51 protein-coding genes and 1 pseudogene (2 of these 52 only partly in view) are annotated in these 55,904 nt (G+C 69.5%); 30 read left to right on the forward strand and 22 right to left on the reverse strand.

What is annotated here, in order from left to right; genetic code table 11:
- The 6 genes from AC16DP_RS19530 to AC16DP_RS19555 all read left to right on the forward strand — a co-directional run.
- Positions 1-978: the 3' portion of a DUF2169 family type VI secretion system accessory protein gene (locus tag AC16DP_RS19530; RefSeq protein WP_329727442.1), read on the forward strand. 177 nt of this gene lie to the left of the window's left edge; 978 of the gene's 1,155 nt are visible here — the last part of the coding sequence; its start codon lies beyond the left edge, outside the window; its stop codon occupies positions 976-978.
- Positions 975-1,994, forward strand: a complete 1,020-nt coding sequence (locus AC16DP_RS19535) for a hypothetical protein (protein WP_329727441.1) — start codon at positions 975-977, stop codon at positions 1,992-1,994. The genes AC16DP_RS19530 and AC16DP_RS19535 overlap by 4 nt, the downstream gene beginning before the upstream one ends.
- Before the next feature lie 31 nt (positions 1,995-2,025).
- The gene (locus AC16DP_RS19540; RefSeq protein ID WP_329727440.1) at positions 2,026-3,636 is read left to right on the forward strand and encodes a PAAR-like domain-containing protein; all 1,611 of its coding nucleotides are present in this window, start codon (positions 2,026-2,028) and stop codon (positions 3,634-3,636) included.
- A gap of 39 nt (positions 3,637-3,675) precedes the next feature.
- Entirely contained in the window at positions 3,676-4,671 is a 996-nt protein-coding gene (locus AC16DP_RS19545) for a hypothetical protein (protein ID WP_329727439.1), read from the forward strand.
- A gap of 91 nt (positions 4,672-4,762) precedes the next feature.
- Positions 4,763-6,868, forward strand: a complete 2,106-nt coding sequence (locus AC16DP_RS19550) for a type VI secretion system Vgr family protein (RefSeq protein WP_329727438.1) — start codon at positions 4,763-4,765, stop codon at positions 6,866-6,868.
- Between the two features lie 232 nt (positions 6,869-7,100).
- The gene (locus AC16DP_RS19555; protein ID WP_329727437.1) at positions 7,101-7,316 is read left to right on the forward strand and encodes a hypothetical protein; all 216 of its coding nucleotides are present in this window, start codon (positions 7,101-7,103) and stop codon (positions 7,314-7,316) included.
- Between the two features lie 15 nt (positions 7,317-7,331).
- Here AC16DP_RS19555 and AC16DP_RS19560 read toward each other — a convergent pair whose 3' ends face one another.
- Positions 7,332-8,234, reverse strand: coding sequence for an AEC family transporter (locus tag AC16DP_RS19560; RefSeq protein WP_329727436.1), 903 nt, complete (start codon positions 8,232-8,234; stop codon positions 7,332-7,334).
- Positions 8,231-9,163, reverse strand: a complete 933-nt coding sequence (locus AC16DP_RS19565; protein WP_329727435.1) for a LysR family transcriptional regulator — start codon at positions 9,161-9,163, stop codon at positions 8,231-8,233. The genes AC16DP_RS19560 and AC16DP_RS19565 overlap by 4 nt, the downstream gene beginning before the upstream one ends.
- A gap of 123 nt (positions 9,164-9,286) precedes the next feature.
- On the opposite strand from AC16DP_RS19565, the gene AC16DP_RS19570 reads away from it, so the two are divergent.
- On the forward strand, positions 9,287-9,901 hold the full coding sequence (locus AC16DP_RS19570) for a hypothetical protein (protein ID WP_329727434.1): 615 nt from the start codon (positions 9,287-9,289) through the stop codon (positions 9,899-9,901).
- A 143-nt stretch (positions 9,902-10,044) separates the two neighbouring features.
- A complete protein-coding gene (locus AC16DP_RS19575; protein WP_329727433.1) occupies positions 10,045-11,490 on the forward strand; it encodes a hypothetical protein in 1,446 nt (481 codons plus the stop codon).
- A 19-nt stretch (positions 11,491-11,509) separates the two neighbouring features.
- Here AC16DP_RS19575 and AC16DP_RS19580 read toward each other — a convergent pair whose 3' ends face one another.
- A complete protein-coding gene (locus AC16DP_RS19580) occupies positions 11,510-11,980 on the reverse strand; it encodes a hypothetical protein (RefSeq protein ID WP_329727432.1) in 471 nt (156 codons plus the stop codon).
- Positions 11,981-12,084: 104 nt separating this feature from the next.
- Positions 12,085-12,462 (reverse strand): annotated as a pseudogene (locus AC16DP_RS19585) (ATP-grasp domain-containing protein); the annotation flags it as partial.
- Positions 12,463-12,607: 145 nt separating this feature from the next.
- On the opposite strand from AC16DP_RS19585, the gene AC16DP_RS19590 reads away from it, so the two are divergent.
- Positions 12,608-13,639 carry a histone deacetylase family protein gene (locus tag AC16DP_RS19590; RefSeq protein WP_329727431.1) on the forward strand — a complete coding sequence of 344 codons (1,032 nt, stop codon included), beginning with the start codon at positions 12,608-12,610 and terminating at the stop codon, positions 13,637-13,639.
- A gap of 116 nt (positions 13,640-13,755) precedes the next feature.
- Here AC16DP_RS19590 and AC16DP_RS19595 read toward each other — a convergent pair whose 3' ends face one another.
- Positions 13,756-14,424 (reverse strand): SRPBCC family protein, encoded by a 669-nt coding sequence (locus AC16DP_RS19595; protein WP_329727430.1) that lies wholly within the window; start codon positions 14,422-14,424, stop codon positions 13,756-13,758.
- A complete protein-coding gene (locus tag AC16DP_RS19600) occupies positions 14,421-15,074 on the reverse strand; it encodes a 2OG-Fe(II) oxygenase (RefSeq protein WP_329727429.1) in 654 nt (217 codons plus the stop codon). Before AC16DP_RS19600 ends, AC16DP_RS19595 begins: the two co-directional genes overlap by 4 nt.
- A gap of 109 nt (positions 15,075-15,183) precedes the next feature.
- Here AC16DP_RS19600 and AC16DP_RS19605 point away from each other — a divergent pair, with 109 nt between their 5' ends.
- The gene (locus AC16DP_RS19605; protein ID WP_329727428.1) at positions 15,184-16,443 is read left to right on the forward strand and encodes an MDR family MFS transporter; all 1,260 of its coding nucleotides are present in this window, start codon (positions 15,184-15,186) and stop codon (positions 16,441-16,443) included.
- 14 nt (positions 16,444-16,457) lie between these two features.
- Here the strand turns inward: AC16DP_RS19605 and AC16DP_RS19610 are convergent, their stop codons facing one another.
- On the reverse strand, positions 16,458-16,973 hold the full coding sequence (locus AC16DP_RS19610) for a styrene oxide isomerase (protein ID WP_329727427.1): 516 nt from the start codon (positions 16,971-16,973) through the stop codon (positions 16,458-16,460).
- Between the two features lie 155 nt (positions 16,974-17,128).
- Here AC16DP_RS19610 and AC16DP_RS19615 point away from each other — a divergent pair, with 155 nt between their 5' ends.
- The 7 genes from AC16DP_RS19615 to AC16DP_RS19645 all read left to right on the forward strand — a co-directional run bounded on the left by AC16DP_RS19615 (position 17,129) and on the right by AC16DP_RS19645 (position 29,207).
- A complete protein-coding gene (locus tag AC16DP_RS19615; protein ID WP_329727426.1) occupies positions 17,129-17,680 on the forward strand; it encodes a M15 family metallopeptidase in 552 nt (183 codons plus the stop codon).
- Between the two features lie 180 nt (positions 17,681-17,860).
- Positions 17,861-19,279 (forward strand): TolC family protein, encoded by a 1,419-nt coding sequence (locus AC16DP_RS19620; protein ID WP_329727425.1) that lies wholly within the window; start codon positions 17,861-17,863, stop codon positions 19,277-19,279.
- Entirely contained in the window at positions 19,267-20,508 is a 1,242-nt protein-coding gene (locus AC16DP_RS19625) for an efflux RND transporter periplasmic adaptor subunit (RefSeq protein WP_329727424.1), read from the forward strand. Before AC16DP_RS19620 ends, AC16DP_RS19625 begins: the two co-directional genes overlap by 13 nt.
- Before the next feature lie 6 nt (positions 20,509-20,514).
- Positions 20,515-23,685: an efflux RND transporter permease subunit gene (locus tag AC16DP_RS19630; RefSeq protein WP_329727423.1), complete on the forward strand. Its 3,171-nt coding sequence runs from the start codon at positions 20,515-20,517 to the stop codon at positions 23,683-23,685.
- A gap of 84 nt (positions 23,686-23,769) precedes the next feature.
- Positions 23,770-24,627, forward strand: coding sequence for a hypothetical protein (locus AC16DP_RS19635; RefSeq protein ID WP_329727422.1), 858 nt, complete (start codon positions 23,770-23,772; stop codon positions 24,625-24,627).
- A 427-nt stretch (positions 24,628-25,054) separates the two neighbouring features.
- Positions 25,055-26,284: an aminotransferase class I/II-fold pyridoxal phosphate-dependent enzyme gene (locus AC16DP_RS19640; RefSeq protein WP_329727421.1), complete on the forward strand. Its 1,230-nt coding sequence runs from the start codon at positions 25,055-25,057 to the stop codon at positions 26,282-26,284.
- A 313-nt stretch (positions 26,285-26,597) separates the two neighbouring features.
- Positions 26,598-29,207, forward strand: coding sequence for a U32 family peptidase (locus AC16DP_RS19645; RefSeq protein WP_329727420.1), 2,610 nt, complete (start codon positions 26,598-26,600; stop codon positions 29,205-29,207).
- 109 nt (positions 29,208-29,316) lie between these two features.
- On the opposite strand, the gene AC16DP_RS19650 is transcribed toward AC16DP_RS19645, so the two are convergent.
- Positions 29,317-29,760, reverse strand: coding sequence for a nuclear transport factor 2 family protein (locus tag AC16DP_RS19650; protein WP_329727419.1), 444 nt, complete (start codon positions 29,758-29,760; stop codon positions 29,317-29,319).
- A gap of 89 nt (positions 29,761-29,849) precedes the next feature.
- Between AC16DP_RS19650 and AC16DP_RS19655 the strand changes: the two genes are divergently transcribed.
- Positions 29,850-30,899 carry a prephenate dehydrogenase/arogenate dehydrogenase family protein gene (locus AC16DP_RS19655; protein WP_329727418.1) on the forward strand — a complete coding sequence of 350 codons (1,050 nt, stop codon included), beginning with the start codon at positions 29,850-29,852 and terminating at the stop codon, positions 30,897-30,899.
- 1 nt (position 30,900) lies between these two features.
- Here AC16DP_RS19655 and AC16DP_RS19660 read toward each other — a convergent pair whose 3' ends face one another.
- A complete protein-coding gene (locus tag AC16DP_RS19660; RefSeq protein WP_329727417.1) occupies positions 30,901-31,680 on the reverse strand; it encodes a hypothetical protein in 780 nt (259 codons plus the stop codon).
- Between the two features lie 183 nt (positions 31,681-31,863).
- Between AC16DP_RS19660 and AC16DP_RS19665 the strand changes: the two genes are divergently transcribed.
- A complete protein-coding gene (locus AC16DP_RS19665) occupies positions 31,864-35,463 on the forward strand; it encodes a DUF2135 domain-containing protein (protein WP_329727416.1) in 3,600 nt (1,199 codons plus the stop codon).
- Between the two features lie 18 nt (positions 35,464-35,481).
- On the opposite strand, the gene AC16DP_RS19670 is transcribed toward AC16DP_RS19665, so the two are convergent.
- A complete protein-coding gene (locus AC16DP_RS19670) occupies positions 35,482-36,054 on the reverse strand; it encodes a DUF2378 family protein (protein WP_329727415.1) in 573 nt (190 codons plus the stop codon).
- 47 nt (positions 36,055-36,101) lie between these two features.
- Positions 36,102-36,437: a tellurite resistance TerB family protein gene (locus tag AC16DP_RS19675; RefSeq protein ID WP_329727414.1), complete on the reverse strand. Its 336-nt coding sequence runs from the start codon at positions 36,435-36,437 to the stop codon at positions 36,102-36,104.
- 585 nt (positions 36,438-37,022) lie between these two features.
- Between AC16DP_RS19675 and AC16DP_RS19680 the strand changes: the two genes are divergently transcribed.
- From AC16DP_RS19680 to AC16DP_RS19695, 4 genes are all read left to right on the forward strand, one after another.
- Complete coding sequence (locus tag AC16DP_RS19680; protein WP_329727413.1) at positions 37,023-39,122, forward strand: PilZ domain-containing protein; 2,100 nt, start codon at positions 37,023-37,025, stop codon at positions 39,120-39,122.
- Positions 39,123-39,167: 45 nt separating this feature from the next.
- The gene (locus AC16DP_RS19685) at positions 39,168-39,917 is read left to right on the forward strand and encodes a hypothetical protein (RefSeq protein ID WP_329727412.1); all 750 of its coding nucleotides are present in this window, start codon (positions 39,168-39,170) and stop codon (positions 39,915-39,917) included.
- Between the two features lie 64 nt (positions 39,918-39,981).
- Positions 39,982-40,293 carry a hypothetical protein gene (locus tag AC16DP_RS19690; protein WP_329727411.1) on the forward strand — a complete coding sequence of 104 codons (312 nt, stop codon included), beginning with the start codon at positions 39,982-39,984 and terminating at the stop codon, positions 40,291-40,293.
- Between the two features lie 43 nt (positions 40,294-40,336).
- Positions 40,337-40,924, forward strand: coding sequence for a DUF3841 domain-containing protein (locus AC16DP_RS19695; protein ID WP_329727410.1), 588 nt, complete (start codon positions 40,337-40,339; stop codon positions 40,922-40,924).
- A gap of 9 nt (positions 40,925-40,933) precedes the next feature.
- On the opposite strand, the gene traC is transcribed toward AC16DP_RS19695, so the two are convergent.
- The gene (gene traC / locus AC16DP_RS19700) at positions 40,934-42,751 is read right to left on the reverse strand and encodes an outer membrane exchange accessory lipoprotein TraC (protein ID WP_329727409.1); all 1,818 of its coding nucleotides are present in this window, start codon (positions 42,749-42,751) and stop codon (positions 40,934-40,936) included.
- Between the two features lie 238 nt (positions 42,752-42,989).
- On the opposite strand from traC, the gene AC16DP_RS19705 reads away from it, so the two are divergent.
- The 4 genes from AC16DP_RS19705 (at position 42,990) to AC16DP_RS19720 (ending at position 46,141) form a co-directional block, all read left to right on the forward strand.
- Positions 42,990-43,232 (forward strand): hypothetical protein, encoded by a 243-nt coding sequence (locus AC16DP_RS19705; protein ID WP_329727408.1) that lies wholly within the window; start codon positions 42,990-42,992, stop codon positions 43,230-43,232.
- A gap of 217 nt (positions 43,233-43,449) precedes the next feature.
- Complete coding sequence (locus AC16DP_RS19710) at positions 43,450-44,406, forward strand: DUF4202 family protein (RefSeq protein ID WP_329727407.1); 957 nt, start codon at positions 43,450-43,452, stop codon at positions 44,404-44,406.
- Positions 44,407-44,714: 308 nt separating this feature from the next.
- Positions 44,715-45,569 carry a PIG-L deacetylase family protein gene (locus tag AC16DP_RS19715; RefSeq protein WP_329727406.1) on the forward strand — a complete coding sequence of 285 codons (855 nt, stop codon included), beginning with the start codon at positions 44,715-44,717 and terminating at the stop codon, positions 45,567-45,569.
- Entirely contained in the window at positions 45,560-46,141 is a 582-nt protein-coding gene (locus AC16DP_RS19720) for a GNAT family N-acetyltransferase (RefSeq protein ID WP_329727405.1), read from the forward strand. The genes AC16DP_RS19715 and AC16DP_RS19720 overlap by 10 nt, the downstream gene beginning before the upstream one ends.
- A gap of 82 nt (positions 46,142-46,223) precedes the next feature.
- Here AC16DP_RS19720 and AC16DP_RS19725 read toward each other — a convergent pair whose 3' ends face one another.
- Entirely contained in the window at positions 46,224-47,339 is a 1,116-nt protein-coding gene (locus AC16DP_RS19725; protein ID WP_329727404.1) for a UTP--glucose-1-phosphate uridylyltransferase, read from the reverse strand.
- A gap of 213 nt (positions 47,340-47,552) precedes the next feature.
- Here AC16DP_RS19725 and AC16DP_RS19730 point away from each other — a divergent pair, with 213 nt between their 5' ends.
- Together AC16DP_RS19730 and AC16DP_RS19735 are read left to right on the forward strand one after the other, a co-directional pair.
- Complete coding sequence (locus AC16DP_RS19730) at positions 47,553-48,563, forward strand: SDR family oxidoreductase (RefSeq protein WP_329727403.1); 1,011 nt, start codon at positions 47,553-47,555, stop codon at positions 48,561-48,563.
- 46 nt (positions 48,564-48,609) lie between these two features.
- Positions 48,610-48,873: a DUF2188 domain-containing protein gene (locus AC16DP_RS19735; protein ID WP_329727402.1), complete on the forward strand. Its 264-nt coding sequence runs from the start codon at positions 48,610-48,612 to the stop codon at positions 48,871-48,873.
- Between the two features lie 30 nt (positions 48,874-48,903).
- Here AC16DP_RS19735 and AC16DP_RS19740 read toward each other — a convergent pair whose 3' ends face one another.
- The 5 genes from AC16DP_RS19740 to AC16DP_RS19760 form a co-directional block, all read right to left on the reverse strand.
- Positions 48,904-49,809, reverse strand: a complete 906-nt coding sequence (locus tag AC16DP_RS19740) for a JmjC domain-containing protein (RefSeq protein WP_329727401.1) — start codon at positions 49,807-49,809, stop codon at positions 48,904-48,906.
- Positions 49,810-49,893: 84 nt separating this feature from the next.
- Positions 49,894-50,541, reverse strand: a complete 648-nt coding sequence (locus AC16DP_RS19745) for a cyanophycinase (protein ID WP_329727400.1) — start codon at positions 50,539-50,541, stop codon at positions 49,894-49,896.
- 188 nt (positions 50,542-50,729) lie between these two features.
- Positions 50,730-51,128: a hypothetical protein gene (locus AC16DP_RS19750; RefSeq protein WP_329727399.1), complete on the reverse strand. Its 399-nt coding sequence runs from the start codon at positions 51,126-51,128 to the stop codon at positions 50,730-50,732.
- Between the two features lie 121 nt (positions 51,129-51,249).
- The gene (locus AC16DP_RS19755) at positions 51,250-51,405 is read right to left on the reverse strand and encodes a hypothetical protein (RefSeq protein ID WP_329727398.1); all 156 of its coding nucleotides are present in this window, start codon (positions 51,403-51,405) and stop codon (positions 51,250-51,252) included.
- Positions 51,406-51,411: 6 nt separating this feature from the next.
- Positions 51,412-51,789: a hypothetical protein gene (locus AC16DP_RS19760; protein WP_329727397.1), complete on the reverse strand. Its 378-nt coding sequence runs from the start codon at positions 51,787-51,789 to the stop codon at positions 51,412-51,414.
- Positions 51,790-51,893: 104 nt separating this feature from the next.
- Here AC16DP_RS19760 and AC16DP_RS19765 point away from each other — a divergent pair, with 104 nt between their 5' ends.
- Positions 51,894-52,739: an FRG domain-containing protein gene (locus AC16DP_RS19765; protein WP_414640692.1), complete on the forward strand. Its 846-nt coding sequence runs from the start codon at positions 51,894-51,896 to the stop codon at positions 52,737-52,739.
- On the opposite strand, the gene AC16DP_RS19770 is transcribed toward AC16DP_RS19765, so the two are convergent.
- The 4 genes from AC16DP_RS19770 to AC16DP_RS19785 form a co-directional block, all read right to left on the reverse strand.
- Positions 52,733-52,909 carry a hypothetical protein gene (locus tag AC16DP_RS19770; protein ID WP_329727396.1) on the reverse strand — a complete coding sequence of 59 codons (177 nt, stop codon included), beginning with the start codon at positions 52,907-52,909 and terminating at the stop codon, positions 52,733-52,735. The two genes, AC16DP_RS19765 and AC16DP_RS19770, sit on opposite strands and share 7 nt — an antisense overlap.
- A 120-nt stretch (positions 52,910-53,029) precedes the next feature.
- Complete coding sequence (locus tag AC16DP_RS19775) at positions 53,030-53,665, reverse strand: alpha/beta hydrolase (RefSeq protein WP_329727395.1); 636 nt, start codon at positions 53,663-53,665, stop codon at positions 53,030-53,032.
- A 172-nt stretch (positions 53,666-53,837) separates the two neighbouring features.
- Complete coding sequence (locus AC16DP_RS19780) at positions 53,838-55,028, reverse strand: FG-GAP repeat domain-containing protein (protein WP_329727394.1); 1,191 nt, start codon at positions 55,026-55,028, stop codon at positions 53,838-53,840.
- 104 nt (positions 55,029-55,132) lie between these two features.
- A protein-coding gene (locus AC16DP_RS19785; RefSeq protein ID WP_329727393.1) for a Hint domain-containing protein crosses the window boundary here: on the reverse strand, positions 55,133-55,904 show its 3' portion. 32 nt of this gene lie beyond the right edge of the window; 772 of the gene's 804 nt are visible here — the last part of the coding sequence; its start codon lies off the right edge, out of view; it ends in the stop codon at positions 55,133-55,135.

The following is a 55,904-nucleotide window of genomic DNA, read 5'->3' on the forward strand; positions in this document are numbered from 1 at the left end:
GAGCCCGGCCTCTCCGCACCGCTCTACGAGGCGGATCTCGCGTTGGCCAAGAAGCGGTGTGATGTCATCGTGGACGCGACGGCCCATGCACCGGACGGCAGGCCCGTCACCGAGCTCGACGTGGCCATCCGCGTCGGTTCGCTCGCCAAGCAGTTCCTCGTCATCGGCGACCGGACGTGGCAACGAGGCGCCTCGCGCGTCTCCATGAGCAGACCCCAGCCGTTCACCTCCATGCCGATACACTACGGCCGCGCATTCGGGGGGAGCCCTCGGCACCGCTCCGCGGACGAACAAGACACCTATCTGGCCAATCCCATTGGCAGAGGCTTCTGTTCCGATCCCCGTGCGGACCTCGTCGATCAGATGCCACTGCCGAACACCGAGAACGCCAACCACCGGCTCAGCTCACCGAACGACCAGGTCCAGCCACTCGCTTTCGGTCCCATCGGCCGCCATTGGCACCCGCGAAAGGATTACGCCGGCACCTATGACGCACGCTGGCGGGCAGACGTCTTCCCGCTCCTGCCCGATGATTTCAACGAAGCCTTCTTCCAATCCGTGCCAGCGGATCAACAGATGGACTTCGTCCAGGGAGGCGAGGAGGTAGCGCTGCGAAACCTCGTGCCCGGCAAGCCGCTCGTCACGTTCAAGCTGCCACGACCAGACCTGGCGCTGAAGCTCCTCTACACCTCGCACCGCGCCATCGAGCTGCCCCCCGTCGTGGATACCCTGTTCATCGAGCCAGAGGCCCAGCGCTTCACGATGGTCTATCGCACGGCGCTCCCGCTCGATCGCCGCGGCCTCTTCGGCGTCAGCATCGTCGCGGCGGGCCCGGTGTGCAAACGGTGGTGGAAATCCAAGGTGCTCGGCACAGGAGACTGCGGCTGCGGCGGCGACAGCGACAACGACCCCGGTGAGGACACGGAGGATGAGTCTGCCTCGCCAGCCTTCACGGATGGGCTGGAGGTCGAGCCGTGAAGCCACGCCTCCGCGTCATCGGCTCAGGGATGTGCTGTCCGGTGGGCTTCTCTGGCCGCACCGCGCGCGCGGCGATCCGAGCCCGACTTAATCGCTTCCTGGAGTCGGAATTCGTTGACGAGCAAGCCGAGCCGCTCGTCGTCTCCCGGCTCCCATTGGGAGACCTCTGGGGGCCGCGGCGCATCGCGACGATCTTCGAGGCCGCCCTGACGGATTGTGTGGGGGGTGCTCCAGACTTCAACCCCAAGTCCACCGCACTGCTGATGTTGGTCGCGGAGCAGGGACGCCCAGGGTACAACGAAGCGTGGGCCAGGGCCTGCATGACGACCTTCGAGAAGGTCACGGGGACGGCACTCTCCGCCGAGTCTCGTGTCCTCCCGTCCGGGCGCGCGGGGCTCGCCACCGCCCTGCGCGAGGCGCACACGTTGTTGACCACTGGCGGGCGCGCCCATCAAGTCGTGGTGGCTGGCGTGGACAGCTACCTCAACGCGGAGACCATCACCCATCTGCTCCGCAAACGCCGGCTCCTGACCGAGGAGATCAGCGAAGGCTTCATCCCTGGAGAGGCAGCAGGCGCACTGCTCCTAGGCCTGGAATCACCAGGGCAGAAGGGTCTTCACGTGCTGGGAATCGGCTCCGCCGAGGAGACCGCAACCATCGACAACGACGAGCCCGTGCGGGCCCTCGGCCTCACGAGCGCACTGCGCGAGGCGCTCGCCGCGAGCGGCTACCAGATGAACGACCTCCACTTCCGCATGGCGGACGTCAGTGGTGAGCCCCTCCTGTTCCGGGAGGCCGCCATGGCCAACACCCGCCTGCTGGACCACCGCGGGGGCCACTTTCCACTGCTCCACCTAGCCGACTGCATCGGCGAGACCGGCGCAGCCATTGGCCCGCTCTCGCTCGCTTATCTCACCGATGCCATGGCGCGTGGGTACGTGCCCGGCACGCGAGCGGTGCTTCACCTCTCCAATGACGGTGGAACACGTGCCGCGGTCGTGGTCGAGCACCTCTGAGACTCAACCCCTTTTCTCCTGACGAGAGAACATGCAAACCCACGTCTACGCGAACGGCCGCGAGATTTGCAGCCAAGCAGCGGATGGCAAGTCCGCGGCAGCGTTCCCCGATGTGTGCTGGAGCCCTCCCGGCCCACCTGCCGGCCCCGTCCCGGTGCCCTACCCAAACACCACCTTCGCGAAGGACCTCACGGACGGCACGCGCACCATCCTCATCTGCGGCACCATGGTGGCCCAGAAGGACAAGAGCTACTTCTCCACCAGCACGGGCAACGAGCCAGCCACATCCTCCTACGCCAAAGGTCTCAACACCGGCGTCATCAAGGGCAAGGCCTATTTCACGAGCTGGTCGATGGACGTGCTCGTCGAGGGCCTGAACGTCGCGCGCCATCAGGATCAGATGACGCACAACCACGCGAGCCCGGGTGGCAATACTCCGGCACAGGTGTACTTCGACGATGCCGCAAAGACGGCGAAGGGCCGTTGTGCCCAGGACTTGCAGAAGATCGACAAGGAATGCGGCCCAGAGCCGGAGGATGGCAAAGACAACGCCCAAAACCTACAGCGCGCCCGCAGGAACTTCCTCAAGAAGATGACCAAGCGCCTGGAAAAAATCACCGAGAACGTCAAGAACAAGCTCGACAAGAATGCAAATACCTCCTGGATGGAGCATTGTGACGGGCTGTGGCTCAAACCAAACACCCGCTATCCAGAGCAGATAAAGCAACTAACCGAGCAACTCGGCAACATCAAGGACGACCTGAGTTCTGTCACGTCCAGTCTGGTCAAGCCACTCGTCGAGAAGCTGGAGAAGGAACTTCTTGAGAAGCTCGGAAAGGAGGCCACGGAGCGGGCGCTCAAGCTGGGGGCACGCTCCGCTGCACGCTGGGCAGTAGGCGCGAGCGGTGCTGCAGTCGCGGGAGTCGGTGCCATCGTGACCGAAGGAATCGCGACGGCCTGGAACATCTACGACTGGGCTTCCACGGCCTACGAAGGCTACCAACTCTCAAAGACAGCATTGGCCTCCATCTCCGAGATCAAAGAAGTGATGGGCGACTTCGAGGGTGCGCTCAAGAGCATGGACGGTGTTCTGAATGAAGCGAAAAGGAACCCCCAAAAAGCGATGGCCGACGCGATGGACCTGTTCTCACGGCTCAATGCATGCACGCGCGCGCGCAGGTGCATCCTCGTTCCGTACAAGAACACCAGTTCCCTGAAGGCCATGAGGGGCACAGGCTGCTGTCCGGGGCAGACAGGCCACCACGTACTTCCCGACGAGATGACCAAGGGCGGCCACTGCCCGGGGTACAAGCCGGGCGATGCGCCAACGGTTTGCGTCGAGGGAATCAATAACTTCCATGGCTCGCACGGCAGGATCCACGACAAACTGGTCAAAGCCGTGGCGGACTACAAGGCAAGTGGTATTTTCTTCGAAAACACGGAAATGAGCTACGGAAGGGCCCGGGACATGGGAGTTGCAAGCATCATGCACACCTTTCCCGAGTCGAAATGTGACCCGGACTGCCTGAAAGCCCAACTCGACAGCTATTACAAAAACAAATGCATGGGCACAGTGCCTGCTGTCGCTGGCAGGAAGGGCAGCACGGGAGATGCCGAGGACGCAGGCGACGCCGGGGAGTAAAGAGTCCCTGTCCCGCCCCCCATCAGAACGAAGATATACATGCTGATCAACCAGAGCGACTACGAACGGTGTTTTGGCGGCTTCACCATCATTGATTGCGCCATTCGCAATCGGAACATCTTTTATTTTGTCACCCTGTCGGATTATGATGAGGATCAACGCCCACCTGCGGATGAGGATCGAACCACCCGGGTAGTTGTCTACTTCGCGGAGAGGCCAGCCAACAAGCGCTGGACCTACGTGTCCTATGAGGGCTATGCAGGAATGCGCGCTGGCGCATCCCAGCGGCCCAACGAAAAATTCATCGGCATCGACCGAGGCCGACAGGTCGTGACGATTGGTGGCGGTGCCCTGGAAAAAGAGCAAGACATTCCCACAGGGCGGCGCGGCCCGGCACGTGGCGGCATTCGGAAGATCCGGACCATCGACGGCCTTCTCCACGTGTGCACGGGGTATCGGGGCTTGGCACGCCGGGACGACCGCAACCAGTGGACGTCGCTCTGCACGGGGCTAGATTTCACGCCCGACCCGGACGTGGACTCGGGCGAGTACGGCTTCGATGATTTCGACGCCTTTGACCCCAACGACTTCTACTGCGTGGGCGGCAAGGGAGACGTGTGGCACTTCGACGGCAACGCCTGGGAGCGCATCGAGTTCCCAAGCAACATGGTGCTGGAGACGGTCTGCTGCGCGGGCGATGGCTGGGTGTACATCAGCGGCACGGGTGGAAACATCTGGAAGGGCCGGCGTGACAACTGGAAGCTCATCCACCGCGACCAGATGGCCCTGCCCTTCAAGGACATGGTCTGGTTCCAGGACCGGGTGTATTGCACCTCCGATTATGGGTTGTGGGAGATCGTGGGCGATGAGTTGCGTGAGTGCGATGTGCCCCCTCAAATCAAGATCAGCTCCGGCAACCTGGCGGTCGCGGACGGAGTGATGTTGCTCGCGGGCGCATATGGCTGCTCGTATTACGACGGCCTCACCTGGAAGCACATCCTCGACACTGCTGCGTTCTCACCCGTATCGCTGTAGCTCCCCGGGCGCTCCACTCTCATTTGAAAGACGGTGCTTCAACATGGTTGCTCGATCGCATGTCCATGCACTGGGAGAGTCCCCTCTCTTCGTGTTCGAGGTCGAAGGTTGCTCGGACCCCCTGAGGGTGGTCCGCTTCTCGGGAACGGAGGGCGTGTCGAGCCTCTTCGAGTTCCAGGTGGAGCTGGCCAGCACGAATCCGTACATCGACTTCGCGGATATGCTGGGGAAGTCGGCGCTCTTGACACTGCGTGGCGAGTTGGTGCCCAGATTCCTGAATGGGCTCATCAGCCGCTTCGAACAACTCAACGAACTGCCGCACTACACGCTCTACCGGGCCACGGTGACACCGTTGGCGTGGCGACTCGAGCAGCGCTACGACTGCCGGATCTTCCAGAAGCTGGACACTCCGGCCATTCTCAAGAAGGTCTTCGACACAGCGGGGATTCCGGCGGACCGGGTACGGTTCGTGCTGACGAACAATTACGAGCCGCGCGACTACTGCGTGCAGTACCGGGAATCGGATTGGGCCTTCGTCAGCCGCCTGATGGAAGAGGACGGCATCTTCTATTTCTTCGAGCACGCGGCGGACAAGCACGTGTTGGTGCTCGGCGACGGGAAACCCGCCCTGAAACCCATTGATGGACCGGATGCGCTGTGCTTCCGCCGGGAGACAGGAATGGTGGTGTTGGAGGACCACGTGCGCCGCTTCCGCTTCAGCGAGGAGGTCCGTTCGGGCAAGGCGACCCTGCGGGACTACAGGTTCAAGCAGCCGGGGCTGAAGATGGAGGTGGAACACAAGGCGGAGGTGGACTCGGACCTGGAGGTGTATGACTATCCGGGCGAGTACCAGGATCCCGCTCAAGGAACGCTGGCAAAAGGAAAGACAATCGCCAGGGTGAGGCTGGAGGCATTCCAGGCGACGAAGCGCGTGGGACGGGGAGAAAGCGACTGCGAGCGGCTGTGCCCTGGGCGGATGTTCACGCTGGAGGAGCACCCACGAGGGGATTACAACGGGCGCTATCTGCTCACCCAAGTGAAGCACGAGGGCCAACAGCCCCATGTCCTGGACGAGGAGTCCCAGGGCGGGGAGTTCAGCTACTCCAATGAGTTCATGTGCGTACCGCACCATGTGCCGTACCGGCCGGCGCGGGTAACGCCAAGGCCCCACGTCAAGGGCTCACAAACGGCGGTGGTCGTGGGACCCGCTGGCGAAGAGATCTACGTCGACGAGTGGGGCCGGGTGAAGGTGCAATTCCACTGGGACCGGCAAGGACAGATGGACGAGCACAGCTCGTGCTGGGTACGCGTGAGCCAGCTCTGGGCAGGTGAGGCGTGGGGAGCGATGTTCATCCCCCGCATCGGCCAGGAAGTCATTGTCGACTTCATCGAGGGTGACCCTGATCGGCCCATCATCATCGGCCGCGTGTACAACGGAAACAACCTAGTTCCCTACGCACTGCCTGCGGAGAAGACCAAGAGCACGATCAAATCCAACTCAAGCCTGGATGGTGGCGGCTACAACGAGCTGCGCTTCGAGGATGAGAAGGGGCAGGAGCAGGTCTTCATCCACGCCCAGCGGAACATGGACGTGCACGTGAAGAACGACTCATTCGAGGACATCCTCCACGACCGGCATCAGACGATTGGTAGCGTAGGCAAGGGTGGAAAGGTGGGGGATCAGAACGAACTGGTGTACCGGGACAAGAGTCTAACGGTACACCGGAACAGCCAGGAGCAGGTGGGCGGGAGCATGAAGCTCCTGGTGGGAGGTATCGACGGCGATGGAGACATCGACATTGTCATCAAGTCGAACCGGCTGGAGTTGGTGCACAAGGACAGCCATCTGCACGTGAAGCAGAACCTGAACGAGAAGGTGGATGAGACCCACTCGCATACGGTGGGCAAGGATCTGCAGGTGAAGGTGGGGCAGAGCACCGCGCTGGAGTCGGAAAAGGAGATCCATCTCAAGTCGACGAAGATCGTGATCGAGGCATCCAGCGGAATCACGCTGAAAGGACCGGGGGGGTTCATCACGATCGACGCACGAGGGGTCGCCATCAAGGGCAAGCTCATCCAGCACAACACGGGAGGCGCGGCCCTGACAGGAAGCGGAGCGAGCCCGACCGAACCCGCTGACGCGGTGGAGGCTCAGCCCACCATCCCGACCAAGGCCGACAACGGGAGTGCGCCATGAACCCCGGCGGGTTCGCGTTCCCAGCCGCCTGACACCACCACCTGCGCCTGCCCAGGGCGCTGGGTTATCGAGGGATTGGAGGGAGTACCCCCACCAGGGTGGCATGGTGTGCGGCGGTGGACTGGTACCGGGGACGGTAGGTGCTACAGGCCCGCCTGCCTGCCCTCCGGGCGTGTCCGGAAATCGCGGCCCGGCGACTTGTGGCCGCCGATTGCTGCGTTACGTGAAAGGCATGACCGGAATCACTGAGAAGAACACGGGTGACGCTGTCTCGGAGTTCACCCTTCCCGATGGCTGCATGCTGTGCGGCGGCGCGGTGACCATCCGCAGCACGCCGGGAAACGGCGCGCACAGCTACTGCCCGCACTGCCACTGGCTGTCGCGCACGCGGCTGCGCATGCGCAAGGAGGGCCTGGAGATCGCCTACGCCACGCAGGCCTTCGCGTAGGCCGCACCCAGGCTCTCAGTGCAGGAGCCACAGGGTGAAGGGCACCGTGGCGAACGAGAGCGGAATGCCCAGCCCCACCATGAGGGCGGAGAGCTCCGGGTCCAACCCGTTGTCCGCGGCGAGGATGGCGGCGGTGACCATGGGAGCCATGGCGGCCTGGAGAACGGACACCTCGAAGGTGAGCCGGCCCATGCCGGGCAGCAGCAGCAACAGGAGCGCGATGGCGAGCGGCGCCAGCGCCAGCTTGTAACCGAGCCCCAGCGCGAGCGCGCGCATCCGGCCCTTCACGCCCGAGGGCCGCAACTGGAAACCCACGGAGAAGAGCGCCAGCGGGGTGAGCAGATCTCCCAGCCGGCCGAGCACCACGTCCACGGCCTCGGGCCAGTGCCACGGGTGCAGGAGGAACGCCGTCACCAGGGCGAGGAAGGGGGGGAAGGTCACCACCTTCTTCAGCAGTGCCCCGGTGCGGGTGTCCTTCGCGGCGGCGTGCGAGGCGAAGAGCGTGGCCACCGTGCCCAGCACCAGGAACGAGCCGAGCTGATCCACGACGACGGCCACGCGCAGCGCCTCGCGGCCCATGAGGCCCTCGATGAGGGGCAGGCCCACGAAGGCGGTGTTGCTCAACCCGCCGGTGAGGACGAGCGCCGCCACGGTGCCGGGCGGAAAGCCCAGCCGCGGGCCCAGCGTGCGGAAGAAGAGCCACGAGCCACCGAAGATGAGCCACGGCGTGGCGGCGGCGGCGAGCAACTCGGGGGCGAGCGTGAGGCGGTGCACCGCGCGCAGCACCAGCGCGGGCAGGGCGATGTTGAGCACGAAGGCGTTGAGGGCCAACGCCGTCTGCTCCGGGAAGCGGCCGCTGCGCCGGGCGAAGGCACCCAGCAGGAGGCTGGCGGCCAACAGGCCCACGAGCTGGCTCACGAGGAACGCCTCCCGGAGGAACGCGTCGCGGGACGGCCCTCGCCGGACAGGAGCGGGCGCTCGCGGTGGATGAGCTCGGTGAGGAAGTGGAGGGTGGCGCGCACACGCGCGTTGTGCTGCAAATCCGGATGGACCACCAGCCAGATGTCACGGCGCAGCGAGGCCACGAGGGGCGCCACCCGCCGCAGCCCCGGCTCCCGGTCTCCGCACAGGCACGGCATCACTCCCACGCCCATGCCCGCGGCGGTGGCCGTCACCACCGACAGCAGCGAGTTGCAGCGCACCGCCACCCGGGCGCCGGCAGCGGCCTCGGCCAGCCAGCGGGACTCGGGCCACTTCGCCGCGGCGTCCGCGTAGCCGATGACGTCGTGCCCCGCGAAGCCCCGCGCCGGATCCGGTGCACCGCGCCGCTCCAGGTACGCCTCGGAGGCATAGGGGGCGATGGCGATCTCCCCCACCTTGCGAGCCACCAGCGTGTCCCCCTGGGGCCGGGTGAGGCGGATGGCGATGTCGGCCTCGCGCCGGGCCAGGTCCAGCGCGCCGTAGTCGGTGAGGAACTGCACCTCGATGCCGGGGTGGCGCTCGCGGAAGGGGGCGAAGCGCGGCAGGACGATGTCCACGGCGAAGGCCTCGGTGAGGGTGATGCGCACCACGCCCTCCAGGCGCGCGTCCTCGCCACTGGCCCGGCGCTCCACCGCGAGCGCCGCCGCCTCCATCTCCTCCACCGCCGAGCGGATGCCTCGCCCCGCATCCGTCAGCACCAGCCCCGAGGGCGTGCGATCGAAGAGCTTCGAGCCCAGCTCGTCCTCGAGCGCCGCGAGCCGCCGGCCCACGGTGGAGGCATCCACCTCCAGGTCCCGCGCGGCCGAGGCGAGCGTCCCCTCCCGCGCGATGGCGAGGAAGTAGCGGAGATCATTCCAGTCCGGCACGCCCTGCAAATTCGCATGCCCCCCCTGCAATCTCCAGCGTTTTCGCAAGGGGTGCTTCCGGGGCATTCCTTGGCTCGCCCGGGCCGCACGAAGCGGCCGGAGCCAGACCTCTGGAGAGAAACCATGAAGACGATGAACCGCCTCGCGCTGACCGTTGTCACCCTGGGCCTCGTGGCCGGCTGTGCCACCGCGGGAGGAGCGTCGGGGACGCGCGTGAAGACGAACGAGCTGACGGGCGCATGGACGAGCGCGGTGTGCGAGGCGATGCCCAACCCGGACGGCTCGAAGACGTACTTCAAGCGGAACTTCCAGCTGACGGAGAAGGACTGGTCGCTGAAGTTCGAGACGTTCGGGGACGAGGGCTGCACGGCGAGGCTGTTCACCGCGCGCTTCGAGGGCCCGTACACGCTGCAGAAGGACTCGGAGAAGGTGGAGGGGGCGACGGAGGGGAACTTCGGCTTCGCGCGGCACTACATGACGGCGCACGTACAGCCGGTGGCGGACTGGTTCCAGGGGGCGAAGTGCGGGACGGGGACGTGGAAGGTGGGCGAGGAGCAGGAGACGAGCACGACGGGGTGCGTGTTCCTGAGGCCGGTGACGGCGTGCGGAACGGACCACGACATCGTGAAGGTGGAGGGCAACCAGCTCTTCTTCGGGAAGCGGCCGGCGGACGGTGACATGTGCACGCCGGACAAGCGCCCCACGGCCCTGACGCCCGTGGCCGTGGTGCGCGGCTGAGCCACTCCTCCCTCGCCCACCGGGAGAGGGGTCGGGGGTGAGGGTGCCACGGCTCCCGGGATGAGCCCGTGTACCTCTTGTCGCTCTGGGAGAAGACGGGCTCCCATGGTTCGATACACCCTGCGCTCGAGGAGGGGTTCACCATGCAACCGTGGAGCATCGGCATCGTCTGTGCCCTGATCTGGACCCTCCCGGTAGCAGCCGCAGAGCCGAAGGAGACCCAGCCCGAGCCCACCTCGTGGAGCCCCTCCGCTCCGCTTCAGGCCTCCGCGCTGTTCGCCGCAGGCGGTGGTGAGCCCGCGAGCCCTGACCGCGGAGCCTGGATCTCGAGCGATGGAAAGAGCATCGCCTTCTTGAACCGCGAGTCCTCTGCCGCCGAAGGCACCGCCCGCGCGCTGGTCGTGAAGGATGTGGAAACGGATGCCGTCGTCTTCGAGAAGGTGCTGTTCTCAGAGGAAGAGAGTCTCCGCCGAAGCGGACCGGAGCTGGAGCGGCTGGCGAGGTCCCGTGCATGGGAGGCGCGTTCCTACCTGGGCCAGCGCGAGTGGAAGCCCCTGCTCTACCGCGAGAATCCTCAACATGACGCGGAGTTCTTCTCGGATGCCTGTTTCATCCAGCGGCAACGTCCGAAGCGCTCGGTGTCCCTGGAGGATCTCAAGCTCTCGTACCAGGAACCGCGGCTCCAGATCTGGCGCCGGGGCAAGAAGGTGCTCGACCGGCGTTTCCCCTCCTGGGGAGTTCGCCAGCAAGGGTGCGAGCACGCCAGTCCCTCGTGGCTGAATGGCACCTTCGTCAACCTGGAGCGGAACGTGGTGCTGATCGAACTCGGCTTCTGCGGAGTGGACAGCTGCCCCGAACCGCCAGCGGCGTTCCACGTGCTCCGCCTCCCTCCGGACAAGTCTCGCGCGGCAAGCACGCCTCCCACTCAGACGAAAGCTCCGCCCCAGGGCCCGTTCGTCGGGTATGAGAAGCCGAACGCCGTCAGCGCGTCGCTCTACGCAACCGGGTTCCCCGCCATCTCGGAGGACGGGACGCTCGTAGCCCTGGCGGAGGTCTTCGCGGATGGTGAGCGCAAGGACCCCAACCTGCTCATCACCGTACGCAACTCCCAGACCAACGAAGTCGCCTGGAAACTGCCTGTGCTCGAAGCCGGAGAGGTGTCACCCGTTCAGCGCTCATTGCCTCTGTCCCAGGCGCTCGACAAGAAGGTGCTCGAGAGGATCCGGCAGGTGAATGACTCCCTTGGCAGGACACAATGGGTGACGCTGGAGGAACAGCCCCTCCAGCCCATGATGACGGAGAGCTGCCAGCAGGCTCCTACACAGAAGCTGCAGCTGCCCCAACTGGAGATGACGTTCAACCAGGGTCATTTGGTGCTGAAGCGGGCCGGGAGCGCTCCACCCATCGAGCTGAAGCTGAATCGCGGAAGCGACAGCGGAGCGGACGCGTGCAAGGCGGCCAGCCGAATCTTCATGGACACCGCCTACATGGACTCCACCAGAGGAGTCGTCCTGTTGCGCCTCACCACGTGCGGCGACGAAGCATGCCCGGCCCAGGACAGGTGGTATCATTCCATCAAGCTGCGTTGAGCGGGCGCAGCCTCGCGCTTCAGGCCGGGAACATGCGCCCGCGGAGTTCCTCGAGCCCACGCGGCGAGCACAGCTCTTCCGAGAAGAGTACGTCGAGCGCACGCTGGGCCAGCCCAGCCGCGGACGCTGCGACGAGCACCCGGCCACACTCCTCGAGCTGCTCTCGAATCAGGCCGATCTCGCCGTACATCTCGGCGAGCTTCATGCGGTCCTCGACCGACAGGTCACGCTTCATCTCCGCGATGACCTGGCGCAGCTCCACCGTCTTCCCATCCGCGCGCTGCACCGTGGGCTCGGGCTCCTCATCATCCAGGTCTTCGGCGAGCAGCGGCCAGATGTCCGTCAGCAGCGCGGAGTCCTGCACCAGCAGGTGTCCCACGCGCTGGGCACACGCCTGACACGAGGCGCCAGCGAAGCGCGGCAGGTTCAGCGCCGGAGAGGCTCCAGCGCCACAGAGCAGACAGGTGGCCAGGTCGGTGGTGGGCTCCATGGGGCACTCCCTTAACGTCCTCGCCCGGCCAACGCCATCTCCACGCGTCCCTCTGTCACCTTTCTACCTGGCTGCCCCCCGGGTGAGCCCCGGAACGCCCCTCTTCAGCGCTCCACTCCCAGCAACGCCGCGAACAGCTCACGCGGGTCGATGCTCGCCGGGAGCCCAGAGACTCCTCCGTCGTTCACCTCGACCACCATCCAGCGGCCGTCCTCGAGCATCGCGACATCCATGGTGAAGAAGCGCGCATCAACCTTCCGCGCGAGCCGCTCGAACGCCGAGAAGTCCGGGACGTCGACATCGAAGTCATCGTAGGACTCCGCCGCCAGCAGCCGCCCACGCCCGAAGAACAGCCGGAACTCCAGGTGCGCCGGCCCGCTCGGCGTCCGCCCCCGCACCTTCAACGGCAGGAAGCGCCTGACCACGAAACCCCGCTCGAAGCGGTCCCCGCGCTCCTCCAGCAGGTTGCCGCAGATCCGCTCGAAGTCCTCTCCCCGTGCTTCGCCGCCGGGTGTTGCTCCACTTCACCCGCGTGCCGGGAGCGGAGACCCCCTCTCTTGGAGGACGGACCCGCGCTGCGTTACAACTCGCCGCGCCGCTCCTCCTTCAGCCCTGGAGACTCCCCCGGTGAAAGTCGTTCATTCCCCGCTGCACGCCCGCCATGACGGCGGCATGGAACTGCATCGCGGCGAGCTGGTGCCGTGCTTCGAGATGCCCGTGCGCGTCGACTACATCCTGAAGGCCGTGGAGCGCGCCGGACTCGAGCTCATCGAGCCACGCTCCTTCGCCCACGAGTCCCTGCTGCGCGTCCACGACGCCGGGTTCGTCGAGTTCCTGCGCACCGCCCATGCGGAGTGGCGCTCGCTCGGCAAGCAGGGCTTCATGCTGCCGAGCGGTTTCCCCGCCCGCAGCCTGCGCCGGGACCACATCCCCTCCGGCATCAACGGCAAGATGGGCTACTACGCCTTCGACTCCAGCACGCCCATCGTCGAGGGCACCTGGGACGCCGCGCTCGCCGCCGCCCACTGCGCCCTGACCGCCGCCGCGCTCGTCTCCGAGGGTGAGAAGGGCGCCTATGCCCTGTGCCGACCGCCCGGACACCACGCAGGACACTCGGTGTACGGCGGCTACTGCTTCCTCAACAACGCCGCCCTCGCGGCCCAGCACCTGCGTGACCGGGGCTTCGCCCGCGTCGCGGTGCTCGACGTGGACTACCACCACGGCAACGGCACCCAGGACATCTTCTGGGAGCGCTCCGATGTGCTGTTCATCTCCATCCACGCGACCCCGGAGACGGACTATCCCTACTTCCTCGGCTATGCAGACGAGCGCGGGGCCGGCGCCGGAGAGGGCTACACCCTCAACCTCCCCCTGGCCCGCGGCACTGGCTGGAAGGAGTACGGCGCCGCCCTCGGAGCCGCGCTGGATGCCATCGGGACGTTCTCGCCCGACGCCCTGGTGGTGTCGCTCGGCGTCGACACCTACGAGGGCGATCCCATCAGCGCCTTCAAGCTCGCCCAGGAGCACTACCCGCTCATCGGACAGCGGCTGGCCGACCTGAAGCTGCCCACGGTGTTCGTGCAGGAGGGCGGCTACGCGGTGGATGAGATCGGCACCAACGTCGCCGGGGTGCTGGAGGGATTCCTGAGCCGGCGCTGAGCTCAGGGCCGGTTCTGGGTGACCGCCGAGAAGCGCGAGGATACGCCGCACGGGGACTCCAATCCGGGGGAAGTGCGGCGCGAGGGTAGTGCAACCCCCGGAGGGCGGGCCAGCCTTCAGCTTCCCCCGGGGAACCTGCCCTGGAGGCGTGCGCGAAGCACCGCCCCGAGCACACTCGCCGTGTCCTCGGGCAGACGCGCGAGGTGCGTGTAGAGCGTCTCCTCCACCTGCGCGAGCGTCTCCGGCGGCACCCCGGCCTCCCTCATGCCCACGAGCACGGTATAGGCCGCCAGGCCGAGCGGCTCGGCGAAGCCTCCCGACTCCTCCCAGAACTCCTCGAAGCAGGGCACCGCCTCTCCGGAGGCGACTCGCATCAGGCGCCCCACGTTGACCTCCCAGTACGCCCGGTACGCGTCCTGGGCCTCGGGGCTCGGGAAGGGACCCTGGCGCACCTCGATGCGCGTGCCCTCTCCGGAAGGCTCGAGCACCAGGGAGACGCGCGTCGTGCCGGTGCCGTACTCCCCGCCGTCCCACGACAGCTCCATCAACAAGCCCCGGCCCGGGAACACCTCGAGGATGCAGCCCTTCTGGACCCGGGGCGCGCCCTTCGCGTCGAGCACGTTCACCTGGAACGGCTCGCCCGCCTCCACGTCTCCCTCCTCCCCGAGCCGCTGGCCGCCCGGAGGCGCCCCGTACCAGCGCCGCATCAGCAACGGGTCCTCGATGGCCGCGAAGACCCGCTCCAGGCTCTGCGCCACCCACCACTCCATCGTCAGCTCGCTCATGCCGCCACCACCCCCGTGCGGGTCCGCAGCTCCATCTCGGGCACCCGCGCGAGCAGCTCTTCCGACAGACGGTACTGCTCCACCACCAGGCTGATGCGCGCCGCCGAGAGCCGCGGGGCTCCGGCCTGGACCGCCACCACCTCGTGCACCAGGTCTCCCCGGAACGTCACCAGCGCGCCCGGCCTCGGCTCCAGCACCGCCACCTCCCTGCCCCGGTGGTACAGCCGCAGCGCGCCTCCCGCGAGCTGCTCGGGCACCTGGACGTAGAGCACGCTCACGGCGATGGGACAGTCGATGCCCGCCCCGTAGAACATCATGCTCTTGTCCAGGTGGTCATCCACCCCGCGCCCGTTCTGGATGAGCAACGGGTTGAGCAGGAACGCGTTGCAGCCCGGCAGCAGCGCGGCGTCGAGGAACGGCGCGAAGGCGGGAAAGCGGTCCTTCACGTCGGAGACGGCCTCGCGCCGGAACGTCACCGAGAAGCCATAGGTGCCCGAGAACTGCGACGTCAGGTTCGTCTCCCCGAGCAGCGAGGAGCCCAGGATGTAGGACCGGATGGCCTCGAGCTCACCGGGAGGCAGGGCCTCGGGTGTGCGGCGGAAGAAGGTCTGGAGGCGGAAGGCCCCGCTCCAGGGCGGTTGGAAGCGCATGCGAAAGTCTCCGGTCTCAGCCGGATCCTACGCGGGCACCCACTCGCGGAGTAGGGGGGAAACCCGCCGCTGGCGCCCACGGGCCTCTTCCCGCAAGCTGCGCCCCGTCATGAAGCACCTGTTGGGGCGACTGAGGGCGGAACTCCAGGCGACGGCGGGAGGACTGCCGGGCACGTACTGGTACCTGTGGACGGGCACGCTGGTGAACCGGCTGGGCTCCTTCGTGGTGCCCTTCCTGGCGCTCTACCTCACGCGCGAGCGCGGCTTCCGGGTGGAGGAGGCCGGCATGGTGGTGTCCCTGCACGGCGTGGGCGGCGTGCTGGCGGGGCTCGTCGGCGGGACGCTGGCGGACCGGGTGGGCCGGCGCAAGACGCTGCTCTCGGGGCTGTGGCTGGGCTCGGCGGCGATGCTGTCCATGGGCTTCGCCCGGGAGACGTGGCACATCTGCGTGTCCGCCTTCCTGCTCGGCCTGCTGGGCGAGCTGTACCGGCCCGCGGTGTCGGCGGCGATCTCCGACGTGGTGAAGCCCGAGGACCGGGCACGCGCCTTCAGCCTGCTGTACTGGGTCATCAACGTGGGCTTCGCCATCGCCCTGCCCCTGGCGGGTCTGGCCTCGCGCTTCGGCTTCCTCGTGCTCTTCGTGGCGGATGCCTGCACCACCTTCCTCTACGGAGTGCTCGTCTGGTGGAAGGTGCCGGAGACGCGCCCCGCCCAGGCGGCCCCGGCAGCGGAGTCCTCCCGCCGGCTGCCCTCGCTGGCGCCCTTCCGGGACGAGGTGTTCCTCGCCTTCGCCCTGTCCATCGTCCTCACCTCCATCATCTTCTCCCAGGGCAACGTGACGCTGCCGATGGACCTGACCGCGCAAGGCATGTCGCCCGCGATGTTCGGCACGGTGCTGGGGGTGAATGGCGTGCTCATCGTGCTGCTGCAGCCCTTCGTCGGCCGGGCGCTGGGCCAGATGCGGCGCGCGACGGCGCTGGCCTGGGCCTCGGCACTGACGGGGCTGGGCTTCGGGCTGCACGCGCTGGGCGCGAACCCGTGGCTGGCGGCACTCGCGGTGGGGGTGTGGACGCTGGGAGAGATTGCCCAAGCGCCCGCGGCCTCGGCCGTGGTGGCGGACCTCGCGCCCACCGAGCAGCGCGGCACCTACCAGGGCGCCTACTACATGCTGTGGGCCCTGTCGGCCAGCATCGCCCCCACGCTCGGCTCGTGGGTGCTGGGGCGCTTCGGCTCCTCCGCGCTGTGGGGCGGCTGCCTCGTCGTGGGCCTGTTCGCCGCCGGCTGGCACCTGGCCATCGCCGATGCCCGCCGCCGCCGCATGGCCGCCCTGCGCCTCACCCGCACCGACGTGAGCGCCGCGCTGGACTGAGGCCCCTCACGCCGTCACGAGCGGGGCTCCGCAGCCGCGGCGTCGCGCCGGAAGCCATACACCCAGGCCGCCGCCGCGCCGAGCGCCGGCAACACCACGGACAGGGTGAGCACGCCGAACACGGCGTCATTCACGGGCTCGCCGGTGGCGTCCACGCCGGACACGCGCAGAAACGCCTTCACACCGGTGACGAACCAGTTGGCGAAGTTGGACACGATGAAGGCCCACGCGAGCCGGCGCTGGCCCGTGGCCCCGTAGCGCAGCATCGGCAGCGTCCAGGCCACACCCAGCAGCAGGAAGGCCCCCATCAGCGCGTTGAGGTGCGAGGCGAGCGCGGCATGAGCATCCGCCGGCACCTTGCCCGTCATGGCCGCGGACACGAAGCCGCCGGTGAGCAATCCCAGCAGGGTGAGCCACGCGGCGGCATGCGCCATCAGGCGCGCGGCGGGCAACGGGGCGGGAGTGGAGACAGCGGCGGAAGCGGGAGCAATCTCCTCGCTCGGAGGCACGGGACGCAGGGCGGTCGTCATGGGATGCCCCACTCTACCGGGAGAGCGGCCAGCCAGACGAGCCACCCCCCATTTCGAGCCAGCGGACCACGCGGCGCCTGTCCGGCCGCCTGCTCGCATTCCGGGAATGAATGTGAGAGCACCGCTCTCCCGCCCCTCTGGACAGGAACCGCCCCATGCCGTTCCCGCCGCTCCGCTGGAGTCTTCTGCTCGCCCTCGTGTGCCTGCTCGTTCCCGGTCTCGCGCCCGGCGCGGACGCGAAACGCAAGCGGGCGAAGACGGCCGTGTCCAAGCACCTCGTCAAGCTGCCCGGTGGCGAGTCGCTGCGCCGTGACGCCGCGGCCTCCTTCCAACGCATGGCCACCGAGGCCCGCGCGGACGGCATCTGGCTCTGGGTGACGAGTGGCTACCGCACCCGCCGGGAGCAGCGTCTGCTCTACGAGCGCTACCGCAAGGGCCTGGGCCCCAAGGCCGCGCGTCCCGGCCAATCCAACCACCAGCGGGGCCTGGCGGTGGACGTCGTCGTCGGCGACGAGGAGTCCCCCACGTACCACTGGCTCGCGGCCAACGCGTGCCTCCATGGTTTCCGGCGCACGGTGCCCTCCGAGCCGTGGCACTGGGAGTACCGGCCGCGCACCACCCGCGCGCCCGCCCCCGGCACCGACTGCACCGGCCAGCCCCGGCCCTCCGAGGAGCCGCCGCGTACGGCCTCCAAGGACCTCAGCTGACGCCGGGACTCGGCACCCGAGTGCCCACTGGCGAGCATCCGTCTCGCGCCGCTGTCGCATTCCTGCTGCGGGGTGACGCAAGTGCTCGCTAGCGAGCACCCACAATGTCTTGCTGTGTCATGACTGCCCTCGGGTAGGAGGCAATGCGCGAAGGCAGGCAGCAATGTGGGCGGCCTGTCCATGACCGCCCTCCTGCTCACAGCCCTGCTCTGGCACGCCGGCCTGCCCGCGGGTGCCCTGCTGGCCCAGACCGGACCGGGGGCCGCCGTGTCTCCGCCCTTCCAACCCCAGGTCTCCGACCCGCTGCTCGAGCCCGTTCCTCCGGCGCCGGTGCAGGTGGGCTCCTGGGACGAGGCGCTCACGCTGTTGCGCCAGCAATCCACGGACCTGCGCGTCGCACTGGCCCGGGTGGAGTCCGCCGCGGGACAACGGCGCGTGGCCCTCGCCGGACTGCTGCCCACCGTCAACGGCTCGGCCGGTGTCCAGTCCAACGTGCTCGACCCCTCGACGCCCTTCATCGGGGGCGGCGTGGGCGGCGGCGGTATCGGTGGAGGCGTCGGGGCCGGTGGAGGTGACGGCCCACGGCCCACCACGCCCCTGGGCACCGCCACGGTGACGGCCTCCGTGCCCCTGCTCAACTGGAGCGCCATTCAATCCCTGCGCTCGGCCAGCGCCTCCCGCCGCGCCGCCGAGCTGTCCGTGGACGAGACGCGCCGCCAGCTCACCGGGGAGCTCGCCCGGGCCCTGGCGCGGGTGGCCTCCTCCGAGCGGCTCTCCGAGGTGAACCGCGTCAACCTGCGCTCCGCCCTGGAGCGGCTCGCGCTGGCCCAGCGGCGGCTGGAGCTGGGCGCGGGTACCCAGCTGGACGTCATCCGTCTCCAGCAGGACGCGGAGTCGGCGCGCTCCTCCGTGGTGTCCGGGGACAACTCGCTGCTGCAGGCGCGGGATGCGCTGGCGTTGATATTGGGCCAGGAGCAGCCGGTGGGACTGACGCGCGGCGTGTCCCTGGAGGAACTGCTGAATCGCGGCCAGGCGCAGTGCCAGAACCTCCAGGAGCTGGAGAAGCGGCCGGACCTGGCGGCGGCACGCGCGCAACTGGAGGCGGCCGGGCACGACGTGTCGGCGGCCGAGGCGCAGTACCTGCCCACGCTGGCGGCCCAGAGCACGGTGTTGGGCTTCACGGTGGACCCGGGCTTCGCGCGGGTGCCCGTGTGGAACGTCGGCGCGGTGCTCACCCTGCCCTTCTACGAAGGAGGCGCGCGCGGAGGCCGTGTGCGGCAGGCACGGGCCCAGGAGGAGACGGCGCGCCAGGACGTGGTGTCGAGGCAGCGCGGGGCCACGGTCGAGGTGAGACAGACGCGGCGCGAGGTGGGCGTGGCGGGGGCGGAGCTGGAGATCGCCACGCGGGCGCGGGAGCTGGCGGCGGAGAACGACCGGCTCACCCGCCGCGCCTTCGAGGTGGGCACCGGGACGAGTCAGGACCTGGTGGTGTCCGCCGCGGCGCTGCGGCAGGCGGAGCTGAACCTGGTGGTGAGCGAGTTCCAGTTGTTCCAGGCGCGAATCGAGGCGTTCCTGGCGGAGGCGGCATGCGACTGGTGAGGCGGGGAGTGTGGGGAGTGTGGCTGGCGGCCCTGGCCCTCGTGGGGTGTGAGCGCTCGCAAGGAAAGGGCGGCCCCCAGGCCGGACCCGGCGGCCCGGGAGGTGGCGGACAGCCGCTGCCGGTGGAGGTGATGGAGCTGCGGCCGGGCCCGGTGCGCGACACGGGCGATTACCTGGGGACGCTCATCTCCCGCCGCAGCGTCACCGTCTATCCGCAGGTGGCCGGCTACGTGCAGCGCATCGCGGTGAAGCCGGGAGAGCAGGTCAAGGAGGGGCAGATGCTGCTGGAGGTGGACCCGAGGCGCGAGCGCGCGGGCGTGCGGAGCGCCCAGGCCCAGCGCGCCTCGGCCGTGGCCCAGCAGCAGTTCGCGCGCAACAGCCGGCAGCGCGCCGAGCAGCTGCTGCGCGAGGGGCTCATGAGCCGGCAGGACTATGAGCAGGCGGTGGCCCAGGCGGCGGCGGCCGAGGCCAGCGCGCGCTCGGCGGAGGCGCAGCTGCAGGCCCAGCAGGTGGAGCTCGGCTACTTCCGGGTGGAGGCGCCCTTCGCCGGGGTGGTGGGGGACATCCCCGTGAAGGTGGGCGACTCCGTCACCTCGCAGACGGCGCTGACGAACGTGAACCAGAGCCGGGCGCTGGAGATCTCCGTGGCGGTGCCACCCGAGCGGGCCTCGAAGGTGGAGACGGGCAGCACGCGGGTGGAGGTGCTGGACAGCGACGGCCAGCCGGTGGTGAGCGCCCCCGTCTTCTTCGTGGCACCCACGCCGGACCCGCGCACGCAGCTGGTGGAGCTGAAGGCCGCCTTCGACAACACGCAGGGGCTGCGCGCCGGCCAGGTGGTGCACACCCAGGTGGTGTACGCCACGCGCGAGGCGCTGCGGCTGCCCACCTTCGCGGTGACGCAGCAGAGCAGCCAGTTCTTCGCCATGGTGGCGGTGCAGGGCGACGGCGGGCCCATGGTGGCGCAGCGCCGGCCGGTGAAGCTGGGCGGGCTCCAGGGCAACGACTACGAGCTGCTCGAGGGCCTGGAGCCGGGAGCGCAGGTCATCGTCGGCTCGCTCCAGCAGCTGCGGGATGGGCAGCCCATCCAGCCCAAGCCGGCGAAGCAGCTGCCGGGCGAGGGCCCTGGCGTGGGCGGCTCCGCGGACGCCGGTACGGGGGGGGCCGGGGACGCCGGTACCGGCAGCACCGGGGACGCGGGCACGGCACCGAGCCCGGACGGGGGGAAGTGAGCGCCCATGTTCTCCGACTTCTTCATCCGCCGGCCCATCTTCGCCAGCGTCATCTCCATCCTCATCACGCTAGTGGGGGCCATCTCCATCCCCAGCCTGCCCGTGGAGCAGTACCCGGAGCTCGCGGCGCCGCAGGTGAGCGTGACGTCCACGTACATCGGCGCCTCCGCCGAGGTGGTGGAGAGCGCGGTGACGACCGTGCTGGAGCGCCAGCTCAACGGCCTGGAGGGCATGCGTTACATCTCCTCCACCAGCAGCAACAACGGCACCAGCACCATCACCGTCACCTTCGAGCCGGACCGGGACCTGGACGTCGCGGCGGTGGACGTGCAGAACCGGGTGGCCACCGCCTCGGCCCGGCTGCCCGCCGAGGTGAACGCGCTGGGCATCACCATCAACAAGACGCAGTCGCAGCTGCTCATGTCCTTCGGCCTGTATGACGAGGCGGGGCACTACGACACGGGCTTCCTCAGCAACTACGCGGACGTCTACATCCGCGACGCGCTGCTGCGTGTGAAGGGCGTGGGCGACGTGCGCATCTTCGGCGAGCGCCGCTTCGCCATGCGGCTGTGGTTGGACCCCACGAAGCTGGCGAGCCGCGGCCTCACCGCGCAGGACGTGGTGGCCGCGCTGCGCGAGCAGAACGTGCAGGTGGCCGCGGGACAGGTGGGCCAGCCGCCCTCGCCACGGGGACAGACGTATCAGATCAACGTGCAGGTGCTCGGCCAGCTGTCCACGCCGGAGCAGTTCGGGGACATCGTCCTGAAGCGGGGCGAGGACGGCACGCTGGTGCAGATGAAGGACGTGGGCCGGGTGGAGCTGGGGGCGGAGAACTACAACCAGATGCTGCGCTTCAACGGCCGGGACGCGGTGGGCCTCGGCATCTTCCAGCTCCCCGGCTCCAACGCGCTGGATGTGCGCGAGGGCGTGGTGGCCGAGCTGGAGCGGCTCGAGGGCAACTTCCCGCCGGGCATGGTCTACGAGAGCGCCTTCGACACCACGGCGGCGGTGCAGGCCTCCATCGAGGAGGTGCTGCGCACGCTGGTGGAGGCCATCGCGCTGGTCATCCTCGTCATCTTCATCTTCCTGCACGGCTGGCGCAGCATCCTCGTGGTGGCCACGACACTGCCGGTGTCGCTGGTGGGCACCTTCGGCTTCGTGAGCGCGTTCGGCTTCTCGCTCAACACGCTGACGCTCTTCGGCCTGACGCTGGCCACGGGCCTGGTGGTGGATGACGCCATCGTGGTCATCGAGAACGTCGAGCGCGTCATGGTGGAGGAGGGCGTGGACGCGCGCGAGGCGTCGCACCGGAGCATGAAGCAGGTGGGTGGCGCGGTGATCGCCACGGCGCTGGTGCTCTCGGCGGTGTTCGTCCCGGTGTCCTTCTTCCCGGGCACCACGGGCACCATCTACCGGCAGTTCGCGCTCACGCTGGCCTTCTCCATCAGCCTGTCTGCCCTGGTGGCCCTCACGCTGTCCCCCGCGCTGTGCGCCCGGCTGCTGCGCGCGCACGAGGGAGAGAAGTGGCGCGTCTTCCGCTGGGTGGACCAGACGATGGATGCCTTCCGGCGCGGCTACGCGCGCTTCCTGGGCAAGCTGCTGCTGCCCGGCATGCGCTGGGCGGTACTGGGCGTCTTCGTGGTGCTCATGGGCCTCACGGCGCTGCTCTACCGCGTCACGCCCACCGGCTTCATCCCCGAGGAGGACCAGGGCTACCTCATCGTCGCCATCCAGGGCCCCGAGGGCACGTCGCTGGACTACACGCGGCAGGTGCTCCTCCAGACGGAGGAGGTGCTGCGCCAGCAGAAGGAGGTGGCGGACATCTTCACCGTGGGTGGCTTCTCGCTGCTGGGCACCGGCCCCAACTACGGCGTCCTCTTCATCAACCTCCACCCCTGGGAGGAGCGCGAGAAGAAGGAGCAGAGCGTGGCCGGGCTCGTCAACCGGCTGCGCGGGCCCTTCGCCGGCATTGCCGGCGCGCGCGTGCTGGCCTTCCAGCCGCCCACCATCCGCGGCGTGGGCAGCGTGGGCGGCTTCGAGTTCGTCCTGGAGGATCAGCAGGGCAACCACACGCTGAACGAGCTGGCGGCGGCCACGCAGCAGCTCGCGGGGCGGGCCAACCAGTCACCGGACCTGCGCAGCGTCTTCTCGTCCTATACGGCGAGCACCCCGCTGCTCAACGTGTCGGTGGACCGGGAGAAGGCCAAGTCGCTCGGCGTGTCGCTGGACTCGCTCTACTCCACGCTGCAGATCTACATGGGCAGCAGCTACGTGAATGACTTCACCTTCGCCAACCGCGTCTACCGCGTCTACGTGCAGGCGGCCATGCCCTTCCGCAACGAACCCAAGGACATCTCCGCCTTCTACGTGCGCTCGGCGCAGGGGGAGATGGTGCCGCTGGAGAGCCTGGTGAAGGTGGAGCCCGTCACCACCGCGCAGAACATCACGCACTACAACCTGTTCCGCTCGGCCGCCATCAACGGCCAGGGCGCGCCCGGTGTCAGCACGGGCCAGGCGCTGGACGCCATGGAGGCCGTGGCCCGCCAGGGGCTGCCGGCCGGCTTCACCTTCGAGTGGACGGGCCTGTCGCTCGAGCAGAAGCAGTCCGCGGGCAAGGTGCTGCTCATCTTCGCCCTGGGCGTCGTCTTCGTCTTCCTGGTGCTGTCGGCGCAGTACGAGAGCTTCGCGCTGCCCTTCGTCATCATGCTGGCGGTGCCGGTGGCCATCCTCGGCGCGCTCGGCTTCCAGTTGTTGCGAGGGCTCGCCAACGACGTGTTCTGCCAGGTCGGTCTGCTGATGCTGGTGGGCCTGTCCAGCAAGAACGCGGTGCTCATCGTGGAGTTCGCCGAGCAGCTGCGCCATCAGGGCAAGAGCGTGGTGGAGGCGGCCATCCAGGCGGCGGACACGCGGCTGCGGCCCATCATCATGACGTCCTTCGCGTTCCTGCTGGGCGTGGTGCCGTTGGTGCTGGCCACGGGCGCGGGCGCCGCCTCGCGCAAGTCGCTGGGCACGGCGGTGTTCGGCGGCATGCTGCTGTCCACCTTCGTCAACCTCATCTTCATCCCCGTGCTGTACACGCTGGTGGAGACGGCCCGGACGAAGTTGCTCAAGCGCCACGAGCGTGGGACGCCGCCTCCCGCTCCGGGCGATGGTGGGCAGACGCCTCGTCCGGCGTGAGCCGGAGGGGAAACCGGGTGCCTACTTCTGAGGTCAACCCGGGGATTGACAGCCATGTGACTCCTGGAGTCACATGGCTGTCGCATGCCCTCCCTCCGTCACGAGGCCCTCCTGGAGCTGTTCCGCAACCGCCCCGTCCTGGCGGCCGAGTTGCTGCGGGATGCGCTCGGCATCGAGTTGCCCGCCTATGCGGAGGCCCGCGCGGAGTCCGCCGAGCTGACCGAGGCGGTGCCCACCGAGTACCGGGCGGATCTGGTGGTGCAATTGTGGGGGGACACGCCTCGTCTCGCGATCGTGGTGGAGGTGCAGCTCTCACCGGACGAGGAGAAGCGGTACACGTGGCCGGTGTACCTCACCCATATGCGGGCGAAGTTGAGGTGCCCCACGGTGCTGCTGGTGGTGGCGCCGGACGCGGGAGTGGCGCGCTGGTGCGGACAGCCGTTGGAGACGGGCCACCGGGGCTTCGTGCTGAAACCCTACCTCGCGGGTCCGGAGAGCATTCCAGTCATCACGCGGCCCGAGCAGGCGCGCCAGGCGGTGGAGTTGATGGTGCTGTCCGCCATGGCGCACGGACAGGGCGAGCAGGGAGCGGCCATCGCCGAGACGGTCCTGCCCGGGCTGGCGGGGATTGATGAAGAGCGGGCGCGCTTCTATTTTGACCTGGTGATGTGGTCGCTGAACGACGCGGCCCGCACCGCCCTGGAGGCACTGATGAGCAGTGGCACCTACGAGTACCAGAGCGAGTTCGCCCGGCGTTATTTCACTCAGGGGCGCCAGGAGGGCAAGGCGGACGCCCTTCTCGAGGTGCTCGATGCCCGGGGCCTCCAGGTGGACGAGCAGTCCCGCCAGCGCATCACCGCCTGCACCGAGCTCGCTCAACTCGAGCGCTGGCTCCGCAAGGCCGTGTCCGTCCAGTCCGTGCAGGAGCTCTTCGCGTCCTGACCCGCCCGGCCCGCAAAAAAACAGCGACGGAAGAGCTCTCTGGGGGAAGCTCATCCGCCGCGCACCACGCGAGACGTCAGAGGAGGAGGAGTTGACGGCCCGCGCCTTGGTGTAGGCCTCTCTCAAGCACTCAGCGTGCCAGCGGCCAAGCGCTCGATATCACTCGGAGTCCAGAACTGACCCGGTGCGTCAGGGCTCCACTCCCCCTCCGCTCGAATGTAACGCGTCGTGACAGAATCGCTCAAATTCTCAGTAAACTCAAGCGATTGTACGCGCAAATCAAGACTGTCCCAGAATCGGACATTTCTGTCCTGAATCAGGACACTCCCCGCCCTCCTGTGTCGTCCGCCGCACCCGGGGCGGAACGTCCAGCACCGCGGGACGAGGCCCATTGCTACATAGACAGTGAACCTTCCCGAGGATTCCCGTGATTCGCGCCGCCAGGCACATCGAGAACGTCCGATACGCCATCCGCAACGTCGTGGCCGAGGCGAGCCGCCTGGAAGCCCAGGGCCAGCGCATCCTCTTCCTGAACATCGGGGATCCGCTGAAGTTCGACTTCCAGACACCGCCCCACCTCATCGAAGCGGTGCACCGCGCGATGAAGGACGGCCACAACGGCTACGCGCCCTCGGCGGGCATCCCGGCCGCGCGCGAGGCCATCGCCCGCGAGTGCACGCGCCTCGGCATCCCCGGCATCACGCCCTCGGACGTGGTGGTCACCAACGGCGCCAGCGAGGCGCTCGAGCTCGCCCTCACCGCCCTGCTGGAGCCCGGCGAGCGCGTGCTGCTGCCCAACCCCGGCTACCCGCTCTACAACGCCCTCATGGCCAAGCTGAGCGCCCAGGGCGTGCCCTACTCCCTGGACGAGGAGCGCGGCTGGACGTTGGACCTGGAGGAGATCGACTCCCTGTGCACGCCCGGCACCCGCGCCCTCCTGCTGTGCAACCCCAACAACCCCACGGGCGCGGTGCTCGACCGCAAGGTGTTGGAGGGGCTGCTGGAGATCGCCCGGCGGCGCGGGCTCGTCATCCTCTCCGACGAGATCTACGACAAGCTGCTCTACGACAAGGACCACACGCCCACCGCGTCGCTGGCCACGGACGTGCCCATCCTCACCTTCAATGGCCTCTCCAAGGCGTACCTCGCCTGTGGCTGGCGCATCGGGTGGCTCGTCTTCTGCAACGCGCACCTGATGCCGTCGCTCAAGAGCGCGGTGATGCGGCTGGCGGATGCGCGGCTGTGCGCGCCCGCTCCGCAGCAGTACGCCATCCAGCCCGCGCTCGAGGGGCCCCAGGAGCACATCCCGGAGATGATGAAGCGGATGCGCTCGCGGCGGGACTTGATGGTCCGCCGCATCAACGCCATCCCCGGCCTGTCCGTGGTGGAGCCCGCCGCCGCCTTCTACGCGATGGTCCGTCTCCAGTTGCCCGGTGTGACGGACGACGAGCAGTTCGTGCTGTCGCTGCTGCGCGAGACGGGCGTGCTCTTCGTCCACGGCAGCGGCTTCGGGCAGAAGGCGGGCACGCAGCACTTCCGGGTGGTGTTCCTCCCGCCGGAGGACATCCTCACCGCCGCGTTCGACCGGCTGGACGCGTTCATCCGCGCGCACCACGTGGCGGGAGCGCACGGGGCTCCCGCCAGCCATCACCCCTGAGACGCCTCAGGGCGTGAGCTTGGGAACGGAACAGGACGTGGGCGTGAAGGCCGCGAGCCGCTCGCGGAACAGCTTCACCGTCTTCTCGTCCTGAGAGTCCTGCAACACGTCGAGGGCGCGCTGCTCGGTCAGGATGGCCTCCTCGAGAGGGTGAGCATCGCGAGCAGCAGGCCCGCGGCCAGGGTCTTGTGCATACGGAAACGTCCTTTATTCCAAACGAAGGCCCCGCGTGCGCCCCTCACCCGCCCGGGGCATGGGCGGGGGAGTGCTCCGAGCGGGCACCAGAACGCGGGCTGCGTGTTATGGAGGCAGCATGCCTTCCCGACGTCCTGAAATCCTCGCACCCGCGGGCGACCTCGATTCACTGCGCGCGGCGCTCGCCAGTGGCGCGGATGCCGTCTATTTCGGGTTGGACGAGGGCTTCAACGCCCGCGCCCGCGCCGACAACTTCTCGCTCGAGCGGCTGCCGGAGACGATGGTGCTCGTCCACCGCGCCGGGGCCCGCGCCTACGTGACGCTCAACACGCTCGTCTTCGAGCCCGAGCTGCCCCTGGTGGAGCGCATCCTGCGCCGTGTGGCCGAGTCCGGTGTGGACGCCCTCATCATCCAGGATCCGGCCATCGCCCTGCTGGCCCGCGCCATCTGCCCCCAGCTGGAGCTGCACGCCTCCACGCAGATGACGGTCTCCAGCGCCGAGGGCATCCGCTTCGCCCGGGGCCTGGGCGTCACCCGTGTCGTCGTCCCCCGCGAGCTCTCCACCGCCGAAATCCGCCGCCTGGCGAGCCAGACGGACATGGAGCTGGAGGTCTTCATCCACGGCGCGCTCTGCATGTCCTGGAGCGGCCAGTGCCTCACCAGCGAGGCCTGGGGTGGACGCTCGGCCAACCGGGGCCAGTGTGCCCAGTCCTGCCGCCTGCCCTATGACCTGGTGGTGGACCAGCAGACGCGCGACCTGGGCGACGTGCGCTACCTGCTCAGCCCCAAGGACCTCGCGGGCGTGCGGGCCGTGCCGGACCTGGTGGACATCGGCGTCCACAGCCTGAAAATCGAAGGCCGCCTCAAGGGCCCGCAGTACGTGACGACCACCGTGCAGGGCTATCGGCGATGGGTGGACGGAGTCGTCGCCGGCAAGCCGGATGAGCGCCAGCTCGAGAAGGACCTGGCCGACATGTCCCTCACGTACAGCCGGGGCTTCTCCAATGGCTTCCTCGGGGGCTCGGACCACCAGACGCTCGTCGAGGGCCGCTTCCCCAAGCACCGGGGCCTGTACCTCGGTCGCGTGCGCTCGGTGTCCGGCAAGGAGGTCTTCGTCACCCCGGATGAGCGCCCGTGGACCGGAGCGCTCGGCCTGGGCGAGCAGCGCCCCGAGGCGCCCAACGGCGCCATCGCCTCGCCCCTCCCCGGTGGCGAGCCCACGCCGGCCCACGTGGATCCACGTCCGGGCATGGGCGTCGTCTTCGATGCGAACACCCCCGAGGACAAGCACGAGCCGGGAGGCCCCATCTTCCGCGTGGAGCGCAAGGGCCAGGGCTGGGTGCTGGGCTTCGGCCACCCGGGACCGGACCTCGGGCGGGTGGCGCCGGGGCAGCGCGTGTGGCTCAACAGCGACCCGTCGCTCGCCCGCCGCACCGAGGGCCTGCTCTCCCATGGCGAGCCCGAGGGCCGCATCCCGCTCACGCTGAAGGTCTCGGGCGCCGAGGGCACGCCCCTGCGCCTGCATGCGAGCGCCTGGGGGCACGAGTGCTCGGCCGGGAGCCCGACGCCGCTCACGGCGTCCCGGGGCAAGGGCCTGGACGAGGCGCTGCTGAAGGACAAGCTGGGCGCCTTCGGAGGCACGCCCTTCACGCTGGCGAAGCTGGACTGCGCGGAGCTGACGCCGGGGCTGCACCTGCCCGTGTCGGAGCTCAAGGCGCTGCGCAGGGACGTGGTGGCGGAGCTCACCGCGGCGGTGGAGCGGGGCCACAAGCGTACGGTGGTGGAGACGCCGGTGCTGGAGCAGGTACGCGCCTCGCTGCTGGCGCGCGTGCCGGAGGTGGTGGCCGAGGAGACGCCGCGCCTGCTGCCGCTGTGCCGCAACGACGCGCAGCTGGAGGCCGTGCTGGCCGCGGGCCTGCGCGAGGTGGAGCTGGACTGGATGGAGATGGTGGGCCTGCAACGCGCGGTGGAGCGGGCGAAGGCCGCCGGGCTGCGCGTGACGATCGCCACGGTGCGCGTGCAGAAGCCGGGCGAGGAGGGTTACGACGCCCGCATCGACAAGCTGCGTCCGGACGCGGTGCTGGTGCGCCATTGGGGAGCGCTGATGCACTTCCTGGAGCGGCCCGCGGGCCAGCCGCGCCCGGTGCTGCACGGAGACTTCTCGCTCAACGTCACCAACTCACTGACGGCGGCGCACCTGCTGGGGCTGGGGCTGGACACGCTCACCTTCTCGCACGACCTGGACGAGACGCAGCTCTTCTCGCTGCTCGACCACACGCCGGCACACCGCTTCGCGGTGGCGCTGCACCACCACATCGCCACGTTCCACACGGAGCACTGCGTCTACTCCCACACGCTGTCCAACGGGCGCGACTTCAAGAGCTGCGGGCGGCCGTGTGAGAAGCATCAAATCTCGCTGCGCGACCGAATTGGCCTGGAGCATCCGGTCATCGTGGACGTGGGGTGCCGCAACACGGTGTTCAACGCGCAGGCGCAGAGCGCGGCCTCGCTGGTGCCGAAGCTGCTGGAGCGAGGGGTACGGCGCTTCCGGGTGGAGTTCGTGCGCGAGTCCCAGGAAGAGGCCACACGGGTCCTGAGTGCCTACCAGGAGCTGCTGGCGGGACGAATCTCCCCGGCCGAGGCGGTACGTCGCACGGCCGTCCACGAGCAGTTCGGAGTCACGAGGGGCACGATGAAGGTGTTGAGCACCCCCCCAAGTGCCCACTGAGCCCCCTCCCCTGAGCACCCTCCCTCAAGCATCCCCACGGAGCATCCTCCCCTCTCCCCCCGGGAGAGGGACGGGGTGAGGGTATCCGTCCCCGTGCTCCCCACCGTGCTCAAGTCCCGGAGGCCCGTGAAGCGGCCCGAGTATTCGCGGAAGCGAAGGCCTCGACGACACCGGACAGGTCCTCGATGACGAGCGCGCGGACGATCTTCCCGGCGTTGAAGTCGAGGACGAAGGCGAACTCGCTGTAGCAGGAGCGCCCGGTCTTCTTGACGATGAACTGCTCGTCGCCGAGGACGATGACCTGCTCGCCGTTGCCGACGAAGTCCCAGGTCTTCACCTCCTGGACCTCGAGCACCTGCTCGAGCCGCTCGAAGTACTCGAGGATGGCCTGGCGGCCGCGGAACTCCCCGCTGAGGGGAGTGCCCTTGGGGAGGGAGAGCTTGTAGACGGCCTCCTCGTGCATGGCATCGAGGAGGGGCTGGTTGCTCCCGGTCCGGGTCATCTCCTCGAAGATGAGCCGGGTGCGTTCCACGTTCTTCTTCGCTTCGGACACGTCGATTCCCTCGTGGCGCTGCGCGGAACGCCACTCTGCGCCCGAGCGGGGAACACGGCCATGGCCCCCCCTCGTGTAGAGTTGGCGGCATGACGGTCGCCATCATCGGATATGGCCGCTTTGGCCGCGCACTGGGCTCACTTCTGGACGCGGCGGGTATCGGTTACCGGGCGTGGGACACCTCGGCGGACATCCCCGAGGCCCACCGGGCCGGCTCCATCCCGGAGCTGCTCGGTGGGGCCGAGCAGGTGGTGGTGGCCGTGCCCGTGCCGCGGATGCGCGAGGTACTCGAGACGCTGCGTCCCCACCTGAAGCCGGAGCAGCTGGTGCTCGACGTGGGCAGCGTCAAGGTGAAGCCCGTGCAGGCCATGAACGAGGTGCTCGGCACGAAGCTCCCCTGGGTGGGAACCCATCCCCTCTTCGGGCCCCTGAGCCTCGCCATGGCCGAGCGGCCGTTGAGGGTGGTCGTCTCGCCCAACCCGCTGCACCCGGACGCGGCCCGCCGGGCCCGAGCCTTCTTCGAGCGGCTGGGCTGCGAGGTCATCGAGCAGACGCCCGAGGGCCATGACCGGGTGATGGCGCACACGCACGCGCTGACCTTCTTCGTGGCCAAGGGGATGGTGGATGCGGGCTCGGGGGTGGACGTGCCCTTCGCGCCCGCGAGCTTCAAGGCGCTGTCGCGCACCATCGAGATCGTCCGCTCGGACGCCGGGCACCTCTTCACGGCCATCCAGCACGAGAACCCCTTCGCGCACGAGGCGCGCCGGCACCTGCTGCAGGCGCTCGGGGCCATCCACCAGGAGCTGGAGGCGATTCCACCCGAGGCCGCCACGCCGGACACGCCGCGCATGGAGCTGCCGGCGCTGGAGACGGGCCTGCCGGAGCTGAAGGAGACCCGCGAGCACATCGACCAGCTGGACCGCGAGCTGGTGGAGCTGCTGGCGAGGCGGGCGGAGCTGGCGCGGCGGGCGATTCGCGCCAAGGCCGAGGCGGGCCAGCCGGTGCCGGACCCGGCCCGGGAGGACGAGGTGATCGCCACGCGCCGGGCCTGGGCCACCGGGCTGGGGCTGGACCCGGACGGCGTGGAGTCCATCTTCCGCGCCGTCCTGCGCTTCTCCCGGCGAGCCCAGCAGACGTGACTCAGAACCTGCAGGAGAAGGTGCGCGACTGCATGGCCGCCTGCAGGCCGTTGGCGTCACGCGCCACGAAGTAGATGCTCATCGTCCCGGTGGCGGGGAGGTAGGGGTACAGGACCAGCGGGCAGTAGAAGCTCTTCGACAGGGGGCCCTGGTACCAGCCGTAGTTGGACACCAGTCCGCTGTCATGCTGCTCGTACTCGTACCAGAGCGCGTCGTAGGGACCCCCGGTGCCGCCAGAGGCGGTGCCCGTGCAGGTCATGTGCGTGTTGCTGGAGCGCGAACAGGAGAAGGTGCTGGTGGGGCACGGCTCGGAGAAGGTCCAGGTGCGCTCCTGCGGCCCGGAGCCGGGGCACCAGAACTTCTCGCCATTGCTGGAGATGGTCATGGGATACGCCCGCACCTTGAAGGTGTGCTGGACGCCACAGCTCACCGGCTTGTAGCTGAAGTTCCAATTACCGGCGCGGTTGACATCCCCCTGCAACTCCGCCTGGCCGCTCACGACGCCATCGATGGAGAAGTCCAGGTGCACCGCGTTGGCCGGATACGTCACGGACCAGGTCCCGGCGCCGGCCGCCTCGCCGCCCCAGGAGCTGAAACCGCTGATGGCGAGGCCGCTCACGGACGAGCCGGTGCACGAAGCCGACTCCTTGACGCCCAGCTCCTCGGCCGGGGCCGGCGCCTCGGCGGGGGACAGCTCGGAATCAGTGGGAGCGCCACAGGCGGTCAGCATCAATCCAGACAGCAGGAGGCGAAGGGGGTGACCCAGCAGGGAGCGGTTCATCGTCGGTATTCCTTTGGAGGCAGTGGGTGACTCACACGATGGCCGCACATCATGCCATAACCAGGATTATTGGTAATCCGCCGAAACGCAGATTCTTTTCAAATCCACTGAAAGCGTGCCGGACTGGAATCCAGTGGGTGAGGACCTCGGAGTCCAAGCCCCTCGTGGGCTAGCCTCTGGCCCATGTCCTTCCCGCGTGCCCTGCTCACCGGATTCCTCCTCGCGGCCCTGGCCCTGCCGGGCTGCAAGCGCTCCTCGCCTGACGAAGCGAAGCTGCCAGTGCCCGAGGCGCCCAGGGCGGACCCGGGCCCCTTCGCGCGCGCCGGGCTCACCGCGCCCACCACCGTGCCGGGCGAGCGCGACACGGGGACGGTGGACCTCCCGGCGCTGCGCGACGCCGTCGCCGACCCACAGGCCGTCACCGAGGAGGAGCTCTTCCGGCTCGTGGGTGAGGCGAACGGGCGCGGAGCTCCGCCCGCCGGAGGGCCGGGCACCGGAGCGCCACAACCGAGCCGCCGAAACCTCCAGACCTTCGGGGAAGCGGAGGTGGACGAGTCCCTGGGCTCCGAGCAGATGGAGGGCGGGTTGGCCCAGGCTCCCGCGGCGGCTGCCCCGCCCCCGCCTCCGCCTCCCGCCCCCATGCCCGTGGCCGAGCCCGCGCCCGCCATGGACGAAGCCGAGCGCGAATACGAGGAGCGCCCGCGCGTGCTGGAGCAGAAGCGGCGGGAGATCATCCAGATCATCAAGGGGGGCTCGTCGGAATACGCCTCCGGAGGAGGCCGGGGCGGTGGAGCCGACGCCCGGAAGCCCGAGGAGAAGTCCAAGCCCGACGAGCCGCCCCGTCCGGTGCTGCCGAAGGTGGAGACCGCGCAGCGCGTGGCCAAGGTGCTGGTGCAGGACGACGAGGGCCGCTACCAGCCGCTGGTGACGCGCGAGGTGCGCGTGGTGACGTACATCCAGGGAGCCCGCGCGCGCACGGTGGTGGACTACCTCTTCGAGAACAACACCGGCCGCGCGCTGGAAGGCACCTTCTACTACCCGCTGCCGGGTGGAGCGACGGTGGCGGGCTTCGCGCTGTACTCGGGGGCGGTGGCGGTGGACTCGCCCTCGCTCTTCCAGTCCACGGAGCTGCTGCCGCCGTTGGGAGACTCGGGCAGGGCGGAGACGCTGGTGGCGGCCGCCCCGCCGAGCCCGCCGGGAGCGAAGCGCTCGTGGGGCGAGCCGCAGGAGGCCCGCGTCGTCGAGCAGAAGCGCGCCCGCGAGGTGTACGAGGACGTGGTGCGCCGCAACGTGGACCCGGCGCTGCTGGAGTGGGCGGGCGCCTCCAACTTCAGCGCGCGTGTCTTCCCCCTGCCGCCGAAGTCCCTCAAGCGCGTGGTCATCGCCTATGAGCAGACGCTCCTCTTCGACGGCCAGCGCCTGCGCTACACGTGGCCGGTGCCACCGGGCGCGGGCAAGGGACTGAAGGTCTCGGCGCGCGTGCACGTGGACCCGAAGCACGCGGGCGAGGTGGTGGTGGGCCCCCAGACGGGCAAGCCGCTCACGCTCGGCACGTGGCAGGCGTGGGACTGGCCCAAGCTGCAAGGGGACGGCACGCTGGACGTGGCGCTCACGCCGCGGAGCCAGGACGCGGACGTGCTGGTGGGCAAGGACCCCGCGGGATTGCCCGGACAGGCCTTCTTCACGCGGGTGCGGCTGCCGGAGCGGCTCACCGTGAGCAGCGAGGAGGCGGCCACCGGGCGGGCGGTGCTGGTGGTGGACACCTCGCTGTCGGCGGAGGACGGCAACGCCTGGGCGCTGCAGGGCGCCATGCTGCGCGCGCTGCTGGAGAAGGACCCGAGCCTCACCGAGTACGCGGTGCTCCTCTTCGACGTACGCCCGCGCTGGCTGCACGGCGCCGGCTTCCGGCGCAACACCCCCGAGGCCCGCCAGCAGACGTTCGCCGAGCTGGAGCACGTCTTCCTCGAGGGCGCCTCCAACGTGGCGGGCATGCTCTCCGAGCTGGACCGGGCCGGCCGCGACTGGCTGAAGCCCGCAACGGGTGGCGGGCGGGTGACGGCCTTCCTGCTCTCGGACGGCAACGTCACCTGGGGACAGAGCAACGTGGAGGAGCTCATCTCCCGCCACCCGGCCGCGGAGTCGCTGCGCTGGGTGAGCTACCGCTTCGGCGAGGCGTCGGTGAACACGGACCTCTTCGACGCGCTGGCGCGCTCGGGCGGAGGCCGGGTGGTGAACGTGCTCTCCGGCGCCGAGGTGGACGCGGCGGCACGCGCGCACCGGGCGGCCTCGGTGGTGCTCGCCCGGGTGGGGGTGAAGGGCGCGCCGGTGAAGGACCTGGTGGTGTCCGGCCGGCCGCACCTCGTCTACGCCGGGCAGGAGCTGCGGGTGGCGGGCCGGCTGGTGGGTGAGGGACCGGCGCAACTCGAGGTGGTGACGCAGGCCGCGGGCGAGGAGCGCACGCTGTCGGTGCCGCTGCCGCGCGACGAGGACAGCGCCTTCGCCCCGCGCGCGTGGGCCGAGCTCTTCGTGTCCCGGCTGGTGGCGCTGGATGACGTGAAGCTGGACCGGATGGTGGTGGCGCTCAGCCAGCACTACCGGCTGGCCAACGCGCGGGCCTCCATGCTGGTGCTGGAGTCCGAGGGGGACTCCGTGCGCTACGCGGTGCGCGACGAGCAGTTGGACCTCACGGACCTGGACGCGCTGCGGCGGCAGCAGGAGGACCAGCGCCGGGACGAGCTGCTGGGGCTGTCGTTGGACGGAGTGCCAGCGGAGGGCCGCGAGGTGCTGCGCGTCCTGAAGGAGAAGCAGGCGGAGCTGGGCTCTCGGGTGAAGGCGCAGCCGCTGCGGGACGAGCCCTACGCGGGAGGCGAGGAGCGGCTGCAGGCGGAGCTGACGTACCGGCGGGCGAGGCGGGAGAACAAGGACGACGTGCTGGTGTACGAGGCGGTGGCGCGCAAGCGGGCCTTCTCGGGCGACACGTGGGGCGCGGTGCGCGCGCTCTCGTCACCGGTGGAGCTGCGTCCCAAGGACGCCGAGGCGCTGCGGCTGGTGGGCTACGGGCTGCTGGCGCTCGGCCAGTTCCCGGCCGCCACGGAGCTCTTCGAGCACGTGCGGCTCAACCGTCCCTTCGAGCCCCAGTCCTACCTGGAGGAGGCCCTGGCCCTGGACGCCGCGGGCCGGCCCGCCGAGGCGGCGCGCAACTGGGAGATCGTCCTGGCCCGTGCCTGGAAGCGCCACGACGAGCAGACGAAGACGGTGGCGGCGTACCACTACGGCCGGATGCTGGCGGCGCTGGCCCGTCATCCCCGGCTCGCCGGACAGGCGGCGGCGCTGGAGGCCCGGCGGCGCGAGCTGAACAGGCTCCAGGAGATGGCCCCCCTCGACTACCAGCTCACCACGCACTGGAACTCGGACGGGACGGACATCGACCTGTGGGTGATGGAGCCCAACGGCGAGAAGTGCTTCTACAGCCACAAGCAGACGACCCTGGGCGGCAAGCTCTTCTGGGACATCACCGACGGCCTGGGGCCCGAGCTGTACCACGCGCGCAAGGCGGCGCCGGGCACGTACTTCGTGCTGGTGCACTACTTCGGCAACAACTCGCAGCGGTACGTGGTGCCCACCGCCCTGCTGCTGGTGACGGACCGGGACGTCTTCTCCAAGGACGATGCCTACCAGCGGCGCTTCCAGGTGCGCATCCTGCCCAGGCAGAACGCCCAGCTGCTGCTGCGGCGCGAGCAACTGGTGGCCGCTCCCGCTCCGGTGGCGAAGTCCGGGGAGTGAGGCCCCCTCCGGCCCCCGTCACCAGGAGCAGTGCAGCTGGAAGTTCATCCCCGGCTCCAGGCACGGGCCCAGGGTGACGGTGATCTGCACGCCCGGGATGTTCTGGGCGATCACCCCATAGGCCCCCAGCAGGAACGAGGGCCCCATCAGCTCGCGCTTCCAGATGAGCCGGGCGTCGGTGGGCCCCTCGCGCTCGTACTTGCGCTCCCCATACGTGACGAGCACCCGGGCCGCCGCCTGCGACATGGCCAGCCGCTCGTGCGGCTCGTTCCCCACCGCCAGGTGAGCGGCCCTGCTGAAAGGTGTGCCCTGGGTGATGCGTGTCACCCAGCCGCCAATCTCCTCCAGCGCCTGCGGGTAGGACAGAATCCCCTGCTTGTCGGCGAGGTCCGCGGCGGTGTTCATCATCCGCAGCAGCTCCGACACGGGGTAGCGCTGGAAGCTCGCCCACGGCCGGAGCGGCCACGTGGCGTCCCGCACCGAATCCGCCACGTCCCGCCCCAACATCTCCCGGATGGCCAGGTAGGCATTCTCGCAGAACAACCCGGAGACCAGATCTTCCGGGGTCGCCTGCTGGATGCGCTGGGCCATCGCCTCTCGTGTATCCGCGTCCATCGACTCTCTCGGGGCGGGGGTGCTCAGCGCCCGGGGCTCAGGATGAGCCGCAACTCCTCGAGCATCTCCTGCTCGGAGGCCTGGAGCTTGCCATCACTCGCGATGAGCGCGCGAGCCGCCTCGAAGACCTCGTCCGGACGCTCGCGCAGCAGGCCCAGGTCGGGCGCCGGCAGCGTCACGCCCCCCTCCAACGCCTTCTTGAGGGCGGCCACCTCGGACTCGGGCACCCCCCAGCTGCGCGCCGCGCCGAGGAGGGTCCCCACCTCCTGCACGTCTATCCGCTCATCGCTCCAAGCCAGTTGGAGCATCAACTTGAGCACTTCGAGGTTGAAGTGGTCCTCGGGGGTGGGTTTCGCCATGGGAAGCGAAGACTCGCCGTTCCCGCCGCGAACGTCCATGGGGTGCGGGCCCCGGGCTCCTGAAAGCGCGAGAGCCCCCACTTCCCGGCGGACCGAGGCACCGCCGCTCCGTCCTCCGGCACACACCCGGCGGCGGCGGCGAGCCCCGCGCTGCCCACCCGCGGACACCCCACGCGCGGCCGTGTCCTCGCATTCCCTCCATTCCCAGCAATCCCTTGCACCTTTCCGGCATGGACTCACACCACCGGGGGACGGCTCCGCCCGGGCTGCAGAGCCGCCAGCCCGGCAAAAGCCTGACAACGCTCCGCGCGCACCCTGCAAGTCATTGTTTGCCCGGTTCCACGCGGGAGCCGTTTTCCCTGAGATACAGCGGGGTTCCAGGGTCTCGACCCGGAGGGACGGACTTTTCCAGCCCCGCGGACCCGGGCCTCGGGCATGAGCAAAGAATGGCACTGTCCGCCTTGACGAAAGGGTGGCCCGGGCGTTCTCTTTTCATGCAAGGGATTACCCTCGTCGTGGAAGAGCACGACCCCGGCGAGGTGGCGCCAGCCAACGCCAGCCCGGCAAAGGAGTGAGGAGTCGCACATGCGCGGAGACGTGGAGACATCGGCCGGACCGGGCCTCGCCGCCGGTACCTACTCGGGGTACTCGCTGCACGCCGAGGGGCCGGAGAAGGGCATCAACCTCATCCTGTCCCAGCCCGGCATCAGCAGCAGCCGGGTGACACGCCTGAGTCCCACCGTGGTGTGGGCCCTCCCGGAGCCGGGCGCCGAGCTGCCCCCGCGAGACCGTCTGCTGCAGCTGCTGCTGGACGACAACGGCCGCACCATCGGCCCGCTGCGGGGCGAGCTCTTCTGGAGCGACCCGCGCCGGTACGACGCGCCCATCGGCATCCAGCTGGTGGGGGTGACGCGGGAGCAGGGCCGGCAGATCCTCTCGCTGCTGGACGCGGCGGCGCGCGAGGGACGGGCGCTGCCCGCCGTGTCGCCGCAGCCCATCGAGGAGGCCTTCGTCGAGCCCGAGCGCATCCGCTCCATCCTCAAGACGGTGTGCGTCATGAAGCACCAGGGCCTGCTGCGGCAGCTGGGCCGGACGCTGCGCGTGTCGCTGGAGTACTTCGACGTGGCGTCCTCGCAGCTGCACTGGCGGCTGGAGGAGCCGGAGGCGAACTGGGGCACGGCGCCCTATGACATCGAGGTGGTGGGCCACAACACGGCCTACCGCCTGCGCGTGCCGGCGCTGGAGACGCGGGGCAACCGGATGGTGACGCCCCTGCCGCGGCGGCTGTGGAAGGTGCGCCACCGCTCGCACCGGCGCGTGCCGGCCCCCGAGGGGATGACGGCCTGGTTCCACCACCCGCTGTGGGGCGAGCTGGGCGCGCTGGAGCGTGAGGTGGTGGACCTGTCCTTCAACGGCCTGTGCCTGCGGGGCACGCCCGAGGACCTCGTCTTCCCGGGGCTGCTGCTGCAGCCCATCGAGGTGCGCAGCGCGAGCGGCGAGCCCATCCTCCTGCGGGGCGAGGTCCGCTACGTGGGCGGCAAGCAGCCGGACGGACAGCGGCTGTTCGGCCTCCAGGTGATTCCGCGCACGCCGGTGGACGAGGCGCGCTGGGTGCAGCTCGTCTCCCAGGCGCTCTGCCCCGCCACGCGCGGCGCGGAGGGGTTGCTGGAGCCGCTGTGGGAGCTCTTCGTGGACTCGGGCTACTTCAACCTGGCCGGCAAGACGACGGAGCACTTCCAGGAGCTGCGCGCCAGCTTCCTGGAGACGGGCCGCCAGGCCGCGCACCTGCCGCGGCTCTTCTGCCAGACGGTGTGGCCGTCCGAGCGCGGGGTGGAGGCCACGCTGTCCTCGGTGCGGCCCTACCGTCACACCTGGCTGGTGCACCAGCTGGCCAAGCGCCCCGGCAAGCCCGCCGCGGACGTGCCGCCCGGACAGATTCTGCGCGACATCCACGTGCGCACGCTGGAGCACGCGCAGAGTGACCCCGACTTCCGGTGGCTCATCGCCTACACCGAGTCCACCGTGCCCCTCATGGAGCGCGTGCACCACACCTACGCGCGGGAGCACGAGGCCAGCGGCGAGGCCCTGGTCATGCCCGTGCGCCTGATGCACGTGAGCTGCGACGAGCCCAGCGGGCTGACGGGCCACGGCTTCGAGCTCGGCCCGGCGCGCTTCGAGGAGAAGACGCGGCTGGTGGAGCAGATCGCCCGCACGCGCCCGGCGAGCTACGTGGACGCGCTGGACCTGTCGCGCGAGCGGCTGGACCTCCGGGCCCCGATGGAGACGTGGCACGAGGCCGGGCTGGAGCGCGAGCGCCAGGTGCTGGTGGCGCGCCGCGAGGGCGTGGCGGTGGCCGCCCTCCTGCTCGAGCTGGGGCAGCCGGGGACGAACCTCTTCCGCCTGCTGGACGCGGCGCGCCTGTTCCCGCTCACGCCCGAGGGCCCGGAGGCCTACGTGGCGCTGCTGGACGCGGCCCGCGAGTGGTACGCGCGGCGGGGCCGCAACGCCTTCGTCTTCGTGCGCGAGGACGAGGACGACAGCTACGCCGCCACCGCCCGGCTGCACGACGAGCCCGGCGCCAGGCCCTGCCTGTGGCTGCTGTCCGCCCGGCTGCTGCCCGATTTCCTGGAGTACGTGAGCGAGGCGACCGTGGGCCGCCTGACGCCCGGGACTCCATCCGTTTGAAGTGCCGTTGCCGTACCGCAGAAAGAGCCGTCAGGAGTCGTCGCCATGAGTCTGGTCAAAGAGTTGTATGAGCCCTACGTCCTGCCCGCGCGTGCCCGCATCTCGACGGATCCGGTGATGCGCAGGCTGGTGGACCCCGCCATCGAGCCGGCGGTGCTGGAGCGTTTCTTCATCCAGTACCACTCGTTCGGCGTGTACATGACCGAGCCGGTGGAGGCGTGGATCCGCCGGGCGGGCCAGCGCTGCCTGGTGCTCGGGCTGGACTCGATTGGCAAGGGGCTGCTCAAGCACTCCAAGCAGGAATCCGGCCACCACCAGCTGATGACCGACGACGTACGGATGCTGGTGCGCCGGTGGAACATCCGCCGCCGGGCCATGCTGCACACGGAGCGGCTGCTGGCGCAGCACCCCACGGACGCGATGCGGGCCTACCGGCAGCTGCACGAGTCGACCATCGCGGGAGAGCTGCCGGCGGCGCAGATCGCCATCGAGTTCGAGATCGACAACCTGTCGCTGGTGCTGGGGCCGCACCTGCTGTCCAACGTGGCGCGGGTGCTGGGCCGGGACACGCTGGAGGGGCTCAGCTTCCTCAAGGAGCACGTGCAGCTGGACGTGGGCAGCGCCAACGCGAGGCTGATGGAGGAGCTGCTGCAGCTGATGCCGGAGAACGCCCGGACGCTGGCGGAGGTCGGCTCCGAGGCGCTCGACATCTACCTGCGCTTCCTGGGGGACTGCCTGCAGTCGGCCGAGGCCGCGCTGTGGTCCCCCCAGTCCGAGGAGGCCATGGCCTGCTGAAGTCCGGAAGGTCTTCCCGAGGAGTGCCTTCCTGCCGTAAGCAGGGTGCTCCTCGGGAGGAAAGATGATGGCACCTGGCCCGCAGTCGAAGCTGAAGCGCTCCGCATCTTCAACCGCAGCATGGGTTCTGCTCGGAGCGCTGCTGGGCTCCGTGACGGGTTTCGCCGCGGGTGGGGGGCTGAGCTACCCCGGAGACTGCAAGAGTTCGACGCTTCAGCGAGCGGCCAGCAAGAATGGCTGTTCGACCCATTCCGGCTCGAACCACCTCACCGTCAAGAAGGACGGCAAGGTCATCACCCAGATCCCCCACACCGTCAAACCCAACGGGACCTGCCGGGAGATCATCAAGGTCCTCAACACTCAGTGCGGTGGATAGGTCCTCGCGCCCGGGCACGGCCCGCCTGAAGATGGAAGACTCCGTGCGCCTCTGGACCCTCCGCACGGCTCCCGAGCGCACACTGCTGGAACGGCAGGGCGTGCTGCGCACGGATGGCCGGCGGATTCCCCTCTACCGCAGGAACGCCTACGCCTGGATGGGCGAACAACTGGCGAGGCGGGTGGGACCGCCGCCTCCAGGTTGCCGCTATCCGCTCTGGGCCTGGGTTCAATACGGAGGAGAGGACCGTCCCCAGCCAGACCTCCGCGCCAGGGGCCACTGTCCTCCCGGGACCCGCGCCGTGCGCATCGAGGCCGTGCTTCCCAGGCAGAGCATCCTCCTGTCGGACTTCCAGAAGTGGCATGCGGTCCTCAACCGCACCTACCTCGCGCAATCCGAGTCGGATGCACGGGCCTTCGAGGAGTCCCTCCAGCGCGTGGGCGTCACGGACGCCTGGCCCTACCCCGAACCCTTCGCCTCGCGTGTCATCCAGAGCTGGGAACGGGTGTTCGAGCTGTCTGAGGGTGACGAGGCCCATTGGGGCCCTGTCCGCGAGAGACAGCTCCAGGCCGTGTTCTGGGAGCTCCACGCCGAGCAGGTGCGGCGGCTCACTCCCTTCGTCGCACGGTGAGGGCGCGCCTCAGCGCCCGAAGATGGACTCGGGGCGGGTGAGGCCGCGCGCCTGGGCCAGTGCCTGGAGGATGTCCTGGGGCGGCTGGTCCGCGGTGAGCAGCAGCGCGCGCACCGCCGTCTCCACCACGTCCTCGGCGCTGGGACGCACCATGCCCCGGCGCGCATCCTCCACCCGGCGCTGGCGGTAGACGTCGAAGTGCTCCATCACCCGCCGCGCGATGGACTCCATCGCCTTGTCCCCCGCCTCCACCCGCAGCTCCGCCTCGGTGCGCAGCTGCACCGGGTCCGCCAGCACGCCCACCTTGTCGTAGGCCTTGTTGGCCGAGTCCTCGTGCATCGCCGAGTAGTCCGCGCTGCGCGGAGAGGCCGCCACCGCGTCCTTGGACAGCGCCACCAGCCGCTCGGTGACGCTCGCGGTGATGGCCAGCCGGTGCAGCTCCACGTCGTACGGGTAGTCGGCGTAGACGGGCTCGTCCACCGTGAGGGGCTCGCGGTAGTAGGCGTCCCGGCCTCGCTGCACCTCGCGCCGCTGCGTCTCCGCCGTCTCCTGCGCCGCCTCCAGCCGGCGCTCCAGCTCCTGCGCCGCCGAGGCCCGCTGCGACAGCGCCGTCTCCTCCGCCTCGCACTGGGGGTTGCAGCGCGAGGCACTGCACTCCTTGGGCACCTCGCCGGGCTTGGACTGGCCAAAGGCGCGCACGCACTCGGCCAGCGCCGTGCTGCACGCCTGGCGCTCGCGCGAGCGGCAGCGGGTGGCCACCTCGCGCGCCTGGGACAGCTCGTCCTGCTTGCGCAGGTAGTCGCGCAGCACGCCCGACAGCTTGCGCTCCACGTCCTCCAGCTTGCGCTCCTGCTCCAGCAGTGACGCCTCCGTCTGCAGCCGGCGCGGGTTGGGCACCGCCTTGTTCGTCACCAGGTAGCGCTGCAGCTTCTGCGCCTGCTCCACCGACTTCACCGGCATCACCCGCTCCACCGACAGCCCCAGGCGCACGCCCTCGTGGTCCTTCGGCGCCTCGGTGGTGATGACGCGGATGGGCACCTCCTGCGGCAGCAGCGCCGACAGCCGCCCGGGCGACAGCCGCTGCGCCACGTCCGGCGCCTCCGCCTTGTCCTCCGCCGGCCCCGTCACCACCAGGAAGGCCACCTCGTCCTGAAGCTTGCGGCGCACCGCCTCGGCGCGCTCCAGCGCGGGCGTGGCCCCCGTCTGCTCCTGGTTCGCGCGCACGTACGCCAGCAGCGCGTTGCCCAGCTTGCCCTCCTCCTCCAGCCGCTGCGCCGTGCCGAACCACCGCCGCGCCAGCGCCGTCTGCACCGCGCTCACGCCCTTGCGCGCCGCCACGTGCCCCGCGTCCACCGCCAGCACCGCCTCGAACTCGGCCCGGGCCTCCGGCAGCCTGTCCTCCTTCAGCGCCTTCTGCGCCACCTCCACCCGGGCATCCAGCGTCTGCGCCAGCAACGCGCGCGCATCCGCGTTCTCTCCGTCCAGTTGCAGCGCGCGCACCAGCAGGGTCGTGGTCCCCGCCAGGTCCCCCTCGGTGTGCTTCACCCGGGCGCCCTGGAGGATCTCCCCGCTCCACTGCTGGCGCAGCTTGAGCAGCTTCGCCTTCGCCTCCGCGTCGTTGGGCTCCTCCTCCAGGGCGCGCAGGTAGGCCGCCTCCGCCTCGGCCCACTTCTGCTGGGCGGAGAAGGTGTCGCCTTCCTTGAGGGCTCGGGCGAAGGGTGAACAGCCCGCCGCGGCGAGAAGGGTGACGGCGGTGAGGGCAATCAATCCCAGCCGGCGGGCCAGGGGGGAGGAGCGGGGGGCGAACGAGGAACGCACGGGGCGCATTGTCGGGGAAAGCACCCCCCGGATGAAGCGCCGAGTGAAGGAGCACCAACCAGGAGAGCGGGCCCCCGGAAACGGTTGCGTGACGGGCTCGCCGCTGAGCGCCCGCCCGCTCGCCTGTTGTGCGGACGAGATGCCCCGCCGCGCCGCCCTTCTCCGCTCGGGAATGACGCGACGCACCAGTGGGTATGAAGAGTCCCGAGGGGGGCCCACGAATTCTTAGAGAGGGAGTTGAAGCGACATGGCCTGCTCGCCACCCAAGCCCAATCCCACCGAGCTCCGCCTGCCCATGTGGGCGGACCACCATCGCGTCGAGGACTACCGCAACGTCCACTGCCGCTCCTACGCGATGTGCATCGACGCGGCCGTGCGCGCGGACTGGGAGGGCTTCACCTGTCAGAAGTGCCCCCTGTTCCACAATGACGCCGCGCCGCGCGCGGAGCAGTACGCCTTCGATCAGCCGGCCGACAACGGCCGCCCGTAGTCCACCGGACTCCACTCGGAGTCCAGCCGTCTCCCGGGTGGACACCCTCCGGTTGTGCGCCAGCGCACGGGCCTCCCGTGGGCACCGTGCACTGGCACACGTGGGGCCCGTTCCCCAGTGCATTGGCCCACGCGCCCATACACGGGGCCCTGGCCTTTCCAGTGCGGCGGCAGCAGTTTGACGCGTCCTCACGTGCGGGCCACCCGCGGGAGACGCGATGATCCGACAGCTGCTGCTGTCCGAAACCGACTTCCGGGCCGACGACGCGACGCCCTCGCACTCCGGTGCCTTCGTCCTGCTGGCCGAGGAGTTTCCCACCGTCACCGTGTGGCCCGTCACCCTGGACGGCCACGAGAACGTGCTGAAGCTGGACGCTCAGCAGTGGCGCGCCCCGGGGTTCGACCCCTTCGACTGGGACGAGCGCGTCTTCACCGCCGACGCCGCCGGGTGCCTGGCGGGCCATGACCTGGCCCTGCACATCACCGGCTCGCCCCGCGAGGCGCTCGCCGCCACCGCCCTGGAAGTGCTCACCCGCTACCAGGGCCTCATCGGCCGCCGCAACGCCGCCTCCGCCGGGCCCCTCTTCGACGCCATCCTCGCGCGCCACCTGGCCCTCCATGACTTGAGCAAGCCGCTCGTCGTGGCGGACTACCGGCACGCGCTGGACACCTGGCAGTGGGTGCTGCGGCTCGCGCCCCACGCGGACCTGGCCCTCCAGACGGCGGCCCTCTTCCACGACGTGGAGCGCCTGCTGTCCGAGGCCGATGCGCGCGTGGAGCACCACGCCTCGGACTACCAGGCCTTCAAGGACGCCCATGCCGCCCGCGGCGCGGACGTGGCGTGCGCGCTGCTCTCCGACGTGGGCATGGACAAGCCCACCATCGAGCGCGTGCGCTGGCTCATCGGCCGCCACGAGCGTCCCGAGGGCGACATGAGCCTCACGCTCCTCAACGACGCGGACGCCCTGTCCTTCTTCTCGCTCAACGCCTCGGGCTTCGCCCGCTACTTCCCGCTCGAGCACACCCGCCGCAAGGTGGCCTACACGCTCGGACGGCTGCGCCCCAATCAGCGCTGGCGCCTGGCCCGCGTGCGGCTCGCGCCCCAGGTGCGCCGCCTCCTCGAGGAGGCCGTCGGGGCCGTCACCCTGCCGTCCACGCTGCAGGAGTCGGCATGAAGCTGGTCATCTTCGGCCTCACGGTCAGCTCGTACCGTGAGCAATCTCCCCTCTCCCCTCGGGAGAGGAACGGGGTGAGGGTGCCGGACCCAACCGGGTTGCATCCCCCACCCGTGCTCACGGATTGGAAGAACGGTGACGGACACCCTCACCCTGACCCTCTCCCGGAGGGAGAGGGGACAGTGGGCGAGGGTTGAAGCAAGGTGGTTGAAGCAAGGTGGTTGAAGCAAGGTGGGGCGGGGCGGGGCGGGACGGGGCGGGACGGATGGGAGGCGGCGTGGAGAGAGCACCAGGAAGGAGGCCCTTGAATGCGGCCTCCTGATGAATCGACGTCGTTGGACAGGTATCTGGGCGGAGACGGGCGCACCGTGGGAGACATCCTCGCGCCCCTGCTGCTACCGCCCCAGGCGTTGCGAGGCACCGTCCTCTTCGTGGCCGCACACCCGAATGACGAGGTGCTGGACGCCTCGTGGCTGCTGCGCCGCAGTCCCGGCTGCCACGTCGTCCACGTCACCGACGGCGCGCCCAGGGACCCCTCTCTACGCGCTCCGGGTGCGCCGCCCGTTCGCGAGGCCTACGCGCGCATCCGCGAGGAGGAGTCCTTCGCGGCCCTGACGCTCGCCGGCGTCCCCCGGGACAACCTCTTCTCGCTCGGCGCCGTGGACCAGGAGGCCGCGCTGGACCTCTCCACGCTCACCGGGTGCCTGGTGGCGCTGCTCAAGGCGCTCCGCCCGGCGCTCCTCGTCACGCATCCCTACGAGGGCCGGCATCCGGACAACGACTCCACCGCGTTCATCTCGCATGCGGCCGTGGCACTGCTGGCCCGCGCGGGGCGCACGCCTCCGGCATTGCTGGAGATGGCGCCCGGGTTCCTCCCCGCTCCGGATGGCCGTGCCGTGACGACGGTGGCCTTCACCGAGGCGGAGTGCACCGCCAAGCGGCGGATGCTCGCGTGCTGCGCCTCGCAGGCCCCCACCCTGGAGTCCTTCCCGGTGGGCCGCGAGCACTACCGGGCCGCGCCCCGCTACGACTTCACCCGTCCCCCCCACGAAGGAGTGCTCCCGTACGAAGCCTCCGGCTGGAGGATGACAGGCGCCCGCTGGAGCGAGCTCGCCCGCGCGGCCCTCGAGACGCTGAGACTTCCGGAGGCACCATGGCACTGAGCACGGACACCCCGACGCCCCGCCTCCGGACAGCGCGGGCTCCCACTCCCCTCGAGGTGGAGGAAGTGGTCTCCCTCCGGGGCCTCGAGCAGCTCCAGGGCGAGTGGCGCTGGCTGTGGACGCGCTGTCCCACGGCCACCACCTTCCAGCGGCCCGAGTGGCTGCTGCCCTGGCTCCGGAGCTCCGGCGCGTCCTTCTCGCCCCGGCCGCCCTGGGTCATCACCCTGCGCAGCGAGGGCCGGCTGGTGGGGCTCGCGCCGCTCGCCATCCGAGAGGAGAACGGCATGCGCGTGGTGCGGCTGCTCGGCGAGGGCGGCGCGGACCACCTCGACGTGCTGATGGATCCCGTGCTGGCGCCGCACGGGGTGCGGCTGCTGTTCGACTGGCTCGCCCTCAACGGCGAGCACTGGGACACGTGCGTCTTCGAGCAGCTGTGCGAGAGCTCGCCCCTGCTGCACACGCCCGCGCCCGAGGGCTGGGGCGATCGCACCGAGACGCGGGAGCCCTGTCCCCGGACGGGCCTCCACCGCTACCGGCGCCTCCTCTGGCACGGCCCCGAGCACACGATGTGAGGCCAGGGCCGAAACGGGGGCGCGGGGGCAGCAGCCGACGTGCCCCTCCCCCGCCCATCCACCCGTGCTCGGCCTCACCTTCTCAGCCGCCCAGCAGGCGCGGCTTCAACCGCCCCGCCACGCGCGGCAGATCGTCCGGCGCCTTCACCGGCTCGAACCGGCTGGTCGCCGGGTCCACGCGCTCCACCTCGATGAAGGCCACCGGCACCAGCGGCTGGCCGTCCGGGCGCGTGAGGCTGCTCGCCTCCGCCGTCACCTGCTCGAGCTGGATCACCGGCGTGTCGTCCACCTTCTTGGAGACCGCCCGGTAGGGAATCGGCACGTCCTGGCCAATCATCGCCTCCAGCGTGAAGGTGATGTTGTTGGTGGAGATGTACCCATGCTGCGTCGGGTCCACCTTCTCCACCAGCTGGAGCATCCCCTTGAGGCGCACCGGCGCCGCGCCCGCGTCCAGCGCGCCGCTCGGGTTCTTGCGCGGCGTCACCTCCACCGTCATGGCCTTGCCCTGCTTGAGGTGCAGACCGATGACGATGGGATCCAACGTCGCCCCGAGGTTGTCCACGTTGGAGAAGTACACGTGGCGCACGCCGCGCCGGCGCAGCTCGTCACCCACGCCGCTCTCGCGCAGCGCCCGGAACACGTCACCGTGTCCGGACGGAGCGAAGGACAGCTTGCCCTCCGCGTCCCGGAACAGCTCGCCCGAGGACGTGAGCCGCGGCAGCATCCGCTGGCGGAACAGGAACACGTTCTCCTGCAGCCGGTGGTCCGCCAGGTACTCGGCGATCTCGTCGTGCGTGAGGTAGGACGTCATCAGCGCCATGGACACCGGACGGCCGTAGCGCCTCCCCAGCTGACGCGCCTCCTCCAGCTTGAAGTCGAGGAAGGACTTCCCGCCCACCACCTGCACGAGCCCCTTCACCCCACCGCCGAAACGCGTGCCCGCGCCCCCGGCCACCACGAGGCCCGCCACCTGGCCCTTGCGGAATGCCTCCTCGCCCCGCGCCTTGCAGTCCTCGTACTCGGGAGTGCCCGGGCGCGGCAGCGGCTGGATGTCCCCTTCCTGGAGCGGCTGGAGGGCCCCCGCCAGCGGCGGGGCTTCGATGAGCTCACCGCGCTTGTACCGGGCGAGCAGCTCGCGAAAGCTCGCGGCGTCGAAACCGTCACGCGCGAACTGGGGATTGTCGAGGTCCGTATCCATCGGTTGGCCTGTCACGGGTGCAAAGGTTCTGCGCACCTCGCGGTACGCAATGTCCGCCATGGACGCCCCAGGTCTCTCACGAACCCAGTCAGGGGGGAAGAGGTCTGTCTGGTCGGCTGCCAGACATTCAACGGGCTCGGCACACGAAGGGCCCCGCCGTCACGGCCACTGCTGCGCTGCATGATCGGTACCTAGCCTCCACCAGGAGGCGGCATGCCCAGGAGGATCCAGGGGTCCGTGGTGGTCATCACCGGCGCGTCCAGTGGCATCGGCTGCGCCACGGCGCTCGCGTTCGCCCGGCACGGCGCGAAGGTGGTGCTCGCGGGCCGGCAGGAGCAGACACTCGACGAGGTGGCCTCGCAATGCGCCGAGGTGGGCGGCGAGGTCCTGGTGGTCCCCACGGACGTGACGGACGAGGCGTCGGTGAAGGAGCTGGCGCGCCGGGCGGTGGAGCGGTTCGGCCGCCTGGACGTCTGGGTGAACAACGCGGCCGTCACCGGCTTCGGCTTCTTCGAGGACACCCCCCCGGACGTCTTCCGCCGCATCATCGACACCAACTTCTTCGGCTACGTGCATGGAGCGCGGGCCGCGCTGCCCCTCTTCCGCGAGCAGGGCAGCGGAGTGCTCATCAACAACGCCTCCATGGTGGCCCGGATGTCGGAGCCCTACGTGAGCGCCTACGTCGCCTCCAAGCACGCCATCCGGGGCCTGTCGCAGAGCCTGCGGCAGGAGCTGGAGGTGAAGAAGGAGCGGGACATCCACGTGTGCGTGGTGATGCCCGCCACCATCGACACGCCCTTCTTCCAGCACGCCGCCAACTTCAGCGGCCGCGCCGCCAAGGCCATGCCCCCGGTGTACCCCGCCGAGCGCGTGGCCCGGGCCATCGTGGGCATGGCGCGGCGGCCCCGGCGCGAGATGTTCGTGGGCAACTCCGCCCGCCAGTTCCACCTGCTGTCCCTCGTGGCCCCGGGCCTCGCCGAGCGCCTCATGGCCCGCATGGTGGATCGCCAGCACCTGTATCAGGATGTTCCAGCCTCCCCGGCGCCGGGCACTCTCTTCCAGCCCCCGAGGCATGGCGCGGAGAGCAGCGGCGGCTGGATGCCCCATGGCCTCACGCGGCTTCAACGCTCCGCGTTACGAACCACCCTCACCGTGGTACCCGCCGCCCTGGGCCTCCTGTGGCTGCGGAACCGCCTGCTCACTCGAATGCTTTCCGCAAGCTGACCCCGGGGACAATGCGTCGTCCGCCGCTGGATGACAGTTTGACCTCATGAGCCTGGCGATTCGGAAAGAGAGCGAGCGACGCGAGGTGGGAACCGCCAACGGCCGGCGGTGGGTGATCGTGGCCGCGGACGGACGGGGTTGGTACGTCCGGCTCGAGGGCAGCCGCGGCCTCGACCGGTTCCCCAATGTGACGCAGGCCATCCACCGGGGCCGCAGGCTGGCGCATCAACACAAGCCCTCGGGCCTCGTCGTCCGGTACACGGACGGTGAGGAAGAGGAGTCCCACTACGAGCCCGCGGTGAGTCCGTAGCGCGGTCCTCTGGAGCAGGTGGGCTCCGGCTCACTTCTCCGAGTCGCGCGAGGACCCTTCGCGCAGCACCGACGAGCGCAGGCCCGCCGTGGCGGCGGCGGCCATGAAGCGCAGCACGAAGCGCGGGTCGTCCAGCATCCGCTTCACCTCCCCGCCGAGCTCCTGGAAGAGGGAGCGGTAGGCCTCCATCTTCTCCGGGTCCGACAGGGGCGAGGCGTGCCCCAGCATCGGCAGCCGCTTCTGCCACGCGGGCGAGCGCAGCAGGTGCGTGCGGACGTAGTCCAGCACGTCGATGCCCGTGGGCGGCATGAGCCCCACCGAGATGGAGATGGCCTCCTGGTCCGGCGCCGTCACCTCGTGCCAGAAGCCACCAGGAATGTAGAGCCAGTCCCCCGCTTCCAGCCGGCACTCCTGGATGGGCGTGCGCTCGCGCGAGGGGTTCATCTCGTCCTCGAGCGTCTCGTGCAGGGGCGTGGGGTTGAGCGTGTTCTGGCGCAGCAGGTAGCGCTTGGCGCCGGACGTCTGGAAGATGAAGACCTCCTCCGGGTCGCAGTGCCAGCCGAAGCTGCCGTGGCCCGCGGGCGTGCAATAGACCTGGAGGTTGACGGTGCCCTGCAATTCAGCGGAGAGGGTGCGCCCCAGCTCCGCCAGGCCGGCGTCGTACCGGTCCGGGTTGCGCAGGGCCAGCGAGTACCCTTCCTTGAAGAGCGCACGGGCCTCGGCGGCCGTCTTCGGCCGGGCACCGGGCCACAGCTTGCCGTCGCGCACCAGCAGCAGGTCGCACGAGGTCGTCTCGACGAGGCGATCGACGGTGGCCCAGGTCGCCAGCTCCCGCAGGTGGGCCGCGGTGGAGGGCTTCGCGAGAGGCTGTTTCTGGTAGTGCTCCTGGAGGAAGGTGGAGCGGGGAAGGTCTCCCAGGAGTGTATCGATGAGCATGGAGTGAGCGGACACGAGGGGGCGGAGGATGCCCCTGTTCCCAGGAACAATCCAGGAGCCCCGAGCATGCCGCCCGCCCGCGCGTCAGTGGACCTGGGCGCCCGCCGCTTCCGCGTGGGACGGAGCCTTCCGGCGGTGCTCGGCGCGCTCCAGCCGCTCCTCCATCTTCTTGGCGAACTGGTGCGACGGCTGGCGGGTCCGCAGGTCGTAGGTGTCGCCCTGGCTCAGCACGTGGAGCCGGACGTTGAAGAGCGAGAGCGCCCGGCTCGTCTCCTCCTGCGCCACGTTGGTGTAGGTCGCGTCCTCGGCGTCGGCGACGTAGACGGCTCCCGCGCCGACGACGGTGAAGCGCTCCTCGCGCTCGACGATGACGGCCGTGTCCTCGTCGATGCCCAGGCCGATGAAGCGCGGATTCTGGGCCACCGCGCCCAGCAGCCGGCCGATGCGCCCGCGCTCGGCGAAGTGCTGGTCCACGATGACGTCCCGGATGAAGCCGAGCCCCGGCGCCATCTGCAGCGACTCGCCAATCCTGTGGCTCTCCCGGCTGGTGCCGGTCACGAGCATCGTCTCGGACATGGCCGCCGCACCCGCCGAGGTGCCCGCCACCGTCCCGCCCTTGCGGTAGAACTCCTCGACCGCCGCGCACAACCGCGTGCCCGCGAAGCGCGTGGTGATTTTCAGCTGCCCACCACCGGTGAAGAAGAAGGCATCCGCCCCCTCCAGCAGGTGCAAAGGAATTCAGGGTCAGGGTGATTCAAGAGTTTTTGGCGACATGGCCAGATGACTGTTTTTAGAGGTATCCCCGCCCCTCGGGACCGGCACCTGTCCCTGGGACCAGGAATCCTCGACGGAGCGATGCGTGGGTTGTCATCCAAGCGACGTGGCCACGGACCCTGGCCCGGATTCATTCCTGGCAGTGCTCAGACGTGCACGCGGCGTCTCTGGCCCATGCCGCCAGCGATTGGACGCTCGGCTGCCTTGTAGTTGGTGGTCAACCAGACCAGGAAGAGGCCAATGGCCGACACGAGGAAGAAGTTGCGCGCCGAGACGACTCGCGAGAAGCCGAACATGTAGGGCGCCAGGAGGAGGAAGAACGAGACGACGAGCTCGATGGAGCCGTGCACGGTGAAGGGGATGATCTTCGCCACGCCGAGTGGATAGGCCGTCAGCAGGCTCATGCCCAGCTGCGCCACGGCCAGCACGTAACAGAACACCGCGGGCAACCCCGAGAAGTCGAACAGCGTGGGCGCCAGCGCGAGCAGGGCCACGATGAGATAGTCGCCGTAGCCGTGAATCCTGGGGGAGAGAGGGGGTTTCATTGCGGAGCCTCCGGAAGTGGACACTGCCTGTCACGCAGCGTGGGCACGCCCGGCGCCAATGCCATCCCACCACGGTAGGGCCTGGCGGTGGATGCTCATGCAGCGGGGAAGCAGCCCCGCCTCACGCGGGGGGAGGCGCCACGGAGCCCGCCGGCCGCGTCTTCACGGTGCGCAAGCTCAACGAGTAGCGCAGGGTCTTCACGTCCACCCACACCCGCTCCTCCTCCTCGGAGAGGAAGCCGGGCAGGAATCGGAGTCCTTCCGGGGTCTCGCTCATGTCACCTCAGTGGCGCGTGCCGCCGCCGCTGCCCATGCCCGCGTCACGGCCCGTCGAGCCCATGCCGCCGCCATGCGTGCCGCTGGTGCCCGTGCCACTGGTTCCCGTGCCGGTCGTGCCGCCGGTGGTGCCACCCGTCGCGCCGGTGCCCGAGCCCGAGCCGGTGCCGCCCATGGTCCCGCTACTGGAGCCACCCGCTCCCGAGCCGCCCATGTCGGAACCACCGCTCATTCCCGACGAGCCTCCGCTACCTCCCTGCATGCCCGCGCCACCCGAGCCGCCCGTCCCTTCCTGCCCACCACCTCCGCTGTTGCCCCTGCAGCCCACGCCCAAGAGCAGCGCCGCCGACAACGTCCCGATGACCACGGCCTTGATGTTCCTCATGTGACCTTCCTCCCCGTTTCACACGGTTCAGCGAAGGCTAGGGACGCATCACGCACCGCGGCATCGGTCCTGAAGACAATCTCCCACCTGGCGTATGGGCGCACGTGCCAGGGAGCCCCGGGCTGCCCATCTTCCCGCCCGTGTTCGAACATCGGGTGAAGAACTGGGTGGAGCTGCAGGACGCGCTCTTCGCGGGCTCGTGGAACGAGAGCCTCCAGCGCTTCCGTCCCACGCTCGCCTTCCGCGGCATGCCCGACTCGCGCCATGACCTGGCGACCAGCCTCAACCGTCGGGGGGGCAACTACTCGCGGCAGGAGCACGTCATGCTGCGCGCCTTCCGCAAATACGCGCGCGGCACCTCCAATCCCTGCGAGTCGCTCTGGGACTGGCTGTCGCTCGCCCAGCACCACGGCCTGCCCACCCGCCTGCTCGACTGGACCTTCAGCCCCTACGTGGCGCTCCATTTCCTCTCCGAGGATCCAGACCTGTACGGCGTGGACGGCGTGGTGTGGAGCGTGGACTACCGGGAGACGAACCGGCTGCTGCCCCGTCCCCTCAAGGCCCAGCTCCAGGAGGAGGGCGCGGACGTCTTCAGCGCGGAGATGCTCGCCTCGGTGGCGGGAGACCTCGCCACCTTCGACCGGCTCACCCGCCACCCCTTCGTGCTCTTCTTCGAGCCGCCCTCGCTCGACGAGCGCATCGTCAACCAGTTCGCCCTCTTCTCGGTGATGAACGATGCGTCGGCGCGCCTGGACACGTTCCTCGAGAAGCAGAAGCGCGGCGTGCGCCGGCTCATCGTCCCCGCGCACCTCAAGCAGGAGGTGCGGGACAAGCTCGACCAGGCCAACATCACCGAGCGTGTGCTCTTCCCCGGCCTGGACGGCCTGTCCCGCTGGTTGCGCCGCTACTACAACCCGCGTCCTCCCGGCGCCCCGGACAAGCCTCAGTAGCCGTGGGCTTCCCGGTCCGACGGCGGACGCTGCCCCTCGGTGGGGCGCCCCTCCCGCTCCACGCGCTTGTCTCCCACCCTGCTGATGCCGCCCAGGATGAGGGTGAGCGCGATGGCCACGAAGAAGACGAGCATGGCGAAGATGAAGAACCCCAGTGCGAAGGCACCCATGTGAAATCTCCTTTCCGCTCAAGCTAGGGCCGCCCCTGGAGCGTGGGGGGCAGAGCCTCGGGTGAGGCCCCGCCCGTCCGCCCGCCCTCCATGCCGCCCCCCGCTTAGGGAGAGGAGCACTCAGGCTCGCAGTTCCTGGAGGAGCCAGTCGCGCACCCTCCTGAAGACGCGCTCGGCGGCCTCGTCCAGGACGTGGCCCGCTCCCGGGATGAGCTCCAGCTCCTTCCGTCCCCTCGCCCGCTCGTGGATGCTCTGCGAGCAGCTCGGGGGCAGCACCGCGTCCGACAGGCCGTGCACCAGCAGCAGCGAGCGCGGCACCAGTTGGGACACCGCCTCCGTCCCATAGCTCTGCGGCGCCAGCCCCACCACCGTCGTCACCCAGGGAGACTGGGCCCCGGCGTCGATCATCACCGCCCCGCCGAACGAGTGCCCCACCAGCGCCACCCGCTCCAATCCCCGGCCCACCAGGAACTCCACCCCGGCGAGCACGTCGTGCACCGACTCCGTCAGGTCCGTCGAGTGGCGGTACTTCAACCGCAGCGTGGACATGTGCTGGCGCAGCAGCTCCTCGGCCAGCCGGGGGTACAGACCGAGCGCGGGCGTGTCGAAGCCTCCCCCGGCTCCACCCGCGAGCAGCGCTCCTCCCTTCGCGCCCAGGGACTCGTAGAGCAACGTGTCCACCGGGCCCTGCCTCGTCCGCAGGGTGTACGCCCTCGGCTCCAGCGCCCCATCCCGCGGCGTCTCGATCTCCGACACGCTCCGCGCCTCCTCTCGTACCGCCTGCCCCTTGCCCTCAGGGTGGGCATGCACAGTCGGTGGGGAAGGCTCGGGGCATCGGGCGGGAGGGCTGACGGTCGAGCCCTCCCCCGGGCCGCGCCCGGAGAAGCCCCGGGAGAGGTGCGTCTGGCCGCGTGACTTCACCCGCCGGTCAGGGGACGCCGCAGGCCCCCACGTTGAAGAGCAACTCGAGCGTGGTGTCGCCGGCAGTCCAGGCCACATCCATGAGCCCGTTCATGTCCAGGTCGCTGGCGGCCAGGGCCGTGGGCCAGCTCCCCGAATAGAGGAACAGGGGAGAGGACGCGAAGGAGCCTCCCTGCAGCCCCCTCTGGAGCAGCACATGACCGTCCACGCTGGAGACGAGCAGGTCCTTCAACCCATCCCCGTCGATATCCTCGTGCAGCAACGCATGGGGCGAAGGCTGGGGAAACCGCTGTTCGGGCCCGAAGGTCCCGTCCGCGCTCCGGAGGGAGAGGGAGACGAAACCGGGGTCGGTCAGGCCATGCACCACCCACATGTCCTCCCGGCCGTCTCCGTTGGCATCGGACATGAGAATCTGCCAGGGGTCCTCCGGCAGGGGGATTGCCGCCGAGGGCAGGAGCGTCCCGTTGCCCTGGCCGAGCCACACCGCCACCTGCCGGTTGAGGAGGGCGACCAGCACATCCGGCCGGCCGTCCTGGTTGAGATCCGAGACCTGCAGGTCCATGGGCGCGTCCGGGGTGGCGTAGGGGACCGCCGCACCGAAGGTGCCGTCACCGTGCCCGAGCAGCAGGGTGATGTTGAAGTACCCGGCGGAGCCCCCATTCTTGGTGACGACGTCCAGGTGCCCATCCCGGTTGAAGTCCGCGAGCGCGAGCCGCTGCGAGTGATTGCCGAGCGGGTAGCTCTTGGGAGCGCGGAAGGAGCCCCCTCCGCTGCCCAGCAGGACCGTCAGCGCATTGGCGAAGTGCCCCACCACCAGCACGTCCTGATGGCCGTCCGCGTTGACATCCTCCACGGCGAGGTCACTGGGAGTGGAGCCCACGGGGTAGCTCCGGAGGAAGGAGAACCCTCCGGCGGACTCTCCCCGCAGGATGACGAGCAGCCCCTTGTCCTTGAGCAGCAGCAGCAGCTCCTCACGCCCATCCCCCGTGACATCCCGGGCCCGGAGCGCCCTGGGGCCCAGGGACCCCTGCAGGCCCGTCAACTGCCGCAGGTCGTAGAAGGCCCGGTGGCAGCGCGTCAGCTCGGACGAGGCAGGTTGAGCCGCCGGCCGCGCGTCAACAGGGGGCGGCTGGAGACAAGCCCATAGCGCCAGGCTGGCCAGCAAGACCGTCCCGGCTCGCACCGCGTTCACCTTCATGGTTTCTCCTGGCAGCTGTCTCGTCATGGCACTCATGGTGGGGAATCCCAGCGGAAAGAGGCCGGCGGCGGAGACCGCCGGCCAGGTACGCGGGGAGTCAGGCGCTACCGCGCGCCCGCCTCCAGCTCGTCGCGCAGCGACAGCCGGTACGCCTCGTCGCCCCACTGGTTCTGGAAGCGGATGGAGCCCGACAGCAGCCCCTCGGCGTCGAAGATGTTCTCCATCTTCTCCTGGCTGAAGGGCAGCACGTTCCACACCTTGCCCTTGAACAGGAACGTGCTCACCTCCACCAGCGCCACTTCCTTGCCATCCCCGCCCAGCAGCGTGTCACCCACCTTCAGGTCCACCGCCTTGACCACCTCACCGGTGCCGCGCACCATCGGGTGGGTGCTCGTCACCTCCAGCCGGCGCCCATCGGCCGTCTTCAGGACGTAGATGGACTCCTCGGTGTCACCCGCCACGTAGAACTTGATGGCCTGCTCCCCGTAGCTCAGCAGGCTCTGCGAGGAGGCGGGGGTGAGCGCGGTGACGTTCGCCACCTTCTGCTCGGCGGCCTCCTGCACACCGATGTACCTGCCCTCGAAGGACAGCCGCTGCTCCGGCGTGTAGCAGCCGGTGTAGCAGTAACCCAGCTTCTGCAGCCCGGTGATGCACGCATACGAATCCCGGACAGGCGCCTTGTAGATACCTCCACTGGCATCCAGGAAGGTGATGTACAGACGGTCCGTGTTCAAGAACGACTCCATGGACGTGCTGATGTAGCCGCACTTGCGCGCCCAGGCGTTGCGTCCGATGGCGTCCACATCGACGGTGAGCCAGTCATTGGTGATCGCGCAGCGCGAAGTCACATCCTGGGCGGAGGCGAGGGCGGGAATC

Source organism: Archangium sp., assembly GCF_057119385.1.

What these genes read in the sequence shown, in the direction of transcription:
- AC16DP_RS19780 (WP_329727394.1), bottom strand. Translation starts at nt 55,028, where the DNA reads ATGAAGGTGAACGCGGTGCGAGCCGGGACGGTCTTGCTGGCCAGCCTG.
- AC16DP_RS19610 (WP_329727427.1), bottom strand. Translation starts at nt 16,973, where the DNA reads ATGACGACCGCCCTGCGTCCCGTGCCTCCGAGCGAGGAGATTGCTCCC.
- AC16DP_RS19720 (WP_329727405.1), top strand. Translation starts at nt 45,560, where the DNA reads ATGGCACTGAGCACGGACACCCCGACGCCCCGCCTCCGGACAGCGCGG.
- AC16DP_RS19665 (WP_329727416.1), top strand. Translation starts at nt 31,864, where the DNA reads ATGTCCTTCCCGCGTGCCCTGCTCACCGGATTCCTCCTCGCGGCCCTG.
- AC16DP_RS19755 (WP_329727398.1), bottom strand. Translation starts at nt 51,405, where the DNA reads ATGAGCGAGACCCCGGAAGGACTCCGATTCCTGCCCGGCTTCCTCTCC.
- AC16DP_RS19635 (WP_329727422.1), top strand. Translation starts at nt 23,770, where the DNA reads ATGCCCTCCCTCCGTCACGAGGCCCTCCTGGAGCTGTTCCGCAACCGC.
- AC16DP_RS19760 (WP_329727397.1), bottom strand. Translation starts at nt 51,789, where the DNA reads ATGAGGAACATCAAGGCCGTGGTCATCGGGACGTTGTCGGCGGCGCTG.
- AC16DP_RS19570 (WP_329727434.1), top strand. Translation starts at nt 9,287, where the DNA reads ATGAAGACGATGAACCGCCTCGCGCTGACCGTTGTCACCCTGGGCCTC.
- AC16DP_RS19770 (WP_329727396.1), bottom strand. Translation starts at nt 52,909, where the DNA reads ATGGGTGCCTTCGCACTGGGGTTCTTCATCTTCGCCATGCTCGTCTTC.
- AC16DP_RS19655 (WP_329727418.1), top strand. Translation starts at nt 29,850, where the DNA reads ATGACGGTCGCCATCATCGGATATGGCCGCTTTGGCCGCGCACTGGGC.
- AC16DP_RS19690 (WP_329727411.1), top strand. Translation starts at nt 39,982, where the DNA reads ATGATGGCACCTGGCCCGCAGTCGAAGCTGAAGCGCTCCGCATCTTCA.
- AC16DP_RS19660 (WP_329727417.1), bottom strand. Translation starts at nt 31,680, where the DNA reads ATGAACCGCTCCCTGCTGGGTCACCCCCTTCGCCTCCTGCTGTCTGGA.
- AC16DP_RS19625 (WP_329727424.1), top strand. Translation starts at nt 19,267, where the DNA reads ATGCGACTGGTGAGGCGGGGAGTGTGGGGAGTGTGGCTGGCGGCCCTG.
- AC16DP_RS19615 (WP_329727426.1), top strand. Translation starts at nt 17,129, where the DNA reads ATGCCGTTCCCGCCGCTCCGCTGGAGTCTTCTGCTCGCCCTCGTGTGC.
- AC16DP_RS19735 (WP_329727402.1), top strand. Translation starts at nt 48,610, where the DNA reads ATGAGCCTGGCGATTCGGAAAGAGAGCGAGCGACGCGAGGTGGGAACC.
- AC16DP_RS19555 (WP_329727437.1), top strand. Translation starts at nt 7,101, where the DNA reads ATGACCGGAATCACTGAGAAGAACACGGGTGACGCTGTCTCGGAGTTC.
- AC16DP_RS19630 (WP_329727423.1), top strand. Translation starts at nt 20,515, where the DNA reads ATGTTCTCCGACTTCTTCATCCGCCGGCCCATCTTCGCCAGCGTCATC.
- AC16DP_RS19670 (WP_329727415.1), bottom strand. Translation starts at nt 36,054, where the DNA reads ATGGCCCAGCGCATCCAGCAGGCGACCCCGGAAGATCTGGTCTCCGGG.
- AC16DP_RS19600 (WP_329727429.1), bottom strand. Translation starts at nt 15,074, where the DNA reads ATGCGCTTCCAACCGCCCTGGAGCGGGGCCTTCCGCCTCCAGACCTTC.
- AC16DP_RS19740 (WP_329727401.1), bottom strand. Translation starts at nt 49,809, where the DNA reads ATGCTCATCGATACACTCCTGGGAGACCTTCCCCGCTCCACCTTCCTC.
- AC16DP_RS19750 (WP_329727399.1), bottom strand. Translation starts at nt 51,128, where the DNA reads ATGAAACCCCCTCTCTCCCCCAGGATTCACGGCTACGGCGACTATCTC.
- AC16DP_RS19710 (WP_329727407.1), top strand. Translation starts at nt 43,450, where the DNA reads ATGATCCGACAGCTGCTGCTGTCCGAAACCGACTTCCGGGCCGACGAC.
- AC16DP_RS19730 (WP_329727403.1), top strand. Translation starts at nt 47,553, where the DNA reads ATGCCCAGGAGGATCCAGGGGTCCGTGGTGGTCATCACCGGCGCGTCC.
- AC16DP_RS19680 (WP_329727413.1), top strand. Translation starts at nt 37,023, where the DNA reads ATGCGCGGAGACGTGGAGACATCGGCCGGACCGGGCCTCGCCGCCGGT.
- AC16DP_RS19575 (WP_329727433.1), top strand. Translation starts at nt 10,045, where the DNA reads ATGCAACCGTGGAGCATCGGCATCGTCTGTGCCCTGATCTGGACCCTC.
- AC16DP_RS19725 (WP_329727404.1), bottom strand. Translation starts at nt 47,339, where the DNA reads ATGGATACGGACCTCGACAATCCCCAGTTCGCGCGTGACGGTTTCGAC.
- AC16DP_RS19595 (WP_329727430.1), bottom strand. Translation starts at nt 14,424, where the DNA reads ATGAGCGAGCTGACGATGGAGTGGTGGGTGGCGCAGAGCCTGGAGCGG.
- AC16DP_RS19705 (WP_329727408.1), top strand. Translation starts at nt 42,990, where the DNA reads ATGGCCTGCTCGCCACCCAAGCCCAATCCCACCGAGCTCCGCCTGCCC.
- AC16DP_RS19605 (WP_329727428.1), top strand. Translation starts at nt 15,184, where the DNA reads ATGAAGCACCTGTTGGGGCGACTGAGGGCGGAACTCCAGGCGACGGCG.
- AC16DP_RS19675 (WP_329727414.1), bottom strand. Translation starts at nt 36,437, where the DNA reads ATGGCGAAACCCACCCCCGAGGACCACTTCAACCTCGAAGTGCTCAAG.
- AC16DP_RS19540 (WP_329727440.1), top strand. Translation starts at nt 2,026, where the DNA reads ATGCAAACCCACGTCTACGCGAACGGCCGCGAGATTTGCAGCCAAGCA.
- AC16DP_RS19545 (WP_329727439.1), top strand. Translation starts at nt 3,676, where the DNA reads ATGCTGATCAACCAGAGCGACTACGAACGGTGTTTTGGCGGCTTCACC.
- AC16DP_RS19620 (WP_329727425.1), top strand. Translation starts at nt 17,861, where the DNA reads ATGACCGCCCTCCTGCTCACAGCCCTGCTCTGGCACGCCGGCCTGCCC.
- AC16DP_RS19580 (WP_329727432.1), bottom strand. Translation starts at nt 11,980, where the DNA reads ATGGAGCCCACCACCGACCTGGCCACCTGTCTGCTCTGTGGCGCTGGA.
- AC16DP_RS19645 (WP_329727420.1), top strand. Translation starts at nt 26,598, where the DNA reads ATGCCTTCCCGACGTCCTGAAATCCTCGCACCCGCGGGCGACCTCGAT.
- AC16DP_RS19685 (WP_329727412.1), top strand. Translation starts at nt 39,168, where the DNA reads ATGAGTCTGGTCAAAGAGTTGTATGAGCCCTACGTCCTGCCCGCGCGT.
- traC (WP_329727409.1), bottom strand. Translation starts at nt 42,751, where the DNA reads ATGCGCCCCGTGCGTTCCTCGTTCGCCCCCCGCTCCTCCCCCCTGGCC.
- AC16DP_RS19715 (WP_329727406.1), top strand. Translation starts at nt 44,715, where the DNA reads ATGCGGCCTCCTGATGAATCGACGTCGTTGGACAGGTATCTGGGCGGA.